We start from the raw sequence: 56,419 nt of genomic DNA, 5'->3' as shown, positions 1-56,419 counted from the left end.
CGGCGACGCGGTCGGCGCCGAGCTGGGTGCGGACGAAGATGATCGTCCGGCCCTTGCGGGCCGCGATGGCGGCGGTGACCGGGGCCTTGTCCTTCGGCTTCACGACGAGGACGTGGTGGGTCATGGTGGTGACATTGCCCTGGGCGCTGTCGACCTCGTGGCTGACCGGGTTGTTGAGGTAGCGCTTCACCAGGGTGGTGATCTCGTTCTCCATGGTGGCGGAGAAGAGCATCCGCTGGCCGCCGGCCGGGACCTGGTCGAGCAGCTCGGTCACCTCGGGCAGGAAGCCGAGGTCGGACATCTGGTCGGCCTCGTCGAGGATGGCGACCTGGACCTGCTCCAGGGAGCAGGCACCGCGGTTGATGATGTCGCGGAGACGGCCCGGGGTGGCGACGAGGATGTCGACGCCGCGCTCCAGGGCGTAGATCTGGTTGCCCATGGACGTACCGCCGCAGACGACCTTCATCTTGAGGCCGAGGACGTCGCCGTACGGCTGAAGGGCGTCGGCGACCTGCATCGCCAGCTCGCGGGTCGGGGTCAGGATGACACCGCGGGGCTTCTTCTTCTCCGTGCGGCCCTCGGAGAGGGTGGCCAGCAGGGGGAGACCGAAGGAGAGCGTCTTGCCGGAGCCGGTCCGGCCGCGGCCGAGGATGTCCTTGCCGGCCAGGGCGTCCGGGATGGTCGCCGCCTGGATCGGGAAGGGGGTCGTCACACCGTTCTGGGCGAGCTTGCGCACGACGCCCTCGGGCAGACCGAGGTCCGCGAAGGTGATGCCGGGCTCGGCGTCGTCTTCGGCGGAGTCGATCTCGACGTCGGCGTCGGCGTCGGCGTCGGCGTCAACGGTGTCGTCGATGTCGGCGGCGGTGATGTCGGCGGCGACGGTCTCGGCGGACTCGGTGGTCTCGACGACCTCGACGGACTCGTCCTCGGACACGGCGATCTGATCAGAAGCAAAAGTGGACATGCGAAATGCGAAACCTTCCGGAGTCTCGGCACGCGCCCAAACTCCGTGTTTTCACAAACGACCGCCTCGATGCGGTCAGCCACGGCTCAGGGGGATACGCGCCACACGGCGCGCTCTTATCGGCGCCGGGCAATGGGATCAAACGATCTACCACCATACGCACCCTCCCCCGCCCAAGGCAAACCGCGACGGCGTGACCCCCGTTACACAGCGGCGACCACCGGTGACCGGTCGCTCACTCCTGCGTCACATGCCTCCCGCCGGCCCCTTCCGCCCCGGGGCCGACTCGGGGCTGCCCCGGGCCGGGCTCAGGCCGGGCCCGGCTGGGGTGACGCCTCCGGCCGTCCTCGCATCCCCCGGCCGTCCGCGTCCACCAGTTTCATCGCCCCCGCGTGCACCTCCGGCGCCGACGAGGCCGACGGCGGATCGGTCGGCTGCGGCGGCTCCGAGACCGGCGGGTCCGTGGGCTCCTCCACGGGCGGGTCCACCGGCGGATCCACCGGCTCCTCGGCCGACGGGGTGGGCCGCGGCGCGGTCGGCTTCGGCGCTCCCGGCTGCGGCTGCGGCCGCTCGGCCCCCGGGCCGGGCCGGGGGCCCTCGGGCGCGGCCGAGGCGCTGGCGCTCGGCTTCAGCTCGGGCCGGCCGTCCTTGCGGGCCGCCTCGCCGGGCTTCCCGGAGTCCCGGTGGCGGCCGGTGCCGTCCGGGTGCCGTCCGCCGGGGTGCTCGTAGCCGCCGTCCGGGTCCGCGACGGTGCCGCGACGGTCGGGCGAGCCGCTGGGCGCGGGCTTGGCCCGTTCGTCGTCACCGACGCTCATGCACCCGGCCGATGCGGCGAGCGCGAGCGAGACGGCGAAGGCGGCGGCCACACGGCCGGGGACGGACGACTGGCGCACGGGGGCACCTCCGGAGCAGGGCGGGAACAGGGGCGCGCGGTATGCGCCCGGGCGCTCGGGGGCGCTCGGACACGGGCCGCGCACCGCGCGCGGGGCTCGTTCCCGTACGCGGGTCTCCCTGCCCAACTCCCGTCGGCCCGCCGGGGACACGCACCAGGATCTGACGAGGACACGACTGCGGCCCGGCTTCCGCGCCCCGTGCGCCCCCGGACTGCGACCAACGCGCCGCCGACCACCGGGACGCCGACCACCGCGACGCCTGCGGGAGCGGCACGCTCGGAAGTTCCTGCCGGAGCGGATCGGTCCGGCAGGCGGGCGGGCGGTGAAGGGCTAACCCCGGACGGCTCCCGCCAGCTCCGCCCCCAGGACCAGCGCCCCGGTGCCCACGAGCACGGAGGCCACGACATTCGCCGCGGCCAGGGGCCACCGTCCGGTCTCCGCCAGCCGCACGGTCTCGTAGGAGAAGGTCGAGTACGTGCTCAGCGCACCGCACAGGCCCGTCCCCAGCAGGGCGTACAGCCCGGAGGAGACGGCGGCGCCCGCGGCCGCGCCGAGGACGAGGCAGCCGGCGGCGTTGACGGTCAGGGTGCCCCAGGGGAACACCGAATCGTGCCGGGACTGCACCGCCCGGTCGGTCAGATACCGCAGCGGCGCGCCCACGGCGGCACCGAGCGCGACCAGCAGCCAGGTCACCGGTCCACCCCCGGCCGCCAGCCGGTCGCGCGGCGGGTCAGGGCCACCGCCGCCCAGACCGCGCCGAGACAGCTCAGGAGCGTCCCGGCCGCGTAGCCGAAGGCCGCCGCGGCCTCCCCGCGCACCAGCAGCTCGCGGGTGTCGAGGGCGTACGCGGAGAAGGTGGTGAACCCGCCGAGCACTCCGGTCCCGGCGAACGGCCGGAGCAGCGGATGCGGGGTCCGGCCGCCCTCGGCGACCAGCACCATCAGCACCCCGATCAGGAACGAGCCGAGGACATTGACCCCGAGCGTGACCAGCGGCGCCGAGGCCGGGTCGCCGGGCCAGGCCCGTACCGCCGCATAGCGGGCGAGCGCGCCGACGACCCCGCCCGCCGCGACGGCGGCGAGCACCAGCAGCAGATGCGCCCCGGCGGTCTCGGCACGCTGGGCGGGGACGTGCAGATCGACGTCCGGGTCGACGGGGACCGGGACCGGGCCGCCTCCGGCGCCGGACGGGAGTGGTGGAGGAGGCGGCGGGGGCGGTGAAGACGGCGGCGGCACAGCCGCATTCTCCCGTGCCGCCCGCCCCTCCGCCCGGTCCGCCGCCCGGTCCGGATCGCGCCCGGCCGGCCCGAACCGGCCGCCCCCGCCCGCCGGGACGGCCGGTCACGCAGAATGGCCGTGTGCTGGAGATGACGCGTGAGGCGTTCGAAGAGCTGGTGAGCGAAGCGCTGGACTCGATTCCGCCGGAGCTGACCAAGGTGATGGACAACGTGGCCGTGTTCGTGGAGGACGAACCCGACCCGTCCGACCCCGAGCTGCTGGGGCTGTACGAGGGCACTCCGCTCACGGAGCGCGGCGAGTGGTACGCGGGGGTGCTGCCGGACCGTATCTCCATCTACATGGGTCCGACGCTCCGCTACTGCGAGACCCCGGAGGACGTGGTCCACGAGGTGGCGGTGACCGTGGTCCACGAGATCGCCCACCACTTCGGCATCGAGGACGACCGCCTCCACGAGCTGGGCTGGGGCTGACCCCTCCGGCCACCGGGTCGTCCGGGCGGCCCCGGCGCACGAGCCGGGGCGGCCGCCGCGCCCCGCCCGGCAGGGCCGCGCTCCCCGGGCGGGCGCGCCCCCGGCGTACCCGCGGCGGGGGGCATACCGGTCCGCGGTGCCGGGCATACGGGCCCAATGACAGGCCCCTCGGAACCCGCCAGGCCGTCCCGGAACCGGCTCCCGCGCGCCCGCCCGGCCGCCGCTCGGCTCCGTATCCGGATACGGCGGGCCGCGGCCCGGCTCCGTATCCGGATACGGCGGGCCGCGGCCCGGCTCCGTACGCCGAAACACCGGGCCGCACCCGGGCAGCACCGGACCCCGCCCCTGCTCCGGGCGGCCCTCCGGAGGGCCGCCGCCCGCGGGACCACCGCCCGGCTCCGGGCCCTCGTCCAGCGGGCCCTCGCACCCCGGCGCCGTACCCCCGTCCACAGGACAGCCGCCCGGCTCCGGGCCGGGCCGCCGCGGGCCTGGCGGCGGGCCCTCGGGCTCGCCGTCGTCGCCGGGCTCGGGGCCTGGCTGGGGCTGCTGGTCGTCGGCAGCGTCCAGACCGAGGTCGGGCCGATGGAGACGAGCATGGCCCTGCGCCCCGATCCGGACGGCGGCACCCGGATCAACGTCTCCCCGCTCGGCGCGCTGGAGCTGGCCTCCCATACCGCGCCCCTCCGGCTCGACGTCGAGGTGAAGCAGCTCGACCCGGCCAGGTCGACCGCGCTGGTCGAGCATCCGGAGCGGCTCTCCGGGCTGGAGGAGGAGGTGGCGGCCGATGTCCTCGCCGGGACGACGGAGCTGGCCGTACGGTCGGCCACGGCCGTCGTGACGGGCGCCACCGCCCTCGGGCTCGTGGTGTACCGCCGCCCGCGCCGGGCCCTGGCCGCGGGCGGTCTGGCGCTTGCGCTGCTGGCCGCCTCCACCGCCGTCGCGGTGGCGACCTGGAACCCCCGCTCGGTACTGGAGCCGCGCTACTCCGGGCTGCTGACCAGCGCGCCCTCCCTGATCGGCAACGCGCGGTCGATCGTCACCGAGTTCGACGTCTACCAGCAGGAGCTGGCCCGGCTGGTCACCAATGTGACAAAGCTGTACGACGCCACCTCGAACCTGCCGGCGTACCGGCCGGACCCGGCCGGCATCCGGGTCCTGCACGTCTCGGACATCCATCTCAACCCGGCCGCCTGGCACATCATCGCCTCACTGGTCGAGCAGTACCGGATCGACGTCATCGTCGACTCGGGCGACACCATGGACCACGGCTCGGCCGCCGAGAACTCCTTCCTCGACCCGATCCGCGATCTGGGCGCGCCCTATGTCTGGGTGCGCGGCAACCACGACTCCCGGACCACCCAGGCCTATCTGTCCCGGATGAAGAACGTCACGGTCCTGGACGAGGGGCGGGCCGCCACCGTCGGCGGGCTCCGGATCGCCGGGACCGGCGACCCGCAGTTCACCCCGGACCGCTCGAAGGCGGCCGAGGGCGCTCCGGCGGAGCGGATGGCGGGCATCCGGCTGGCGTCCGCGATCCGCGACCAGGCCCGCGCGGGCACCCCGGTCGACCTCGCGGTGGCACACAATCCGGTCGCGGCCCGGGAGACCGACGGGACGGTCCCCCTGGTCCTCGCCGGGCATCTCCACCGGCGGCAGGTGGAGGTGATGAGGTTCGGCACCCGGCTGAAGGTGGAGGGGTCGACCGGCGGCGGCGGGCTGCGGGCGGTGCAGAACGAGAAGCCGGAGAAGGTCCGGGCCTCGGTGCTCTATCTGGACCGGACGACGAAGCGGCTCCGGGCCTGGGACGAGATCGTGCTGGGCGGGCTGGGGCTGACGACGGCCGAAGTCAGCAGGCATCTGCCGGAGGAGAACAAACCCGGCGCGGAACCGTCCCCGGACCCCTTCCCGAAACCGGCCCCGGACCGGGTCCCGGGAACGTCCCCGGCCCCGGACCGTTCGGGCCGCACCTCGGCCCAGGACCGGGTCCCGGCCCCCTCCCCCAGCTCCCCCGGACCCCCCTCCGGGCGGCCTTCCGGAGCCGTTCGTTCCCCGGTGCCGTAAACCGTTTTGGCGATACCTCCCGCCATCCCATATGCTTCTCACGTCCCCGACGCGCTGAGAAGCGCCCAGGTGGGCCCTTAGCCCTCATCGTCTAGTGGCCCAGGACGCCGCCCTTTCAAGGCGGTAGCACGGGTTCGAATCCCGTTGGGGGCACGCAACACCTGTGCGAGAATACGACTCGCGCAGTATGCATCACCTGGTCCTGTGGAGCAGTTTGGAGTGCTCGCCACCCTGTCAAGGTGGAGGCCGCGGGTTCAAATCCCGTCAGGACCGCTACAGCTCGTGCGAACAGCACAGTTGTATGGCTGGGTAGCTCAGTTGGTACGAGCGATCGCCTGAAAAGCGATAGGTCGCCGGTTCGATCCCGGCCCCAGCCACTTCTTCACCATTCGGGCCCCGTCCTCCAGGACGGGGCCCGAATGCGTTTCCGGCTCCCTACGCCTCCTCCACCCTGTTCGCCCCGTGCGCCCCGTCCGCGCCGCCCGCGTCGGCGGGGGTACGGCGCCGGGCGGCGCGGACCGCGAGGACCGCGCCGGCCACCGCCACCACTCCCGTCAGCAGCGCCCAGTCCGGTACCGCGGCCCCCACCTCGCCCGCCCACTGCTCCGCGGCGAAGGAGCGGTCCACGGAGACCAGGCCCGGCAGGGCGGTCGCCCCGTCGAAGACCAGGAAGAGCACCCCGAGCAGCACGAAGAACAGCCCGGAGAGCAGCGAGGTGGTGTGCAGCCGCAGCCGGCCCACGGAGAAGCCGCGGCCCCGGAGCCAGCGCCGCCGCCCCAGGTCGAAGCGGTCCCAGAGCAGGGCCAGGAAGAACAGCGGTACGGCCATCCCGAGGGCGTAGACGGCCAGCAGCAGCCCGCCGTAGACGGGGCTGCCGCTGAACGCCGAGACCGTGAGCACACTGCCGAGGATCGGCCCGGCGCAGAAGCCCGCGAAGCCGTAGACCAGCCCGAGGGCGTAGACCGGGGCCGCCGTGGTGGGGCGGATCCGGCCGGAGAGGGCGGCCAGCCTGCGGGAGGCGAAGCCGAGGCCGAAGAGCTGCGCCACGCCCAGCGCGATGATCGTCCAGCCGCCGACGGCGACCAGCAGATCGCGGTTTCCGTAGAAGAAGCGGGCGGCGTACGAACCGGCGACACCGAGCGGGACCAGGGTGGTGGCCAGTCCGGCGTAGAAGATTCCGGTACGGGCCAGCAGCCGCCCGGCCGAGTCGAGGGAGTACGCGAAGAAGGCCGGCAGCAGCAGGGCGCTGCACGGGCTGATCAGGGCGAGCAGACCGCCGAGGAAAGCGGCCAGATAGCCGATCTCGGTCATGATCCCGAGCCGCTGCCGGGGGCGGCCGGGGTGCCGGACTCCGCCGTACCGGAACCACCGGACTTCGCGGAGCCGCCGGACTTGGCGGTACCGGTGCCCGCGCCGCCCGCGGCCTTCAGCGCGGCCTCGATGGCCTCGGTGAAGGTCTGCTCGGGCTGGGCCCCCGCGATCGGCCGGCCGTTGATCAGGAAGGACGGGGTGGAGGTGGCGCCCAGTCCGTACGCCTCGTCCTGGTCGCGCTTGACGGACCGCTTCGCGGCGTCGCTCTCCATGTCCCGGGCGAACCGCTCCAGGTCGGGCACGCCCGCCTGTCCGGCCAGCTCCTTCACCCGGGCGGCGGAGAAGCCCTTCTCCTTGGAACCCTTGGCGTAGGCGGCGGCGTGGTACTCCCAGAACCGGCCCTGGCGGGAGGCGGCCCAGGCGCCGCGGGCGGCGTTCTCGGAGGGTTCGCCGAAGATCGGGAAGTTGCGCCATTCGATGCGCAGCGCGCCCTTGTCGACGTACTCCTTGATCAGTGCGGGCTCGGTGTCGCGGGCGAACTTGCCGCAGAAGCCGCACTGGAAGTCGGCGTACTCGATCAGGACGACGGGTGCGTCGGCGCGTCCCACGGCGAGTCCGTCGGCGGCGTCGCGGCGGGCCAGCTTCTCCAGCTCGGGGTAGACCCCGGTCTTCTCCTCGGCGGTGGCGGGGGCCTCACCGGGCCGGGGGGTGCCGGAGGCGGTGGCGCCGGTGCCCTTGACCGTGGCCGCCGGGTCGTCGGGGCGGGTCGCGGTGTACGAGGCGAGACCGAGCGCCAGCGCGGCGGTCAGTACGCCCGCGCCGATCAGCAGGGGCTTGCGCCGGGTGGCAGGGGTCGACGGCATAGGGGAACGCTCCTGAACGAAAGACGGGAAGAAGCCGGGCAAAAGCCTCGGCTTTCGCTGAACGAGGGCATGCCTTCCCGGCCTATACGCGCAGGATCGACCGTTGCTCCGGAGAGAGGGGCACCAGCGGCGGCGGCCGCCCGTCCAGGGCCGGACCGGCCGCGGCGGCACCCCGCCCGTGGGCGGGCGTACCGCAGTGCGGCTCGTACGGGGCGGACGGCGGCGGCTCGTGGGAGCCCGGTCCGCGCGGCGGGGTCGCGGGCTGCGCGTCGCGCTCCCCGCCCCCGGCGCCGTTGCCGCAGCCGGCGGCGCCCTCCGGGGCCGTCACGACGGTCCGGTCCCCGGCCTCCTGGGACCGCTCGGCCGCACCCGCCGCGCCGAGCGCGGGGCAGAGCACCAGCAGGACGGTCGCCAGCACCGCGAGCACGGCGGGTGCGCCGCGTACGGCGGAGACCGTCCCGGCCGGCCGCGGACGGGCCCGGCCCGGGCGCGGTGGCTGCGGCGGCATGGAAGCGGGTCCCCCTCGGACGTCCCGTCCGGCGACGGTGGTGAACGATCGCTCCATACTGCACCAAAGACCGGAAGAGCAGTGAAATGCGTTAGCCCTCCGTTTCCCGGGGGTGCGATGCTGGAGACCGTATGTCTACTTCCTTCGCCGACCTTCAGACGCTGCTGGCCGGGGCCCCGCTGCGGGACGCCCACCGGCTCGGCCGCCGACTCGAAGGCGCCCGCCGCATCCGTAAGCCCGAGGCGCGGCAGGCCGTGCTGGACGAGATCGCCGCCGAGGCGGAGAAGGCCGCGGCCCGGACCGCCGCCCGCGCCGCACGGCTACCGGAGGTGACGTACCCGGAGCAACTGCCCGTCAGCCTGAAACGGGACGAGATCCTGGAGGCGATACGGGACCACCAGGTCGTGATCGTCGCGGGTGAGACGGGCTCCGGCAAGACCACCCAGATCCCGAAGATCTGCCTGGAGCTGGGCCGGGGCGTCCGGGGCATGATCGGCCACACCCAGCCGCGCCGGATCGCCGCCCGTACGGTCGCCGAGCGCATCGCCGACGAGCTGCGCACCCCGCTGGGCGAGGCCGTCGGCTGGAAGGTCCGCTTCACCGACCAGGTGAACCAGGACGCGACCTTCGTGAAGCTGATGACGGACGGCATCCTGCTCGCGGAGATCCAGACCGACCGCGAACTGCGCGCCTACGACACGATCATCATCGACGAGGCGCACGAGCGGTCCCTCAATATCGACTTCCTGCTCGGCTATCTGGCGCAGCTGCTGCCCAGGCGGCCCGATCTGAAGGTGGTCATCACCTCCGCGACGATCGACCCGGAGCGGTTCTCCCGCCACTTCGGCGACGCCCCGATCGTCGAGGTCAGCGGGCGGACCTATCCGGTGGAGGTCCGCTACCGGCCCCTCCTGGAGGAGGAGTCCGAAGAGAGCGACCGCGACCAGATCACCGCGATCTGCGAGGCCGCCGAGGAGCTGATGGCCGAGGGCAAGGGCGACATCCTGGTCTTCCTCTCCGGCGAGCGCGAGATCCGCGACACCGCGGACGCGCTCAACAAGAGGCAGTACCGCTTCACCGAGGTACTGCCGCTCTACGCCCGGCTCTCCCACGCCGAACAGCACCGCGTCTTCCAGCCGCACACCGGCCGCAGGATCGTTCTGGCGACGAACGTCGCCGAGACCTCGCTGACCGTCCCCGGCATCAAGTACGTCATCGACCCGGGCACCGCCCGGATCTCCCGCTACAGCCACCGCACCAAGGTCCAGCGGCTGCCGATCGAACGGATCAGCCAGGCCAGCGCCAACCAGCGCAAGGGCCGCTGCGGCCGTACCTCCGACGGAATCTGCATCCGGCTCTACTCCGAGGACGACTTCGAGGCCCGCCCGGAGTTCACGGACGCCGAGATCCTCCGGACCAATCTGGCGTCGGTCATCCTCCAGATGACGGCCGCCGGGCTCGGCGACATCGAGAAGTTCCCCTTTATCGACCCGCCGGACCACCGCAATATCCGGGACGGTGTGCAGCTGCTCCAGGAGCTGGGCGCCTTCGACCCGGCGCAGAAAGACCCCAAAAAGAAGCTGACGGCGCTCGGCCGGAAGCTCTCCCAGCTCCCGGTCGACCCCCGGCTGGCCCGGATGGTCGTCGAGGCCGAGAAGAACGGCTGCGTCCGCGAGGTGATGGTGATCGCCGCGGCGCTCTCCATCCAGGACCCGCGGGAGCGGCCCGCCGACAAGCAGACCCAGGCCGACCAGCAGCACGCCCGCTTCAAGGACGAGACGTCCGACTTCCTGGCCTTCCTCAACCTCTGGCGGTACGTCCGCGAGCAGCAGAAGGAGCGGGGCTCCTCCAGCTTCCGCCGGATGTGCAAGCAGGAGTATCTGAACTTCCTGCGGATCCGCGAGTGGCAGGACATCTACGCCCAGGTGCGGCAGGTCGCCAAGTCCCTGGGCATCCAGGTCAACGAGGAGGACGGGCCGGAGGCCGGGGTCCATGTCTCGCTGCTGGCGGGCCTCTTGTCGCATATCGGGCTCAAGGACACCGACGCGAAGAACGAGTATCTGGGGGCCCGCGGCGCGAAGTTCGCCGTCTTCCCCGGCTCCGCGCTCTTCAAGAAGCCGCCGCGGCTGGTGATGTCCGCCGAACTGGTGGAGACCTCCCGGCTCTGGGCCCGGGTCAACGCGAAGATCGAACCCGAGTGGGTCGAACCGCTGGCCCAGCACCTGCTGAAGCGCACCTACTCGGAACCGCACTGGGAGAAGGACCAGGCGGCGGTGATGGCGTACGAGAAGGTCACCCTGTACGGCGTGCCGATCGTCGCCCAGCGGAAGGTCAACTACGGCCGGATCGACCCCGAGACCTCCCGCGACCTCTTCCTCCGCAACGCCCTGGTGGAGGGCGACTGGCGCACCCACCACAAGTTCTTCGCGGACAACCGCCGGCTGCTGACCGAGGTCGAGGAGCTGGAGCACCGGGCCCGGCGCCGGGACATCCTCGTCGACGACGAGACCCTCTTCGACTTCTACGACCAGCGGGTGCCCGCGCACGTCGTCTCCGGCGCGCACTTCGACTCCTGGTGGAAGCAGAAGCGCCAGGAGGAGCCCGAGCTGCTCGACTTCGAGCGCGAGATGCTCATCAACGAGAAGGCCGGCGCGGTCACCAAGGACGACTATCCGGACTCCTGGCGCCAGGGCCGGCTGAAGTTCCGGGTGACGTACCAGTTCGAGCCCGGCGCCGACGCGGACGGGGTCACCGTCCATATCCCCGTCCAGGTGCTCAACCAGGTCACCGACGAGGGCTTCGACTGGCAGATCCCCGGACTGCGCGCCGAGGTCGTCACCGAGCTGATCCGCTCCCTGCCCAAGCCGGTACGCCGCCACTACGTACCCGCCCCCGACTATGCGCGGGCCTTCCTGGCGCGGGCCGTGCCCCTCCAGGAGCCGCTGACGGCCACCCTGGCCCGGGAGCTGAAGGCCATGGTCGGCGTCCCGGTGAGCCCGGACGACTTCGACCTGTCCAGGGTCCCCGAGCACCTCAAGATCACCTTCCGGATCGTCGACGAGCGGCGCCGCAGGCTGGCCGAGGCGAAGGATCTGGAGTCCCTGCGGGTGAAGCTGCGCCCCAAGGCCCGCCAGGCCCTCTCGCAGGCCGCGGCGGGGGCCGCCGGACCGGCGGGCGAGTCCATCGAGCGCACCGGCCTCACGGAGTGGAGCATCGGCTCCCTGACGAAGGTCTTCGAGACCCGGCGGGCCGGGCAGCCGGTGAAGGCGTACCCCGCCCTGGTCGACGACGGCGACACCGTCTCCGTACGCCTCTTCGACACCGAGGCCGAGCAGCGGGCCGCGATGTGGCGGGGCACCCGCCGGCTCGTCCTGCGCAATATCCCGGTGAACCCCGCGAAGTTCGTCTCGGACAAGCTGACCAACCCGCAGAAGCTGGCGCTCTCCAGCAACCCCCACGGCTCCAACCAGGCCCTCTTCGAGGACTGCGCGACCGCCGCGGCCGACAAGCTGATCGCCGACCACGGCGGGCCGGTGTGGGACGAGGAGTCCTTCCGGAAGCTGTACGACGCCGTCCGGGCCGATCTCGTCGACACCACCGTCCGTACGGTCTCCCAGGTCCAGCAGGTGCTGGCCGCCTGGCAGGCCTGCGAACGGCGGCTCAAGGCCACCACCAGCCCCGCGCTGGCGGCGAACCGGGCGGATGTGCGGCGGCAGCTGGACACGCTGATGCCGGCGGGCTTCGTCACCCTCACCGGCCTGGCCCGGCTCCCCGACCTGATGCGCTATCTGGTCGCCGCGGACCGGCGGCTGACCCAGATGCCGTCCGCGGTCCAGCGCGACACCTCGCGCATGGAGAAGGTCCAGGACATGCAGGACGAGTACGCCTGGCTGCTGGAGCAACTGCCCCGGGGGCGGCCCGTGCCGAAGGAGGTCCTCGACATCCGCTGGATGATCGAGGAGCTGCGGGTCAGCTACTTCGCGCATGCGCTGGGGACCGCGTATCCGGTGTCGGACAAGCGGATCGTGAAGGCGATCGACGCGGCCGCGCCGTAGCGGCGGGCGCCTGTGCGGCGCGCGCACGGGCGTGATGATGCGGTCACGGAGAGCAAGTTCGACCGGAGCGGCGATGCTGCTGTAGAGTCCTTCTCGCAGCCCAGGGCAGGAATCGGGCCGCAAAATCTGGTCCTGTGGAGCAGTTTGGAGTGCTCGCCACCCTGTCAAGGTGGAGGCCGCGGGTTCAAATCCCGTCAGGACCGCAGTGTTTCCCCGAAGGGCCCGCGCCATCAAGGTGCGGGCCCTTCGGCGTGCCGCCGGCCCCGCGCCGTTCCCATGACCCTTGAGTGCCGTCTGCGGACCGCAGTGGGTTGCTCGCGCAGTTCCGCCCCCTACGCCTGGCGGCGTGGGGGGACCCCCAGCGCCCCGGCCTCCGCCCTGCCCGCGCCTGTTGCGCCTCCTGGGCCACCCACCTCGCCAAGGGCACCCGGAGGCTTTCAGGGGCGCAGGCGGCCGACTTGCGGAGGAGGCAGCTCCGTAGCCTCTGGAGGCCACCCGCCGGCAGGCGGATATCGCCCCGGGGAGACGGGACCTTGGTCCCGGGGACGGGGGACCTCGGGGGCATGGCGGGCGGACTCGGAAGATGACACGCTCGACGTTGGCAAGGGTTGCAGCATGTGACGGGTGTCACCGTATAGGTTTTGCGTGGACGGGTTTTTAGGCGTCGTTTACAACCAACCAATTTAATATGTGCAATTGCACTGCCCCGATAAGCTTCCCGCCCACCCCGCAAAAAAATCGCGCTGGACTCGGCGGAGTCCAGCGCGATCAGTGACCAGAAGCCCGTTGGGGCGGGCGCCCGTCGTATGGAGCTTTGGGTGGGCTCACCGGGATTGGGGCCCGGAACGCCCTGATCCGGCAGAGGCCGCCGACCGTGGCCGACCTCGCCGGTACGAGGCCTACGCCTCGCTGCGCTGCTGCGGAATGCCCGCCAGCAGTGCGCGTACCTCCGCCTCGCGGTACCGGCGGTGGCCGCCGAGCGTGCGGATCGAAGTGAGCTTCCCTGCCTTGGCCCAGCGGGTGACCGTCTTCGGGTCCACACGGAACATCGTGGCGACCTCAGCCGGGGTCAACAGCGGCTCGGCGTCAGGGGTGCGAGCGGTCATGAGCGGCCTCCTCGGGAGAACCGAACCTTCTCGGTTCTTTCCTCTAAATTCTGCACCTTGACCCGCGTTGCCCGAAATGGCGTATGCGGGTTGAGTCGGTAATAGGACGAACGGCTTGTCCTCGGCACTACAACTACACCATCTGTCCAGCCGCCACGGCCAAACCGTTGGAATTGCCCTCCGAGGTGTTCATCAGTGGCGGAACTCCGATGGACCATGCCATAGCGGACAGTTACACCACAGTGACGATCAGTCACAGAGCGATCAGGAGCCATCAGACCCCCCATAGAGCACAATGCCGAGCGTTCCGCCCTCACTTGGACGGAAGGAACCCTCCCCGGACTCCTTGTCCTATTTTGACACGAGGGTAGGCGTTGGGCGCAAGGGCCCTGTTAGTGCAGTCCGTCACGCTTGACACAAAGGCCCGGATCGGGACCTAGGACCCATGCCGGTGGACCCGGGCCGGTGACCCGGGTCAGTTCGCGGACTGAAGACCCCTCACGGCCCCCCAGCGGTCGACCAGACGGGCGTAGGCGGTCCGCGCCCCCTCCGCGTCCCCGGCCTTCAGCGCGGCGATGCCCGCGGCCACGTCCGCCGCGGAACGGTCGGCGGCGAGCGCCGGACCGGCCAGCGCGTGCACCAGCCCGCCGTAGTCCAGCTCGACGAGGGAACGCGGGTGGAATTCCTCCAGCCACTTCCCTACATCTACCAAACCCGCGGTGAGCCGCCCGCCGTCCTGGGACTCCCGCAGCGCCTTCAGCGCCCGGGCCACCCGCCGCCGGGCCTGCGCCATGGAGGTCCGGTAGAGCATCCGCGGCGGCCCGGCACCGTCGCCGCCGGGCTCGTAGTCCCGCTCCTCGTCGCCGAAGAGGGTGAACCAGCGCACCGGCACCTGCCAGACCGCGGTCCGGATCCACGGGCGCGCGTCCGGATTCCGGTCCCGCCACCGCTCCCAGTCCGCGGCGGCCTCCTTCCGCACCACCGGCGGCAGGGCCGCGTCCAGCAGCGCGGCGGGGAACCGCCCGGTCGCCTCCTGGAGCGCCAGCCGGCTGCGCAGCTGGGTCCGCCAGGGGCAGATCAGCGCCACACCGTCCACTTCCGCCACAAACGCATCGGTACTCTCGCGCACGGGGACGGGAACGGGCGGTGTGGGCACCAAGTCCGCCAGGGAGCGGAGGAGTTCGTCCTGGGCCGTGGGAGCCTCCCCACGGGCCGCGTAGCGCGCCCAGTGGGTCCGCTCCGGCTCCTGGAAGGCGGCGAGTGGCTCGTACACCCGCAGATAGGCCGCATAGGGAATGATCACCGAGGACACCGCAGGCATACCGGAAATACTTCCACGCCCGAGCCCTCCTGCACCCCTCGGCCGGGTGATCCTCGGCACCGGGGCGGACCTACGTGCCCGTAGGACATACCCTCGTCCCGTCTGGGGGTTTCCCCCACCCCGGGAAACCCACCCGCCGCTTCGTACTGGGAGTCACCACCGTGACCGACATGACCGGCGTCTCCGCCCCCGTGCTCCACACCCTGTTCCGATCCGACCAGGGCGGGCACGAGCAGGTGGTCCTGTGCCAGGACCGCGCCTCCGGCCTCAAGGCCGTGATCGCCATCCACTCCACCGCCCTGGGCCCGGCCCTCGGCGGTACCCGGTTCCACCCGTACGCCTCCGAGGAGGAGGCCCTCGCCGACGCGCTGAACCTGGCGCGCGGGATGTCGTACAAGAACGCCATGGCCGGACTCGGCCACGGCGGCGGCAAGGCCGTGATCATGGGTGATCCGCGGACCCTGAAGTCGGAGGAGCTGCTGCTGGCCTACGGCCGGTTCGTGGACTCCCTCGGCGGCCGGTACGTGACCGCCTGCGACGTGGGGACGTACGTCGCCGATATGGACGTCGTCGCCCGGGCCACCCGCTGGGCCACCGGCCGCTCCCCCGAGAACGGCGGCGCCGGGGACTCCTCGGTGCTCACCGCCTACGGCGTCTACCAGGGCATGCGGGCCAGCGCCCGGCAGCTGTGGGGCGACCCCGGCCTGGCCGGGCGGACCGTCGGTGTCGCCGGTGTCGGCAAGGTCGGTCATCACCTGGTGAAACACCTCGTCGACGAGGGTGCCCGGGTGATCGTCACGGATGTCCTGGAGGAGTCCGTACGCCGGGTGCTGGACCGCCACCCCGGAGTGACCGCCGTCCCCGACACCGCCGCCCTGATCCGTACCGAGGGGCTGGACATCTACGCGCCCTGCGCGCTCGGCGGCGCGCTGGACGACCACTCGGTACCGGTGCTCACCGCCTCGGTGGTCTGCGGCGCGGCCAACAACCAGCTCGCCCACCCGGGCGTGGAGAAGGACCTCGCCGACCGCGGGATCCTCTACGCCCCGGACTACGTGGTGAACGCCGGCGGGGTCATCCAGGTCGCCGACGAGCTGAACGGTTTCGACTTCGACCGGTGCAAGGCGCAGGCCGCCCGGATCTACGACACCACCCTGGAAATCTTCGCACACGCAAATTCCGAGGGGGTTCCCCCGGCGGTGGCCGCGGACCGGATCGCCGAGCGGCGGATGGCCGAGGCACACCGCCCGGAACACGGCTGACGGTCGGCTCGACAGACGGCGGCCGGGCGTCGCGGGCCGTGCTCGCGCACCCCGGCCGGCGCCGCTCGCCCGTCCCCGGGGCCCCGGAATGACGAGACTCACCCCGGACGGGCGGGCCCACCGCCAAGAAGAGGTTAATATCGCAGATGACCAGCGAGGACGGGGCTCCTCGCGGGTTCTGCGACGTGGCACGTCATGCGGGCGGCGTACCGTATGGCCGCGGAAGCAGGTACCGTTGAAGCCCTACGGGCCGGTCTCTCCACGGAGAGTCCGTTCCGACTCATGAACGCGTGTCAAGACTCTGGGGCCGTCGAGCCCCGTCACCGAGGGGGTCGAGCCATGGGGCGCGGCCGGGCCAAGGCCAAGCAGACAAAGGTCGCCCGCCAGCTGAAGTACAACAGCGGCGGCACCGACCTGACACGACTGGCCAACGAGCTGGGCGCATCTTCTTCAAGCCAGCCGCCGAACGCGGAGCCGTTCGAGGACGAGGACGAGGAAGACGACCCGTACGCACAGTACGCGGATCTGTACAACGACGACGAGGACGAGGACGACGAGTCCGGTCCCGCGTCGCAGCAGCGCCGCGGCGCTTGACGCTGCACTGACCACCGACCCGGTCCGGGGGCGAAAGCTCCGGGACCGGGTTCTGTGCTGTTCGCACCCGGGCGCCGGGCCGGGGCCGGAAGACCCGGGTCCGAGAGGCCGGGGCCGCGGCGGACTCCGGTTCCGGCACAGGGGCGGGAGCCTCCGGGCCGGGGGCACGGGCCGCGGCGGGCGGTCCGGCCCGGAGCCGTACCGCCACCGCGTTCACCGCCCGCACCGCTGCCGGATCCGGGCGTGCCGCCGCCGGTCCCGAGGGTGTCCAGCACCGGGTCCACTGCCGTACGCCGTCGGGTTCCGGGACCGTCAGACCGCGTAGTCGCCGGTGAGCTCGGCACCCGTGGAGTGCTCGCCGCGGTCGGTGATCTCGCCCGCGACCCAGGCGTCCACGCCCCGGTCGGCCAGCACGGTCAGCGCGGTGTCCACGGACTCCCCGGGGACGACGGCCATCATGCCGACGCCCATGTTCAGGGTCTTCTCCAGCTCTTCGCGCTCGACCTGTCCGGCCCGGCCGACCAGGTCGAAGACCGGGCCGGGGGTCCAGGTGCCGCGGTCGACGACGGCGTGCAGCCCGTCCGGGACGACCCGGGCCAGGTTGTTCGCCAGACCGCCGCCGGTGATGTGGCTGTAGGCATGGACCTCGGTGGTCCGGGTCAGTGCAAGACAGTCGAGGGAGTAGATCCGGGTGGGCTCCAGCAGCTCCTCGCCGAGGGTCCGGCCGAACTCCTCGACCTGCTGCTCCAGGGCCATGCCCGCGCGGTCGAACAGAACGTGCCGGACCAGCGAGTACCCGTTGGAGTGAAGGCCGGACGAGGCCATCGCGATCACCACGTCACCCTTACGGATACGATCCGCGCCCAGCAGCCGGTCGGCCTCGACCACACCGGTACCGGCGCCCGCGACGTCGAACTCGTCCTCGCCGAGCAGCCCGGGGTGCTCGGCGGTCTCGCCGCCGACCAGGGCGCAGCCCGCGAGGACACAGCCCTCGGCGATGCCCTTGACGATCGCGGCGACCCGCTCCGGGTGGACCTTGCCCACACAGATGTAGTCGGTCATGAAGAGCGGCTCGGCACCGCAGACCACGATGTCGTCGACGACCATGCCGACCAGGTCGTGGCCGATGGTGTCGTAGACGCCGAGGCGGCGGGCGAGGTCGACCTTGGTGCCGACGCCGTCGGTGGCGGAGGCCAGCAGGGGCCGCTCGTAGCGCTTGAGGGCGGAGGCGTCGAAGAGCCCGGCGAAGCCGCCGATGCCGCCCAGGACCTCGGGACGGCGGGTCTTCTTCACCCACTCCTTCATCAGCTCGACCGCGCGGTCGCCGGCCTCGATGTCGACGCCTGCGGCGGCGTAGCTGGCACCGGTGGACTCGGGGGACTCAGTGGTCATGACAGGGGTCTTTCTGGTCGTCCGGGAGCGGCACCGTCGCCGTCGACGGCATCGGGGAGGCCGGGCGGGCGTTCATCAGGGGCGGCGCAGCGCGTCGGCGGCGTCGGCGCCGCCCGCCAGCTCGGTTTCGAGCAGTTGCTTGCCCAGCAGCTCGGGATCGGGCAGCTCCATCGGGTACTCGCCGTCGAAGCAGGCCCGGCAGAGGTTCGGCTTGGCGATCGTGGTGGCCTCGATCATGCCGTCGATGGAGATGTACGCGAGGGAGTCGGCGCCCAGGGAGGCCCCGATCTCGTCGATGGTCATACCGTTGGCGATCAGCTCGGCGCGGGTCGCGAAGTCGATCCCGAAGAAGCAGGGCCACTTCACGGGCGGCGAGGAGATCCGTACGTGGACCTCGGCCGCACCGGCCTCGCGGAGCATCTTGACCAGGGCGCGCTGGGTGTTGCCGCGGACGATGGAGTCGTCGACGACGACCAGCCGCTTGCCCCGGATGACCTCGCGCAGCGGGTTGAGCTTGAGGCGGATGCCGAGCTGGCGGATGGTCTGGGAGGGCTGGATGAAGGTCCGGCCGACATAGGCGTTCTTGACGAGACCGGAGCCGTAGGGGATACCGCTGGCCTCCGCGTAGCCGACGGCGGCCGGGGTACCGGACTCCGGGGTCGCTATGACGAGATCCGCGTCGGCGGGGGCCTCGGCGGCCAGCTTCCGGCCCATCTCGACCCGGGAGAGATAGACGTTCCGCCCGGCGATATCGGTATCGGGGCGGGCCAGGTACACATATTCGAAGACACAGCCCTTGGGCTTCGCATCTGCGAATCGAGAGGTACGGATACCGTTCTCGTCGATGGCGATCAGCTCGCCCGGCTCGATCTCGCGGACGAAGACCGCTCCGCAGATGTCGAGGGCGGCGGACTCGCTGGCGACGACCCAGCCGCGGTCCAGCCGGCCGAGGACCAGCGGGCGGATGCCCTGCGGGTCCCGGGCGGCGTAGAGCGTGGACTCGTCCATGAAGACGAGGGAGAAGGCGCCCCGGACCCCGGGCAGCACCCGGGCCGCGGCCTCCTCGATGGAGAGCGGCTTGCCGTCCTCGTCGACCTGGCCGGCCAGCAGGGCGGTCACCAGGTCCGTGTCGTTGGTCGCGGCGACCTGGGTGGCGCGGCCGTCCTTGCGGGGCAGCTCGGCGACCTGCCGGGCCAGCTCCGCGGTGTTGACGAGGTTTCCGTTGTGGCCGAGGGCGATGGAGCCGTTGGCCGTGGCGCGGAAGGTGGGCTGGGCGTTCTCCCAGACCGAGGCGCCGGTCGTCGAATAGCGGGCATGTCCGACGGCGATATGTCCCTTGAGGGAGCCGAGGGAGGTTTCGTCGAAGACCTGGGAGACCAGTCCCATGTCCTTGAAGACGAGGATCTGTGAGCCGTTGCTGACCGCGATACCCGCGGATTCCTGGCCTCGATGCTGGAGGGCGTAGAGCCCGAAGTACGTGAGCTTTGCGACCTCTTCTCCCGGAGCCCAGACCCCGAAGACGCCGCAAGCGTCCTGGGGGCCCTTCTCGCCGGGGAGCAGATCGTGATTGAGTCGACCGTCACCACGTGGCACGGCTCCGAGTGTAGGCGAGATCGACCACTGGTCCGAATTGGCGAAGGTCACATCTGTGGACACCGCCGCCGGGGCGGGCGGCGGTGTAACGGCCGCCGGGTCCGCGCGGACGCCGCGAGAGGGGTCCGGGCGGACCGGGCGGCGGGCGCCGGGCGGTCCGGTGCCCCGGGGCACCGGTCAGCCCGCGGTCGCCTTGAGGCCGGTGTTGTCGGGGCCGGTCAGGGTGATGACCGGCCCGTTGAGGGCGTAGGCGACCTTTCCGGCCAGGACCTTGAGCAGATGCTGCTCCAGCTCCCCCTTGCCGCCGTCGCAGAGCATCTTGGTCCCGGCGACCGGGCCGAGGGTGAGGACGCCCCCGGTGACCTCCGCGCGGGCCGTGAAGCGGTTGCAGCCGAGGCTGCCGCTGAGGGTGCCGTCCTTTCCGAGGGTGAAGTGGGCCGCCTTCTCGGCCCCGGCGGGCACGTCCTCGGTGGTGCCCGGGGAGGTCAGCCCGGTCACGGTCCAGACGGTACCCACCAGCGGCTCGAACGAGGGGCCGACGGTGACGTTGATGGTGAGGGGCTTCCCGTCGCCGTTCTTGTCCGACGCCCTGTCCCGGTCCCCGGTCTGCTCGCTGCCGCATCCGGCGGCGGCGAGGAGCGCGAGGAGCAGCAGGGCGGTCATTCGGGTGCTCGGATGCCTACGCATGCCCCTGGGACGCGGCGGGCCGTGGTCCGGTTCCCCGGGCCCCGCGCCCGGGGAGGGCTCAGCCGAGGACGGGCAGAACGCCGGAGAGATCGGCCCGTTCGCCGCTGGCGGCGGTCTTCGCGGACGCCACGGCCGCCGCCCAGTCCAGCCGGCCGGTGGCGAGGCGGAGCCAGGTCAGCGGGTCGGTCTCGACGGTGTTGGGCGGGGTGCCCCGGGTGTGCCGGGGGCCCTCGACGCACTGGACGACCGCGTACGGCGGCACCCGTACCTCCACCGAGCCGCCGGGCGCGGCGACGGCCAGGGCGTCGGCGAGGAGCCGGGTGGTGGCGGCGAGCGCGTCCCGGTTCAGGGGGATTTCGATTCCGGCGGGGGCGAGGGCGTCGTTGAGGTCGTCGGTGTGGACGGTGAGTTCGAGGGCCCGGGTGACCAGATAGTCGGGGAAGCGCATCGGCCCGACCCGGGTGATGACCCGCCGCCCGTCGGGGGTGCCGGACAGGGCCGTGGCGAGCTCGGCGGCGAGTTCGCCGTACGCCTCGGGGAGCGGGCCGCCGGCCGCCCGCTGCCGGGCGTCCTCGCCGATCGGCCCGGCATGGGCGCGGACGGCACCGGGCCACTCCTCCAGGGCGAGGGTCGCGTCGGCGCGGGGCGGTTCGGGTGCGGTGGTGACGGTGACGACGTGCCGGGACGCCAGGAGGATATGCGCGGCCAGCTCCCGCACGGTCCAGTCGCCGAGCCGGGTGGGCAGCGCCGACTGCTCGGGAGTGAGCGCGGCTACGGCGGCCCGGACGGTGTCGTACTGGCCGAGGACGGCGGTACGGAGCTTCGCGGAGTCGTAGCGGCGGGGACGCTTTCTGACCGGTGGCATGAGCGCGAGCTTAGGCGCTCTTCCCGTCCGCCACGGCGGGGGCCGGAACGGGAGCCGTCGGGTCCGGGGCCGCGGCCGGGTCCGGAACGGGGACCGCGGCGGCCGGTTCAGGGGCCGTGAACGCCTCCTTGTTCGCGGGCAGCTCCACCCCGCGCCAGCGGAACGGCAGCGGCCGGGCGGTCTCGGGGTGGGGCCGGTCCATCAGCTGGAAGTGCAGGTGCGGCTCGGTGGAGTTGCCCGAGTTGCCGCAGGCGCCGATGATCTGCCCGGCGGTGACCCGGTCGCCCTCCGCGACCGTCAGGGAGCCCTTCGCGAGGTGCGCGTACATCGCGTACACGCCGTTCCCGAGGTCGAGCACCACATGGTTCCCGACCACCCGCCACGGGCTGACCAGCGAGCGGGCCAGGCCCTCCACGAGCATCAGATAGAGCACCATCAGCAGGGAGTTGCGGCTGAGGTGGTCCCGCTGGCCGTCCCGGGCCCGTACGACGGTGGCATCGGCGGCCGCCAGCAGCGGCATGCCGTACGCGGGGTAGGCCGAGCTGGGGCGGACCAGGGGCCAGAGCCAGCGGAAGCCGGGGTTCCCGCCCGCCACCGGTTCGGCGACCAGGTCGATGGCGTACGTCTGCCCGTAGAGGTGCGTGCCATGGCTCGGGGTCTTGTCGACGGGGCTGTTGTAGGCCACCCAGCGGCCGGTGACGGGCACTCCGACCTCGATGGGCTCCGGCGGTTCGGCGGCGCGCTGCCGGTGCTCCGCGCGGTATATCCGGGCGCGGACCAGTTCCAGGGCGACGGCGGCGAGTCCGGGGAGGACCACGGCTTCCCAGCCGCCCGGCAGCCCCAGGAGCACGTCCCAGAGCAGCAGGGCGGCGAAGAGCCACCAGAAGAACCCGGCCGTCCCGGAGAGCACCCGGTGCGTGCGGTCGCGGCGGCGGCGGGACATCGGCTTCCCGGGCACGGGCTTCCCTGACTCGGTCTTCCTGGACATGGGCTCCCCCGGAGGCGGACGGGCCCGTCGGCGACGGGCGTTCAGAGCTGGGCGGCGGTGAGCGCGACCAGCAGGGGTACGGTCCGGGCCGGCGGTACGGCGTACCGGCCGCGGCCCGTGGTGTGGAGCCAGCCCGCGGAGCTGAGCTGGCGCAGATGGTGGTAGATCTGGCCGGAGGTGCCGAGGCCGTCGAGTTCGGCCAGTTCGGCGGCGGTCCGGCGGCCGCCGACGATCTCCCGGAGCAGCCGCAGCCGGACCGGGTGGCCGAGGGCGGCGAGCGCCTCCGCCAGCGTGGTCCAGTCGCGGTCCAGCAGATCGTCCGTACGGAGGCCGAACTGCCACTCGTACCGCTCGCCGGTCGGCAGGGCGACATCGCCGGTGAAGAGCACCCCGCCGTCGTCCGCGCCGATCCCGGCGAGCTGCTCCTTGAGGCCGTTCAGGGCCCAGAAAGTCTGCTGCCCCTCCTCGCCGCCGCTCCCGGCGTCCTCGCCCGTCCGGCCGGACGGGACACCGGCCGGGCGCCGGGACTCCCGGTCCTCCAGTGCGGCCAGCCGGAGTTCCAGCTCGGCGACGCGCTGCTCCAGATCCATGACACCCATCCTACGTAGTTACGAAATTACGTGCAAGCATTCTTCCGGGCGTACCGGACCGGCCGCGGAAACGGCCGAGCCCCCCGTCCGCGCGAACGCGGACGGGGGGCTCGAAGGTGCCGGAGCCGTCAGGCCAGCAGGGCGGGAATCGTCCCCTCGTGTGCGGTACGCACCTCGGCCAGCGGGATCGTGAACTCCCCCTGGACCTCCAGCGCGTCGCCGTCGACCACACCGATGCGGGTCGCGGGCAGTCCGCGCGCACCGCACATATCGGTGAACCGCAGCTCCTCGCTGCGCGGTACGGCGACCACGGCGCGCCCGGCCGACTCGCTGAACAGGAACGTGAACGCGTCCAGACCGTCCGGGACGACCAGCCGCGCGCCGTGCCCGCCGCGCAGCGCCGACTCCGCGACCGCCTGCACCAGACCGCCGTCGGACAGATCGTGCGCCGCGTCGATCATTCCGTCGCGGGAGGCCGAGATCAGGATCTCCGCCAGCAGCTTCTCCCGGTCCAGGTCGACCGCCGGGGGCAGCCCGCCGAGGTGGTCGTGGATCACCTGGGACCAGGCGGACCCGCCGAACTCCTCCTTGGTCTCACCGAGGAGGTAGAGCAGCTGCCCCTCCTCGGCGAAGCCGATCGGGGTGCGGCGGGTGACATCGTCGATGACCCCGAGGACGGCCACGACCGGCGTCGGGTGGATCGCCGTCTCCCCGGTCTGGTTGTAGAGGGAGACATTGCCGCCGGTGACCGGGGTACCGAGGTGCAGACAGGCGTCCGCGAGACCACGGGTGGCCTCGGCGAACTGCCACATCACGCCCGGGTCCTCCGGGGAGCCGAAGTTCAGGCAGTCGGAGACCGCCAGCGGCCGGGCGCCGGAGGCGGCGACATTGCGGTACGCCTCGGCGAGGGCCAGCTGGGCACCGGCGTACGGGTCGAGCTTGGCGTACCGGCCGTTGCCGTCGGTCGCCATCGCCACGCCGAGGTTGGTCTCCTCGTCGATCCGGACCATGCCCGCGTCCTCGGGCTGGGCCAGCACCGTATTGCCCTGGACGAACCGGTCGTACTGGTCGGTGATCCACGCCTTCGACGCCTGGTTGGGCGAGGAGACCAGCTTCAGCACCTGCTCGCGCAGCGCCTCGCCGTCCTTCGGCCGGGGCAGCGCGCCCGCGTCGTCCGCCTGGAGGGCGTCCTGCCACTCGGGGCGGGCGTAGGGGCGCTCGTACACCGGGCCCTCGTGGGCGACGGTCCGCGGCGGGACATCGACGATCTGCTCGCCGTGCCAGAAGATCTCCAGGCGCTCGCCCTCGGTCACCTCACCGATGACGGTGGCGATGACGTCCCACTTCTCGCAGATCTCCAGGAAGCGGGCGACCTTGGCGGGCTCGACGATCGCGCACATCCGCTCCTGCGACTCGCTCATGAGGATTTCCTCGGGCGAGAGCGTGGCGTCGCGCAGCGGAACGGTGTCGAGGTCGATGTGCATACCGCCGGAACCGGCGCTGGCCAGCTCGCTGGTCGCACAGGACAGTCCGGCGCCGCCGAGGTCCTGGATGCCGGCGACGAGCTTCTCCCGGAAGATCTCCAGGGTGCACTCGATGAGCAGCTTCTCCTGGAAGGGGTCGCCGACCTGGACCGCGGGCCGCTTGGCGGGGCCCGTGCTGTCGAAGGTCTCGGAGGCGAGCACGGAGACGCCGCCGATGCCGTCGCCGCCGGTGCGGGCACCGTAGAGGATCACCTTGTTGCCGGGGCCGGAGGCCTGGGCGAGATGGATGTCCTCGTGCTTCATGACGCCGATGCAGCCCGCGTTGACCAGCGGGTTGCCCTGGTAGCAGGAGTCGAAGACGACCTCGCCGCCGATGTTCGGCAGGCCCAGGCAGTTGCCGTAGCCGCCGATGCCCGCGACCACGCCCGGCAGGACGCGGCGGGTGTCGGGGTGGTCGGCCGCGCCGAACCGCAGCGGGTCGACGACGGCGACCGGCCGGGCGCCCATCGCCAGGATGTCGCGGACGATGCCGCCGACTCCGGTCGCGGCACCCTGGTACGGCTCGATGTACGAGGGGTGGTTGTGCGATTCGACCTTGAAGGTGACCGCATAGCCCTGGCCGACGTCGACCACGCCCGCGTTCTCGCCGATGCCGACGAGGAGGGCGTCGTTCTCGGGGGCCTTCTCGCCGAACTGCCGCAGATGGACCTTGCTCGACTTGTACGAGCAGTGCTCGGACCACATGACCGAGTACATGGCCAGTTCGGCGCCGGTCGGACGGCGGCCGAGGATCTCGCGGATCCGGGCGTACTCGTCCTGCTTCAGGCCCAGCTCGGCCCACGGCTGTTCGGTGTCGGGCGTGCCCGCGGCGTGCTTGACCGTGTCGAGGCTCATGCTGCCACCAGCTTCTTGATGATCGACGTGAAGAAGGGGAGGCCGTCGGTGCGGCCGGTGCCGATCAGCGGCTCCACGGCGTGCTCCGGGTGCGGCATCAGCCCGACGACATTGCCCTCGGCGTTGGTGATCCCGGCGATGTCGCGGAGCGAGCCGTTGGGGTTGGTGTCCAGGTAGCGGAACGCCACCCGGCCCTCCGCCTCCAGCTCGTCCAGGACCCGCTCGTCGGCGACGTAGCGGCCGTCGATGTTCTTCAGCGGTACGGAGATCTCCTGACCCGCCGAGTAATCGGAGGTCCAGGCGGTCTCCGCGTTCTCCACCCGGAGCCGCTGATCCCGGCAGATGAAGTGGAGATGATTGTTCCGGAGCATGGCACCGGGCAGCAGATGCGACTCGGTGAGGATCTGGAAACCATTGCAGATACCGAGAACCGGCATCCCCGCCCTGGCCTGTTCGATGATCGTCTCCATCACCGGCGAGAAGCGGGAAATAGCACCGGCGCGGAGATAGTCGCCGTAGGAGAACCCACCGGCGAGGACCACGGCGTCCACCTGGTGGAGATCTTTGTCACGGTGCCAGAGCGAGACGGGTTCGGCGCCCGCGAGACGGACCGCCCGCAGGCTGTCCCGGTCGTCGAGCGTGCCGGGGAACGTGACGACTCCGATACGAGTTGTCACGACTCGTCTACCTTTACAACGAAGTCCTCGATGACGGTGTTGGCGAGAAACGTCTCGGCCATCTCATGGATACGGGCGAGGGCGGCGTCGTCGACCGGCCCCTCGACCTCCAGCTCGAAACGCTTTCCCTGACGTACGTCCGCGATGCCGTCGAATCCGAGGCGGGGCAGTGCGCGCTGCACCGCCTGCCCCTGCGGGTCGAGGATCTCGGGCTTGAGCATGACGTCGACTACGACGCGTGCCACGGGCACTCCCGGGGTGATGTGGTGCGAAGGCGGTGAGGCCAGCGTACCCGGCCGGAAAATCTACTCGCGTAGATATCCGGCTGCCGCCCCGGGGAACACATCAGGAACATCCGGGGCGGCAAACGGTGGAAATCCAGAAGAATTTCCCCGGCGGTTTTGCCGGACACCGCTCCGCCCGGCCCGTGGATCGCGCACTCCGCGCCGTCCGGAACGCACCGTGCGTTCCGGAGGTCCGGCCGGCCGCGGCCGATCGCCGCGGGCCGACTCCGGGAAGTTTCCGGAACCTCGCCCGCCGACGGTCCGGCGCGGTTCCGGGCAGGACTTCCGACACCATCCGGCCATCGGTCCGACACCACCCCGGCATCACTTCGGCACCACTTCGCCACCACTTCGGGACCGGCCCCGGAGACCGCTTGCGGCGCGCTTCGGGCGGCGCTCCGGGCGGTGTTCGGGACCCGGAAGACGCGCGGGCAATTGAGCACTCTTCACAATGGCCCGCCGGTCGCTGTACAAAGGAATACGTAACCCTCATTGCCGGAAAGTCGGTATCACCATCCGGAGCCGGTGACGGAACCGGACGCTCCCTTACCCGGCCCATCGGCCGGTGGATGCGATACCGCGGGAAAGGACCGATATCCGTGGCTCAGCGAGTAGTGGTCGCGCTCTTCGACGACATCGACGGAGGCAACGCGGCGGAAACGGTCATGTTCGGCTTGGACGGGAAGTCGTACGAGATCGACCTCAATACGGCGAACGCGAAGAAACTGCGGTCGGCGCTCGCGCCCTACCTGGCGGCCGGGCGGAAGCAGTCCGCCGGCAGCCGGCGGCGCCAGGCCAGGACCGTCTACAAGCACACGGCACTGGAACCGTCCCCCGCGGCCGTACGGGCGTGGGCGCAGTCCAACAAAATGGAGGTACCGGCCCGGGGACGGATCCCCAAGGCGGTGTACGAGGCGTTCCGCAAGGCGAGTTGAGCGGCGCGGGCCCGGCCGGAGCGCGGCGCCGGGTCCGCACCGCCGGAAAGCCCCGGTCCGGCCCGCCCCGAACGGAAGATCCACTCATGAACCGGCCCGGCCCGGTTCCGAGTTGCACAACCCCCCGGGGAGTCGGCTAAAGTCTGGAGCACGCCGAGGGGCGAGGCCGAAAAGCCCCACCTCAGCAGCGTGCGGGTGTAGTTCAGTAGTAGAACATCCCCCTTCCAGGGGGAAGGCGCAGTGTGCAATCCCTGTCACCCGCTCTCATCACTGGCAACGACCACTCCGGTGGATCAGGTACAGTGGTGTTCGCACCGCCGGTGAAAGCCGAGCGGCAGCACGCGGACGTAGCTCAGTTGGTAGAGCGCAACCTTGCCAAGGTTGAGGTCGCCAGTTCGAACCTGGTCGTCCGCTCAGTGAAATAAGGCCCCGGTCGAAAGACCGGGGCCTTATTCGTTATCCGCGGCTTCTCCTTCTTCTCTGCCGGCCGTCTCCCGCTTCTCTTCCCGCCGCCTCCCGGCCGCCTCCTTGACCCCACTCGCCCCGGCGGCGCTTCCCGGCACTTCCGTTTCACCGCTTCCGGTGGCTCATGACAAATGTCATCGGGGCCGGTGACAGCCCGCACTGCCCGCGGCCGCCGGGCGGCGGAAATCTAGAGGCATGACCACCGACGAGTACGTGATCACGGCCGAGGACCTGCGGCGCAGCTATGCGGGGGGCTTCGAAGCCGTCCGCGGAGTCTCCTTCTCCGTGGCGCGGGGCGAGATCTTCGCGCTGCTCGGCACCAACGGTGCCGGCAAGACCTCGACGGTCGAGCTGCTCGAAGGGCTCGCCGCCCCGGCCGGCGGATCCGTGCGCGTACTCGGCCACGACCCCTACCGCGAGCGCTCGGCGGTCCGCCCCCGGATCGGGGTGATGCTCCAGGAGGGCGGCTTCCCCTCCGATCTCACGGTCACCGAGACCGCCCGGATGTGGGGCTCCTGCACCAGCGGGGCGCGGCCGGTGGGCGAGGCGCTGGAGCTGGTCGGGCTGACCGCCCGGGCCCGGGTCCGGGTCAGCCAGCTCTCCGGCGGCGAGCGGCGGCGGCTCGACCTGGCGCTGGCGCTGATCGGCCGGCCCGAGGTCCTCTTCCTCGACGAGCCGACCACCGGCCTGGACGCCGAGGGGCGGCGGGACACCCGGGATCTGGTGCGGGCGCTGCGGGACACCGGTACGACCGTCCTGCTGACGACGCACTACCTGGAGGAGGCGGAGACGCTGGCCGACCGGCTGGCGATCATGCACCAGGGGGTGATCGTCACCACCGGCACCCCCGCCGAGGTCACCGCAGAACGCCCGGCCCGGATCCGGTTCCTGCTGCCGCCGGGGGTGGAGGCGGCCCGGCTGCCGCTCTCCCTGAAGGCCGGCTTCACGGGGCGCCGGGTGGAGATCCGCACCCATGAGCTCCAGCCCTCCCTGGAGGAGCTGCTGCGGTGGGCACGGGAACACGGGGTGCGGCTGGAGGGCCTCGACGCCCGTGCCGCCTCCCTCGAAGAGGCGTTCCTCGACATCGCGCAGACGGAAACGCAGACCGAAACGGCGGGTAAGTGACATGGCGACGACGGTGAATACGGCGAACCCGGTGCGGGGCTCCGCCACGGGCACGGGCCCGGCCAGTACGACGGCACGGCGGCTGACCGCCCTCGGCCGGGCCGAGCTGACCCTGCTGCTGCGGAACCGGACCGCGCTCTTCATGGCGCTGGCGATGCCGCTGCTGCTGGTGCTGACCATGCAGGCATCGCTCAAGGAGATGAACCTCGGAAAGATCGGGATGAGCATCGCCGAGGCCGCGGTCATCGGCGGAACGGGCTTCATCCTGCTGCTGGTGGTCAATGTGAACCTGGTCCCCGCCTATGTGGCCCGGCGCGAGGAGCTGGTCCTCAAGCGGCTGCGCACCGGGGAGATCTCCGACCGGGAGATCCTCACGGGCACCGCGCTGCCCTCGGTCGGGCTGGCGCTGGTGCAGGTCCTGCTGCTGGTGGTGGCGGCGGTCGCGTTCCTCGACGTCCGTGCGCCTCAGCGGCCCGATCTGCTGCTGGCCGGGGTGGCGCTGGCGATCGTGGTGCTGGCCGCGCTCGCGGCGCTGATCTCCGCCTGGACCCGGACCGTGGAGAGCGCCCAGCTCACCGTGACCCCGATGCTGATGATCTCGTCGTTCGGCTCGGGGCTCTTCGTCCCGATCGAGCTGATGCCGGACCGGATCGCCACGGTGGCGGAGCTGCTGCCGATGACCGGGTCGATGACCCTCGTACGGGACGGCTGGCTGGGGGTCGCCGACGGCAAGGACCTGCTGGGCGCCGCGCTGACCTCGGTGGCGTGGATCGTGCTCTCGCTGTGGGGTGTGAAGCGGTGGTTCCGCTGGGAGCCGCGGCGCTGACCTGTAGCTTTATCGCCGTACGCGTTGGTTCGGTTGATTTTTCGGGGGAGCTGCCGTGGTGCGGGTGAAGGGTTGGAGCGGGCGCAGCGGGCTCCACAAGGTGAACATCTACAGCCGCGGCACGGTGTACACGGTCCTCTGGTTCAACTCCGCCGCCTTCGTCCTGATGATCCTCTCGCCGGTGCACGAAGCGGCCCCCGCGGTCACCGTGGCCGGGGTGCTGACCGGCACCGCTTCCGGGTTCGTCTGCGCCCGGCTGATGCGGCGGGCGATGGACTCCTATCTCGGCCGGGACACGGTCCCCCGCAAACTGCTGGTGACCGGGGGTGTGCTGGCCGCCGTGAATGTGGGGCTGGGGCTGTCGCTGGTCGCCACGGGCGTGGTGGACCAGCGCGATCCGGGCATGGCCTATCTGACCGCGGGCGGGCTGGTTCCGTTTCTGAGCGTCCACAGCCTTCTCGTACCGAACCGGATCACCTTTCTGGTGCAGAGCGCCGTGCTGTCGGTGTTCGCCGGACTGCTGGCGCTGATCGGTTTCCCGGGTCCGCTGGTGGTGTCGACCGTTCTCACCGCCGCGTTCCTGACCGGCTGGATGGCCTTCACCACGGTCGGATCGGTCTGGCTGCTGAAGATCATGTGGGAGCTGCGGGACGCCCGGGATGTCCAGGCCCGGCTGGCGGTCGCCGAGGAGCGGCTGCGGTTCGGGCGCGATCTGCACGATGTCCTCGGGCGGAATCTGGCGGTGGTGGCGCTCAAGTCGGAGCTGGCGGTGCAGCTGGCCCGGCGCGGCCGGGCCGAGGCGGTCGACCAGATGGCCGAGGTGCAGCGGATCGCCCAGGACTCGCAGCGCGAGGTCCGCGAGGTGGTCCGGGGCTACCGGGAGGCGGACCTCCGGGTCGAACTGGAGGGCGCCCGCTCGGTGCTGAACGCGGCCGGCATCGTCTGCACGGTCGTCGCGGACGACGTGGACCGGCTGCTGCCGGCCCCGGCGCGGTCGGCGCTGGGCTGGGTGGTCCGGGAGGCGACGACGAACGTGCTGCGGCACGGGGATCCGCGGCGCTGCACGATCTCGGTGGGGGCCATCGGAGAATCCGTCGTCCTGGTCGTCGAGAACGACCGCGCGGACGCTCCGGCGCTCCGCCCGGGCGACAGCGGCTCCGGCCTCGCGGGCCTGCGCGAACGGCTCGCCGTGGTGGGCGGCACCCTGGAGGCGGGCCCGGCGCGCGGCGGGCGTTTCCGGGTGACGGCCCGCATTCCGGCGGCGGGAGCGGGGGCGGACGGGCCGGGTGGGCCGGGTGGGCCGGGTGAGGTGCCCGCGGCTCGTACAGCAGAGCCGGGCAAGGCGCCCGAGGCCCGGGCGGAGAAGCCGGGTGGTGCGGCCGCGGCCCGGGCGGAGAAGCCGGGCGATGTGCCTGCGGCCCGGAGCGAGGGACCGGAGCGGGAGCCCGGGTCACCGGCCGAGGGGCCGGGCGGGGACGCCGTAACCGCCCGTGGGAAGAATGGGGCATGACCGCCGTACGTGTACTGCTCGCCGACGACGAGCATCTGATCCGCGGTGCCCTGGCCGCGCTGCTCGCCCTCGAAGACGATCTGGAGGTCGTCGCCGAGGCCGCCTCCGGCCCCGAGGCCCTCGCCATGGCACGGATCCACCGTCCCGATGTCGCCGTGCTCGACCTGCAGATGCCGGGGGCGGACGGTGTGAGTGTCGCCACATCCCTGCGGGCGGAGCTGCCCGCCTGCCGGACCATGATCGTGACCAGCCACGGGCTGCCCGGGCATCTGAAGCGGGCGCTGACCGCGGGGGTGCGCGCCTTCGTCCCCAAGACCGTGAGCGCCCGGCGGCTGGCCGAGATCATCCGTACCGTCCATGCGGGAAACCGCTATGTCGACCCGGAGTTGGCCGCCGACGCGATCTCCGCGGGCGACTCCCCGCTGACCGCCCGCGAGGCCGAGGTCCTGGAGCTGGCGGCCGACGGTGCACCCGTCGCGGAGATCGCCCGGCGGGCCGCGCTCTCCCAGGGGACGGTCCGGAACTACCTGTCGTCGGCGGTCTCCAAGCTGGGTGCCGAGAACCGTCACACCGCGGCCCGTCTCGCCCGTGAGCGCGGTTGGGTATAGTAGGCAGCGCGCAACGGCGCAGTGCGGACGTAGCTCAGTTGGTAGAGCGCAACCTTGCCAAGGTTGAGGTCGCCAGTTCGAACCTGGTCGTCCGCTCAACGGAAAGACCCCGGTCTCCTCTTCGGAGGACCGGGGTCTTTCGCGTTCCCGGCTCTCTCCCCCCGGCGCCGGGGAGAGAGAGCCGGGGGGCGGCGGTTTACGCCCAGGTCTCGCCGGTCAGCAGCTCGTACGCCTCCACGTACTTGGCCCGGGTCGCCTCGACGACCTCCGCGGGGAGCGGGGGCGGCGGCTGCTCGCTCTTCCGGTCCCAGCCCGACGCCGGGGAGGTCAGCCAGTCCCGGACGTACTGCTTGTCGTACGAGGGCTGGGCGCGGCCCGGCTGCCACTGGTCCGCGGGCCAGAAGCGGGACGAGTCCGGGGTGAGCACCTCGTCGGCGAGGACCAGCCGCCCGGTCGAGTCGTAGCCGAACTCGAACTTCGTGTCGGCCAGCACGATGCCCCGCTCCCGGGCGATGTCCCGGGCCCGGCCGTAGACCGCGAGCGTCATCTGCCGGAACAGCGCCGCGGGTTCGGCGCCGATCCGCCGCGCGACCTCCTCGTAGGAGACGTTCTCGTCGTGGTCGCCGACATCGGCCTTGGTGGCGGGGGTGAAGATCGGCGCGGGCAGCTCGGAGCCGTCCGTCAGCCCCTCGGGGAGCGCGAGTCCGCAGACCGTACGGGACTCGTTGTACTCGGCGAGCCCGGAGCCGGTGAGATAGCCGCGGGCGACCGCCTCGACGGGGATCATCTCCAGCGACTTGCAGACCAGGGTGCGGCCCGCCCAGTCGGCGGGGGCGCCGGCGGGCAGTTCGGTGCTCAGGACATGGTTGGGGACCAGGTCGGAGAGGCGCTCGAACCACCAGAGCGAGAGCCGGGTGAGTACCCGGCCCTTGTCGGGGATCTCCGTCGGCAGCACCCAGTCGTAGGCGGAGATGCGGTCGGTCGCGACCATCACCAGGTCGCCCGCTTCGTTGCGGTACAGCTCCCGCACCTTGCCGGTGTGGAGGTGGACCAGCCCCGGCACCTGCGGCGCCTCGGGCTTTTCGACGAATCCGGACACGGCTGCTCCTGGTGGTTTCCGACGTGCGTGGCTGTGGCCGATTCTCTCAGCCCGCCCGGGAGACCCGGCCGGACGGTCCCGGTAGCGGGAGGTGAGGCCGGGGCGCCGGTCAGTCGCTCTTGCAGATCCGGTCCAGGAGGTTCGCGGTCGCCCGCTGGATCCGGGGGTCGGTGTGCCCGGGCCGGTCCAGCGCCGGTGACCAGGCGAACGTGCCGGACGCGAAGACGAGTGCCCCGGACGGCGCGCGGTACAGCGATGTCTCCTGGTGGCGCACCGTTCCCTCGGTGTCCGGATAGGGCGAGTGGGCGAGCAGGATCCGGCGGCGGTGTTCGGGCAGCGGGGTCCGCGGGAAGTAGCGGTCGGCCTCGCCCGCGACCAGACCGGGCAGTTCGTCGCCGTCACCGGCGCCGGTGGCCTCCCAGAGCCAGTGGTCCGCGTTCCGTACGACCAGGGGGCGCGGTTCGGGCACCCGGCCCGCGTACTGGATGCCGATCAGCTGCTGCTCGGCGCGGTCGGCCTCGCGCCAGAGCGCCGATCTGCCGGGGCCGCGGCGTTTGCGGCAGGTCAGCAGGCGGTTCTCGGCGCCGGAGGGGGACGGGCCCAGCTCCACCTGCCAGTAGACGGAGTTCGCGGAGAGGAAGACGAGGGAGGTGCCCCGGTCCCGGGCGGCCTCGGCGGCGCGGCGCATCGGGACGGACCAGTACTCGTCGTGGCCGGGGAAGACGAGCCCCCGGTAGGCGGTGGGGTCGACGCGGCCGGCGTGGAGATCGCGGGTGTCGGCGTAGGCGAGGTCGTAGCCGTACCGCTCGGCCCAGCGGATGAAGTCGTAGGCGTGGCCGACGTGCAGCGGCAGCCCGGAGCCCGCGTACGGCCGGTCGAAGGAGACCGTGGTGGCGGCGGAGCCCTCGCCGAGCAGCCGGCCCTCCTCGTCCCAGGCGTGGTAGAGGCTGGCACCGGTGCGGCCGTCCTCGGGGTAGAGGTTGTACGCCTGCCAGGTGATGTCGGGCAGCACCAGCAGCAGATCGGCCGCGCGGTCGTCGCGGACGGTGAAGGGGATGTGGGAGCGGTAGCCGTCGGCCGTGGTGAGGACGGCGACATAGGCGCCGACGGCCCAGTACGAGGGGATCTGGAGCCGCCAGGAGAGCCACCAGTGGTGACAGGAGACCGTACGGCCCGCGGTGAGCGGCGGGGGCTGGACGATCCCGGCCAGCCGGGGGCTGGTGGTGACCTTGAAGGCGCCGTGCCCGGCGTAGTGGCCGATGCGGTAGACGTCGACGAGGAACTGCTGGGGCGGATCGACGGTGACATGGAAGTCGATGGAATCGCCGGGGGCGACCGGGCCGTTGGAGACGAATCCCTTGATCTGCCGGTGGACGTCGTCGGCGGTGCGGGGCGCGCGGGTGCTGCGGCCGCGGTCGGGGTCGGCGTACCAGGGGACGGCGCGGCCGGTGTCGTCGAAGTACTGCTCGCTGCTGCGGAGCCAGGGCAGCGGACCCTGCCCGAAGGGGTCGGACACGGCGTGCGCGAGGGCACCGGACTCCCAGCGACGGATACGGGGGGTGGTGGCCGCCTGCGGCGGGGCGGCGGGCCCGGGGGCGGGGGCAGGATCCAGCAGGACGAGCGGGGTAGGTACGGGGCCCGGGGCGGCGGAAACCTGGGCGCCGGAAACCTGGGGGCCGGGAGCGGCGTCCCCGGCGGCGCGGGCAGTGCCTGTACCCGCCTCCGTACCGTCACCCGTATCCGTACCCGCCCTCGTACCGTCGCCCGTATCAACAGCGGCAGCGGCAGCGGCGGCAGCCGCACCGGCACCGTGGGAGCCGTTGCCGGTGGTTCCCCTGTTCTCCATGGGCCCCCTGTCCCCCATACCGCCGCGCCCTTCCCGTACGCCCGTGTACGCCGCGCCCGTATGCCTGGTGTGTCCGTGCCGGTGTGTTCGTGCCGGTGTGCCGCGCCCGGACCGGCGGGGTGCGTCCCGCGCCGGATGCCGTGCTCCGCGCTCCGGGTCCCCGGCCGGGATCCCGGTGTGCCGAGGCGTACGGCACGGCTCGGGGAACCGGCGACGGCGGCCTCGGCGCGCCGACTGAAGGGCGCCGCCCCCAGCACATCACATAACGCGCTCGCCCCGTCACCCTTCGTCGTGAAAATGTGCCCGGACGAGCGGCGGAAGGCCGGATTCCATGGGTGCCCACGGGGTTCCCGCCGGGGGCCTGCGGGGTTCCTGCGGGGTGGACGGTCCCTCCCCGCGGCACGGGGAGGGACGGCAGCCGACGGCTACACCAGACGTACGGGCTTCTCCGCGCGGACTCCCGTGGCGGCGAGCCAGGACCGCAGCGGCCCCGGGTCGCCGTCCTCGGTGAGGGTGAGCACCCGGGAGGAGAGGTCGGCGCAGCGCTCGCCGTGGAGCAGCAGGGCCGGGCCGTCGAGCCAGTCGAGGCCGGGCACGGCACCGGCGGTGTCGACGGCGGCGCAGCAGACCATCGCGGTGACATGGTCGGCGAGCAGCTCCCGGCCGGTGCGGGGCGGCTGGAGGGGGAAGAGGGGCAGCGGATCGGCGCCCCAGCCGTGGGAGGCACCGGCGCCCGGGTCTCCGGCGGGACCGGCGGAACCGTCGGGGGGCTGCCCGCCGGGGCCGGTCCGGGCGGCCTCCTCGCGGGCGGCGGCCGCGGTGATCCCGGCGGCGAGCCGGTCTGCGGCGTCCGGGCCGGGGGCGGTGAGATGGGCCAGCACCCGTTCGAGCGTGGGGTCGTCCTCGGCTCCGGGGGCGGCCGGTTCCAGCCGGTCGAGCACCTGGTGGAGGCGGGCCGCCTCGGTACGCCATTTGCGGTCCACGACCTCCTCCGGGTACTGCCGCCAGTCGACGGGCGACCAGTCGGGCCCGGCCTCGGCGGGGCCGCCGTGGAAGAGACGGGCGGCGAGGAGGGAGGTGGCCTCGTCGACGGCGCCCGGCTCCTCCAGCAGATCGCAGGCGGGCCGTTCGCCGAGCCGGGAGGCGAAGCCCTCGGCGAGCCGGTCGCGGCGGGAGAGTTCGGTGAGGGCGGAGACCACTCCGGCGTCCAGCCGGGAGGGCCAGCGGCCCATCCGCCAGGCGGGCAGCGCGACCCGGGTCAGCAGCCGGTCCCAGCCCGCGTACGCCAGACCGACCTGTTCCTGGGCGACGATCCGCAGCCCGTAGTCGACGGACTGGGCGCGTTCGGACGCGGCGGCGGCGACCCCGCGTTCCATCTCGGCCGCATGGGCCCGGCAGCTGCGCAGCAGCAGGCGGGCGACCCGGCCGACGAACCCGAGGGCGAGCCGGCGCGGCAGGCCGAGGATCCGCAGCTGGCCCGGGGCACGGCGGGAGCCGGGGGCGGACCGGGAGCCGGAGGCGGGGCGGGCGGCGAGGGCCACCGCGGCGTCCAGCCCCCGGACGAACCGGCGCGCCCCGGCTATGTCGGGCTGGGCCGCCGAGGCGGTGCCGGCCACCACGGGGGCGAGCAGGGCGCGCAGCTCGGCCACTCGCATCCACCAGAGGAAGGGGGAGCCGATGACCAGGACGGGCGCCTGGGCGGTGTGCCGCAGCCGGATGCCGGAGCCGCCGGGCGGGCGCTCCTCGCGCGGCGGGCGGTGGGCCGGATGGGTGCGGTCCTCCAGCCAGCTGTCGCAGTCGGGGGTCAGCGCGAGCGCGGAGGGCGCGGGCACGCCGAGCCGCTCGGCCAGGTCCTGGACGAGCCGGTAGAGGTCGGGGGCGGCCCGCCGGGACAGCTCGACCGTGGGGCTGAGGGCGGGCTCGGCACGCGCGATCACGGCGGCGACGGCGAGCGCCGCGGCCCCGGTGATCACGGCGAGGGCCACGGCGACGGCACGGGCGGTGTCCCAGCCCCCGCCGCGCATATGGCCGGAGACCTCACCGGCGAAGAGCACGACGGCCGCGGCCGCGGGCAGGATCGCGACGGCGACGGCCCGGCCGCGGACCCTCAGTACGGCCAGCGCCCGTGAGCGCGCGGCCCGCGCGCCGATGGACTCACCGCTTCCGGTCATGGACACGGTCGGTCCTCACCCCCTCTGCCCCGCGACGGTGGACGGTGTAGGTGCACTCCCACTGTGGCACCCGCCACCGACATCGCAATGCCGGTGGGCCAAGTGCCGGAACGCCCTCGCCGCACCATAGTTGGGCCGGTCCCGGGCGTCATCCGGATGGCTGAGCGTCACTCGATGGAATGGCCTTGGGCAAAGGTGCTGACGAATGAGGGGGTGATGTGAGCCTCATGCGGAGAAACCGTGAATGCCCTGCTCCGTGGGGTGGTACACGGAAAAGGGCCGGGGCCGGAGGGAGAATCCCCCCGGCCCCGGCCCGGAAACCGGCGGCCCGCCGCCCCGCCCGGCGGCGGGGCTGCCGTACGCGTCGTGCGTGAGCGCGCGTCTACTCGGCGCGCGAATCGAGGCCCCCGGATCCGGGCCCGGCGGCGGACCCGGAGGGCGGCCGTACGCCTCCCGGCCGCGGGCACGAGCCCCTTCGGCGGCCCCGGTCCCTTCGGCTCCCACCCGCAGCCCCGGCTGCGGCGGCGGACCCGGCCGGGAGTGCAGCCGGGAGTACGGCCGCGGGACCCGGGCCCGCCCCTTCGGCGGACCCGGAGGGCGGCCGTGCGTGAGAGCACACGCCTCCCCGGCCGCGGGCACGGCCTTCGGCGGACCCGGCCGCCGAACCCGGCCGCGAACCCGGGCTAGGCCCCGGCCCCGGCCCCCTGCTCGGACTCGGGCTCGGCGGCCCGGAGGGCGATGTCCGTACGGTGGTGGGAGCCGTCCAGGCGGATGCGTCCGACGGCGGCGTACGCGCGCTCGCGCGCTTCACGCAGGTCCTTGCCGGTCGCGGTGACGGAGAGCACCCGGCCGCCCGCGCTGACGACGGAGTCGCCGTCGAAGCGGGTTCCGGCGTGGAGGACGTACGCGTGCGGGGCGTCCTGACCGGCGACCTCGGCGAGGCCGGTGATCGGGTCGCCGGTGCGCGGGGTGTCCGGGTAGTTGTGCGAGGCGACGACCACGGTGACGGCCGCGTCCTCGTGCCAGCGCAGCGGCGGCTCGTCGGCGAGGGTGCCCCGGGCGGCGTGGAGCAGAACGCCGGCCAGCGGGGTCCGCAGCCGGGCGAGGACGACCTGGGTCTCGGGGTCGCCGAAGCGGGCGTTGAACTCGATGACGCGTACGCCGCGGGAGGTGATGGCCAGGCCCGCGTACAGCAGTCCGGCGAACGGGGTACCGCGGCGGCGCAGCTCGTCCACGGTCGGCTGGAGGACCGTGTTCAGGACGTCGTCGACGAGCTTGGGGTCGGCCCACGGCAGCGGGGAGTAGGCGCCCATGCCGCCGGTGTTGGGGCCTTCGTCGCCGTCGAGGGCGCGCTTGAAGTCCTGGGCCGGGGTGAGCGGGACGACGGTCTCGCCGTCGGTGATCGCGAAGAGGGAGACCTCCGGGCCGTCGAGGTACTCCTCGATGACGACGCGATCGCAGGCGAGGGCGTGCTCGCGGGCGGCGGCGAGGTCATGGGTGACCACGACGCCCTTTCCGGCGGCCAGGCCGTCGTCCTTGACGACGTAGGGAGCGCCGAAGGCGTCGAGGGCCTCGTCGATCTCCTCGGGAGTCGTACAGACGTAGGAGCGGGCGGTGGGCACCCCGGCCCCGGCCATGACGTCCTTGGCGAAGGCCTTGGAGCCTTCGAGCCGCGCGGCCTCCCGGGAGGGGCCGAAGCACGGGATCCCGGCGGCGCGCACGGCGTCGGCGACTCCGGCGACGAGCGGGGCCTCCGGGCCGACGACGACGAGACCGGCTTCCAGATCGGCCGCGAGGCGGGCGACGGCGGCACCGTCGAGGGCGTCGACCGGGTGCAGTTCGGCGACCTCGCCGATGCCCGCGTTGCCGGGGGCGCAGTGCACAGCGGTGACGTCGGGGTCGAGGGAGAGTGAGCGGCACAGGGCGTGTTCGCGGGCGCCGCCGCCGATGACGAGGACCTTCACGGGCGTCAGCCTAACCGCCCGCGGGCCGTGCATCCCTGTACGGGCCTCCTAAGCGGGCGCTCTACTCGTTTGTGTATTCCTCCAGGACGGTGGCGCCCAGCTCGCGGACGATCAGGTCGTGACCGGAGAGCGCGGAGTCGACGAGGTCGGGGTCGTCGTCCTCGGGGATGTCGTCCTCGGGGGCGACGGGCGGGGGTCCGCCGTAGGCATCGGGGGCCGGGGGCGGCGGCTGCGCGGCCGGGGAGCGCTCGGCGGGCGGCTGCTGTACGGGGGCGGCGGGCGCCTGGGCGGGGGCGGGCGGGGGACCGCCGGGACCCGCCGCGGACGGGGCCGCGGGGCGCGGGGCGGCGGGCGGGGCCTGGGGCGGCCGGCCGTAACCACCGCCACCGGCGGTACCACCCGGGCCGGCCGGACCGCCGGCGCCGCCCGTGGGGTCGACGATGGCCTCGATCTTCCACTGGACGTGGAACTGCTCGGACAGGGCCTGGCGGAGGACCTCCTCGCTGCCGCTGCTCGCGAAGTTGTCGCGGGCGCCGGGGTTGAGGAAGCCGATCTGGAGGGTGGTGCCGTCGAACCCGGCGACCTGGGCGTTCTGGCTGAGCAGGATCCAGGTGAAGCGGCGGCGGTTCTTCACGGCCTCCAGGATCCCGGGCCACATGTTCCGCACCTGGGCGGCGCCCTGCGCCATCCCGGGCGCGGGGGCCTGAGCCTGGGGCGGGGCCTGGTGCTCCGCGGCCGGTGCGGGCTGCGGGGCGCGGGGGGCCGCGGGCCGGGAGCCCTCGCCGGGAGCGGTGGCGGTGGGCCAGCCGCCGGGCCGCCGTCCGCCGTCACCGGGCGCGGCGGCTCCGGGCCAGGCCCCGGGCCGCTGCTGCGGCGCGGGGGCGGCGGGTGCCGGGGGTGCGGCGGCCGGAGCTTCCTGATCGGCCGCGACCGGCGGCACGACAGCGACACCGGGCTGATCGGCCACCACCGCGGGGACCTGGGAGACCTGGGAGACCTGAGGGGGTGTGACGGGGGCGGGCGGGGGCGGGACGTGGGCCGCTCCCCCGCCTCCGTACCCCATGGGCACCCCACCGGGCGCCGGACCGGCCGGACCGGCGGAGAAGGTCGCGCCCGCGGCGACGCCCCGCTCCAGCTTGTCGAGCCGGGCCTGGAGCGACCGCTCGTCGTCGAAGGCGCCGGGGAGCAGCACCCGGGCGCAGATCAGCTCCAGCTGGAGCCGGGGCGCGGTGGCCCCGCGCATCTCGGTGAGCCCGGCGTTGACCAGGTCGGCGGCGCGGCTCAGCTCGGCGGCACCGAAGACGGACGCCTGCCCCTGCATCCGCTCCACGACATCGGCGGGGGCATCGATGAGGCCCTTCTCGGCGGCGTCCGGCACGGCAGCCAGGATCACCAGGTCGCGGAGCCGCTCCAGCAGGTCGGCGACGAAGCGGCGGGGATCGTTCCCGCCCTCGACGACCCGGTCGACGACCTCGAAGGCCGCGGCGCCGTCACCGGAGGCGAAGGCGTCCACGACGGCGTCGAGCAGCGAGCCGTCGGTGTACCCGAGGAGGCCGGTGGCCATGGCATAGGTCACACCTTCCTCGGTGGCGCCCGCCAGCAACTGGTCCATCACCGACATGGAGTCCCGTACGGACCCGGCACCGGCCCGGACCACCAGCGGCAGCACCCCGTCGGCGACGGGGATCGCCTCGCGGCCGCAGACCTCGCCCAGATAGTCCCGGAGGGTCCCGGGCGGGACCAGCCGGAACGGATAGTGGTGCGTACGCGACCGGATGGTCCCGATGACCTTCTCGGGCTCGGTGGTCGCGAAGATGAACTTCAGATGCTCCGGAGGCTCCTCGACCACCTTCAGCAGGGCGTTGAAGCCCTGCGGGGTGACCATATGGGCCTCGTCGATGATGTAGATCTTGTACCGGCTGCCGGCCGGCCCGAAGAAAGCCTTCTCGCGCAGGTCACGGGCGTCGTCCACACCACCGTGCGAGGCCGCGTCGATCTCGATGACATCGATGGACCCGGGTCCATTGCGCGCGAGGTCCAGGCAGGACCGGCACTCCCCGCAGGGCGTCGGCGTCGGCCCCTGCTCGCAGTTCAGACAGCGCGCCAGGATCCGCGCACTGGTCGTCTTGCCGCAGCCGCGCGGCCCGCTGAACAGGTACGCGTGATTGACCCGGTTGTTCCGCAGGGCCTGCTGCAACGGGTCGGTGACATGCTCCTGCCCGATGACCTCGGCGAACGATTCCGGGCGATAGCGGCGGTACAACGCAAGCGACGACACACCTACGAGGCTATCGGTCCCCACCGACAACCGTCCCCCACTGCCCCCACGCACCCCCACCAGAACGCAAGCGCCCCCCACGCACCCGCCAGAGCCGACCTACCCTTGCTGCCTTCCGGCCCTGGGGGAGTTCAGTCAGATAGCGCCACGTGAGGGGCTCCGCACAGGGTACCCGATCCCGGGGGGTGGGAACGAGTTCGCGAGCACGGCTCAACGTCTTGTATTGTTTGCCGCGGAGGATTCGCCTAGTGGCCTAGGGCGCACGCTTGGAAAGCGTGTTGGGGGCAACCCCTCACGAGTTCGAATCTCGTATCCTCCGCCAGTGCCTCACCGGGCACTAACGTCGAAGGCCCCGCTGCTTGCAGCGGGGCCTTCGACGTTTCCAGTCGCGGTCACTCTCTCGTAGCGACGGCCCGACAATCGAATCCGGGACGGAACACCTGGAACGTCCCGCGGTAGTCCCGGCCCTGCGCGACGACCGCGCCGAACACGGCCGCGAACGTATGCCGCGGCACCCCCAGCCAGTCCGCCCAGGTCCCGTACTCCCTGGCCTCGTCCACCAGGCACTCACCGGCGTCGAACACCACGGCACGAATCATGCTCGGCAGGCTGGAGCGGTGCGGAACGAGCCGACAGGCCGCGGGCCCGGTCCGGCAAGCGCGGTCTCAGCCGGGTCCGCCACTGCGGATTCACTCGGAGATATACTAAGCAGACGAGTTGATATCTTCGGAGGTGCATCGATGAGTCGCACGGTGATCGACCTGGATGACGAGTTGCTGGCCGCCGTGGCCCAGGCACTGGGAACAAGCACCAAGAAGGAGACGGTCAACACCGCCCTGCGAGAGGTCCTGGAGAACCGGCGCCGGGCCCTCGCTCTGGCCCGGCTCCGCGCCGCGGCGGTCGACGGCGGCTTCGACCTGGACCTCTTCGACGACAAGGGAAACTACCGGCGGTGAGCGCGGCGCAGTTCCTGATCGACACAAGCGCACTCGCCCGGTTCCTCCGCGGTGATGCCGAGCAGTACGGCTGGGACCGCGCCGCGGCAGCCGGGCTCATCGCGACCTGCCCGATCACCGAGCTGGAGTTCTTCTACAGCTCACGATCGGCCGAGGACCGTGCCCGGGGCATCGAGGACCTGCGGATGATCTTCGGCTGGGTTCCGGTCGACGATCGCGCCTACGACCGCGCCTGGCAGGTACAGGAGTTGCTGACCCGTCGCGGTCAGCACCGCAGCGCCGGGGCGGTAGACCTCGTCGTCGCCGCCACGGCAGAGTTGCAGGGGCTGACCCTCCTGCACCGCGATCGCGACTTCGAATGCATTGCCGCTGTCACCGGTCAGGCCTTGCAGTGGTTCGGGCCCGAAGCGGGCAAGTAGGAAGATGTCGGCCGCGAGGTCGCACTCCGGGCCTTGGAGGGAAGCGTGGATGAACAACTCGGCCCCCTGTCCGTCCAACGGCGAAGCGGGAGCGATTGCCTGCAACTCGGCGGGAAGAACGTCGGGGTGCTTAGCGACTTCTGGCAGTGGGCCTGTTCCGACCTGGCCGGCAACACCATGCGCGGGGTCCTGGCCGAATACATCGTCGGCACCGCGCTGGGCTCCGTCGGCGGCACACGTGTCGAATGGGACACGGTCGACATCCGCACCCCCGAGGGCTGCCGGGTCGAGGTGAAGTCGGCCGCCTATCTGCAGTCCTGGGAGCAGAAGGCCCTGTCGAAGATCTCGTTCTCCATCGCTCCCGCCACCGGCTGGGACGCCTCGACGGGCACGATGTCGTCCGAGGTCCTCCGCCGCTCGGACGTCTACGTCTTCTGCCTGCTGCACCACCAGGACAAGCGGACTCTGGACCCCCTCGACCTCACGCAGTGGACCTTCTACGTGCTGCCCACCCAGGTGCTGGACGAGCGGTGCCCCTCTCAAAAGACGATCAGCCTCGCCGGACTCCAGCGGCTGGAAACCGTCCGGACCGGCTTCTCCGGCCTGGCGGAGGCAGTGGCCGGTTGCAGCTGAAGGTCCTCTCCGGCACCGTCTGACCTCCACTTCAGAATCGAAGCGGACGCTTGATCCTGCAGCGCTCAACGGAGGGCAGCTTCAGCCCGCGCAGCAGGCCGCCGGGCCGCTCGCGGTCATCCCACCCGAGACCGGGCCGGTGCGGTCCTCGGACGGGCGACCAGGGCATGGTGTCGGGCCCGGACGGCCCGGCGCTCCCCGGCCTCGGCGAGCACCGCGGCTCTGGCTTTCTCTCCGGCGTCGAACGCCGCCGGAGAGAAGCGGTCGCCGGCTCCGACGTGCCGTACCCAGTCGTCCTGCCAGAACTCCACCGTCCAGCCCGGCCACAGCTCTGGCACTCGGTAAGCCTGCGGCGAGGAGTAAAGGCACCACCAGCCCAGATAGCGGCGGTCCAGGTCGAGGTGAATGCCGGAGTTGACGTGCAGGTGGCAGCTTCCGTGCACAGGGGCGTCCGCCAGGCGGTCGAGCAGGGCGGTGCCCTCACGGACAGGGTGGTCGAAGGCGTCGGAGGCGACATAGCAGCAGCCGGCGCTGACCGTGATCACCACACCGCCCGGGTCGGAGCCGGTCAAGTCCTCGTCGCCGGGGGCGAGGAACGGGGGCAGGGAAGCGTCCCCTTCGCGGCAGCGGACGTACTCCGGGTCCAGTCCGACGTACTCGCGCAGTTCGGCCGGGCCGTCGTACAGCCAGCGGACCTCCCAGCCCGGCCACGCGGCTCGAATCAGCTCGAACACGGCCGCGCGGTGGCGGAGCTCCGTGCTGGGCCCCTCCCAGGCGAAGAGCAGGAGCACCTTCCGGCCGAGGTCGAGCAGTACCCCGCCCTGGGCCATGGTGTCGTCCAGCCACCAGCCGTCTTGGCGGAGTCCGGGAAGCACGGCGAGAACCGCTGTCGGCCCTTCCAGCAGGTCGAGGTCGATTCCGACCGCCCAGCCGGTCCGATACAGCTCATGTGTCCCGTCTTCGCGGACCACGATGATGTTGGCTCTGTCTCCCATGGGGTCAGGATGACCGGGCGGGAAGCCGCCGGCCATCCGTTTCCGCGGCTCCGAGGCTCCGGTGCCCGAAGAGTGAAAACGGCCCGACATGAGGAGGCGGCGCGCCGCGGTCGCCCCTCACGTGTTCGATCTCGCGCCTTCCTCTCGCCTCCGACCAGGCACGTTGCCGGAGGCACACCATTCGCTATGGACTCTTGGCCATCTCTCCGGCTCCAGCAGTGGTATGGGGGGCCATACGGGAAGTATGGTCGATTGTATGGGGACGAAAAAGGTGACCGTAACGATCCCGGAGGATCTCCTTGAGGAGATCCGCGGGGAGGCGGCCGAGCGCGGCCTGTCTGCGTATGTGGCCGAGGCATTGCGTCTCAAGCGCGACCGCGACCGGCTCCTGGAACTGGTCGGCTGGCTGGAAGAGGAGCACGGGCCGGTCACGGAGAGCGAGGAATCGGCCGTACGCGACGAGCTGGACGATCTCGATGCCGAGCATGCGCGTCGCGCGGCCGGGCCGAACCGGGCGGGAGAAGCCGCGTGAAGCAGCGGGGCGGCAACCACAGTCCACCGCTGCGTGTCTTCGTGCTGGACTGCGAAGCCTTGTCGCTTGCCGTGCGCGGGGATCGGATGATGATCGCCCGGCTCAAACTGGCCGCCGCAGGTGAAGCCGAGGTGGTGACATCTCCCATGACGCTCGTTGAGGCCTACGACGGCAGAACCACTGAACAGCGCTGGGATTGGGTGCTCTCCCGCGTCGGCGTTGCGGACATCGGCAGAGACGAAGCACGGCAAGCCCGCCGGCTCTTGGCGGACACCGGGCTGCACGGTCACAAATACGCAATCGATGCTGTACTCGCCGTCATCGCACGGCAGCAGAAGGGGCAGGTCACGGTCTTCACTTCCGATGTGGACGACCTGGAACGACTCGTCCCGGACAGGGTCGTTGTCCAGAAGGTGTGAATCCCGGCCCGGTCTCGTTCATCGGCCGGAGGCGGTGCCCCTCAGATCTGCACCACGCGTACGTCCCGGGCGTCCAAGGCCCTGAGACAGGCGCTGAGGATGCAGGCCGTCTGCCCCGCGGTGGTGGGGCGCATGGCCGGGGCCGAGCTGCGGGCCTGCGGGACCGTGCACTCCTTCACTCCGCCCAGGTCCCGTACTCCCTGGTCCCGTCCACCAGGCACTCACCGACGTCGAACACCGGCGCACGAATCATGACCGGCAGGCCGGGTGGGTGGGGCAGGAGGTAGGGGGAATGCCGTACGGGTGGGGAGGGGGCGGGCTAGCGTGTGTTCATCGGACCGGGGGCACGGGGCACGGGGGGAAACGATGGACATTCCACTGGCGGCGGCTGTTGCGGCGGTGCGGGACGAGTTGGTGTCGGCGGCGGCGGTCGTCGGGGAGCATCCGAATCTGGTGTTCGCCGTGGGGCCGGTGGAGATGGAGTTCGCGGTCGAGATCCGGGCGGACGCGAAGGCGACCGGCAGGTTCAGTCTCTGGGCGGTCGGGGCGGACACCGAAGCAGGGGTGTCGCGCGGGCGTACGCACCGGGTGTCGTTCACGCTGACGCCCCGGGACGCCCGGGGCGGGGACGTGCTGGTGGCCGGGGCGCAGGACCGGCCGTCGGGGGCCGGGGACAACGGGGAGAGGGTCGAGGACTGAGGGCGGCGGCGGTCGGCACGGGTCGGGAAGCGGCGTGGAACGAAGTCGGCTGGCGGGGCTGACCGGGCCGGGGGGACCGGGCTCCGGCTATGCGGTGGGGGGCCGGCTGGTGCTGACGTCCGCGCATGTCGTGGGCCGGGCCGGGGCCCGGGTGGAGGTGTTCCACCCCGGTGCGAAGGACTCCGGCGGCGGGCCGCCGCCGGGCGGCACGGCGGTATGGTGCGGCACCCCCGGCGGCCGGTACGACGCGGCGCTGGTGCTGGTGGACGAGGACCCTCGGTGGACGGCCCCGGCCGGGCCCGTCCGGTGGGGCCGGATGGCAACCGACCGGCCCGGCGCCAACTGTCTGACCTGGGGCTTACCGGATCTCGCCCACCGTGACGGCCAACCGCCCGAGGCCGAGCAGAGCCGGGGGCGGATCAATCCGGGCAGCGGGTTCGTGGCCAACCGGTACGTGATCGACCTGGACCGGCAGCCCCCGCGGTCCTCGGCCGCCCTGAGCCGGCCGTGGGGCGGCCAGTCCGGGGCGGCGGTCTTCTGCGACCGTCTCCTCGTGGGTGTGGTCGCCGCCGACCGGGCCCACTCGGACCACAGCCAGCTGACCGTGGTGCCCGCCTACCTCCTCCGCCACGACCCCGGGTTCCGCGCGGCGCTCGCCGCGCACGGCGGCGGCGCGGAGGGCTTGGAAGCGGTGGAGTTCCAGCACCTCGCCGACCTCGACCACATCGTCTCCCGGACCGGGCGGTCCTCGCCCTCGTCGCTGTTGAAGGCCAGACAGCAGAGCGTCCCGTTCCACGGCCGCGAGGACCTCCTCGCCGAGCTGACCGCCTGGTGCCTCCGGGACGGCTTCGGCGCCTGGCTGCTGCACGGACCCGGCGGGCAGGGGAAGACCCGCCTCGCCCACCAGCTCGCCGGCCGGCTGGCCGCAGAGAACTGGGCCGTTCTGTGGCTCCATCCACGGGCGTCGTACGAACAGCTGCGTGAGATCCGGCATGCCTCCAAACCGCTGCTCGTCGTCCTCGACTACGCCGAGACCCGCACCGACCAGCTCGGCGCGCTGATCGAGGCCGCCGTCGAGCATCCGGGCACCACCCCGCTCAAGGTGCTCCTGCTGGCCCGCACCGACGGTGACTGGTGGGCCGGTGCCAAGCGGGCGAGCAGCCTTGCCGAGGATCTGCTCGACTCCGCGCCCGCCCGTCCGCTGCCGCCGCTCAACGACGATCCGGCGGACCGCTCACGGTCCTACCGGTCCGCGCTCCATGCGCTCGCCGTGGTTCTCGCCGAGGGTGCCGGAGCCCCGGCGCACCCCTGGCGGACCGTGGCCGACCGACTGCCCGCGCCCGGTCTGGAGGACGACGCCTACGGCAATGCGCTCACCCTCCAGATGGCCGCTCTCGCGGACCTCCTCGACACCGCCGCGCCGCCCACCGCCGCGGACCGGACCGTCCGGACCACCGCCGCCGAGGTCGAGGACCGGCTTCTCGGCCATGAGAGCCGCTACTGGGAAGGCATCGCGGTCAGCCCCGGCGTGCAGCTCTCCGAGCTGTACCCCCAGGCCCTCGGAACAGCGCTGGCCGCGGCCCATCTGGCCGGAGCCGCCGACCGTGAGGACGCCGACTCCCTGTGGTGCCGGATCCCGGTCCTGGCCGACCAGCCCCGGGCCCGCCGCGACCGGATCACCGACTGGGTCGCCGCGCTCTACCCGGCGGACACCGCCGACCGGGTGTGGGGCTCGCTCCAGCCCGACCGCCTCGCCGAACGGCTCGTCGGCCGCACTCTCGACACCGATCCCGGGCTCGCCCACAATCTGCTGGCAGGAGCCGATGAGGCCCGCATCGTTCAACTCCTCTCCGTCTACAGCAGAGCAGCCGCCCATCCGGTCTTCCGCGGCCGCCTCGACTCCGGTCTGACCGGACTCTGCGTACGCCATCACCGCCGGCTCGCACGGCAGATCGTGGCCGTGGCCACCCGCACCGACCACCCCGCTCCTCTTGTCGACGCCCTCGATGCGATCGCCGCGGACCCGGCTACCCCACTCGACGAGCTGGACGAGCTCAACAATCTCTTCCCCGACCACAGCCACCGTCTCGCGGCCACCTCGACCCGGCTGCTGACGACCCTGAGCGCCCGCTACCGCTCGTCGGCGGCCGAGGACCGGGACGAGCACCTGCCCGGCCTGGCCAAGTCCCTGCACAACCTCGGGCTGCGGCTGGGGCAGTCGGGACGGGCGGCCGAGGGCCTGGACGCCCTCCGGGAGTCCGTGCTGATCCGGCACGAACTGGCCCTGAGATATCCCGCCGCCCTCCCCCGCTACGCCGCGTCCCTGAACAGCCTCGCGGCCCGGCTGACGGAGCTGGGGCAGTACGAGGAGAGCCTGGCCGTCATCGAAGAAGCGGTGAAGATACGCCGCGCCCTGGACGAGGCGTTTCCGGGCATCCATCTGCCGGACCTCGCGATGTCGGTCGACAACCTCGGATGGGCCCTCGGCGCCGTGGGACGCCACGAGGCCGCCCTCGCCACCGTCCGGGAGGCAGTGGGCCTCTACCGCGCCCTCGTCCGGGACGACCCCCGAACCCACCGGAGCGGTCTCTCCCGGGTCCTGCACAACCTCGCCCACCGGCTGAGGGAGGCAGGAGCGCCGGAGGACGCTCTGGCCGCGATCGAGGAAGCGGCCCGGATCCGGCGCGCCCTGGCGGAAGCGGACCCCGACGCCCATCTGCGCGATCTCTCGGAGTCCCTGGAATTCCTCTCCATCTGTCTTGGGGCCATCGGGCGGCACCGGGACAGCCTGGCCGCCGTCGAGGAGGCCGTACATATCGAGCGGGTTCTCTCCGAAACCGATCCCGACGCGTTCCGCTACGGCCTCGCCACCTCGCTGACCAACCTCTTCTACTGTCTGGCCAGGCTGGGCGGGCCGGCTGACGCGGCGCTGGCCGCGGTGGCGGAGGCCACCGACCACTTCGCGGCCCTCGCCCGGGTGACACCCGACGTCCATCTGCCCCATCTGGCCAAATCCATGGAGCTGCTGGCCGTCACTCTGTGGGAGACCGGGCGGCGGCGGGAGGCGATCACCGAGATCGGACGGGCCGTGCGGACCCGCCGGATGCTCGCCGAGGCGAACCCCGGACTCTTCACCGAGGATTTCGAGAACGCCCTGACGATAGCCCGCGAGTTCAGCCTCCGGTTCTGAGACGTGGCGGCACCGCTTCAGGGCCGGTCGGTCCGTCGGTCCCGTCGCGTCGGTCCCGTCGCGTCGAACCGGGCCGAACCAGGTCGAATCGGGCCGGTGGCTGGAGGAGTCGTACGACACAGGTCGGCAGGAAAGTACCCAGTGGTGTCTTCACCGACACTCGGCAGCGCCGCCGCGGGCGGTCAGGCTGGAGCCATGACGACAGCAGAGAACATGCCCCTGTCCGTGCCCGCGCCCGGCTACGTCTGGGCCGCCGTCGGGGACGCGCCGGTGAACGAGATTTTTCCCGGGATTCGGCAGCGGCCGCTCTGGAAGGGGGAGCGGGGGGCTTCGGCGCAGGTGCTGGAGATGGAGCCGGGGGCGCGGTGGGTAGGGGTCGATGTGCACGAGCCCGGGCCCGAGGAGGTTTTCGTGGTGTCCGGGGTCTTCAACGACGGGTACCGGGACTATCCCGCCGGGTCCTTCATCCATGCGCCCGCCGGGTCCTCGCACGTGCCGCAGACCGAGACCGGGTGCACGCTGTTCGTCTTCTATCCGGAGGGCTGACCACCACAGCCGCGGAAGGGCCCCGCCGGGCGCGGCGGGGCCTTCGGGCGGGTCAGGCGAACTGGCCGGCCCGGTAGCTTCCGGCGGGCTGCTGGGTCATCACGTTCAGACGGTTGAAGGCATTGATCGTGGCGATCATCGAGACCAGGGCGATCAGCTGCTCCTCGTCGTAGTACTTGGCCGCGTTCGCCCATGCCTCGTCCGTGACCCCGCCCGTCCCGTCGGCGATCCGGGTGCCCTGTTCGGTCAGCTCCAGGGCCGCCCGCTCGGCGTCCGTGAAGACCGTCGCCTCGCGCCAGGCCGCGATCAGATGCAGGCGGGTGATGTCCTCGCCCGCCGCGGCGGCCTCCTTGGTGTGCATGTCCAGGCAGAAGCCGCAGCCGTTGATCTGGCTGGCGCGGATCTTCACCAGCTCCTGGACCACGGGGGACAGGCCCGCCGCGGTGATGACCGGCGCGGTCGAGGCGAGGTGCCGGATGACCTTGTTCGCGGTGGGGCTGCCGAAGATGTTCAGTCGGGCCTGCATGGTGTTCTCCATCCGCCGTTGTCGTGGGCTACACCTCTATGACCGTGGCGGGCTCGCGGATGTGACACGGTCCGGTGTGACCTGGGTCTCATGCCGGAGCCGGGCGTAGGTCACCGTACGGAGCAGCAGTTCCACCGGGCCGTACCGGTGGCGGGCCATCAGCCACCGGCTGAGGGCGAGCTGCCCGGCGTACAGCAGGAGCGCCCCCGCGACGACGACGGCGGGCGAAAGGCGGTCGTACAGGGCGAAGCCGTACGCGGTGAAGACCAGGGCCATGACGAGCGACTGGCTCAGGTAGTTCGTCAGCGCCATCCGCCCGGCGGGGGCGAGAAGGGCCGCGGCGCGGGCGCCCCGGGCGGTGCCCAGCAAGAGCAGTGCCCCGCAGACGTACGAGACGGTGAGCGCCGGGGCCGTCACGACCCCCACCAGCTCCCCGAGGATCACCCAGCGCGGCCCCAGCGGGCCGCTGAACGCGAGCGCCATGAAGATCCCGCCGGGCAGTCCCGCGGCGGCGCCCAGCAGACAGTAGCGGCGCAGCGTCGCCCGCCGGTCCCGGGTGCGAGGGGCCGTGAGCAAGTGCCGCCTGCCGCCGTACAGGCCGGTCAGGAAGGCCGCCACGACCGGGCCGCCCATCAGCAGGATCCCGAACAGGGTCTCCGGGAGCTGGGCGAGGTTGGCGGCGAGGACACCGGCCGGGTCCGCGCGGTAGTCGGCGGCCAGCGCGGCCGTTTCCGCGGCCACCTCCGCATCGAGCGCGGCCGCGTCGGCCTCCGACATCACCAGGGACGCCAGTCCGGCCAGGAGCAGCAGGGTGCCCGTCACTCCGTAGACGATCCGGGCGGCGCGCCGGGCCGTCTCCGCGGCACAGTTCCGGGCGGGGATCAGGATCAGCCCCAGCACGGCGTAGGTCATCAGGATGTCGCCGGGGAACAGCAGGACGGCATGCAGCAGCCCCAGTACGAACAGGCCCAGCGACCTGCGCAGCAGCCGCGGCACCGGGCGGGCGCCCTCGCGTTCGGCGGCGGCCGTCTGGAAGGTCAGGCTGTAGCCGAAGAGGAACGAGAACATCAGATAGAACTTGGCGGCCACCAGCGTCTGGACCAGGCCCAGCACGGTCCGGTCAGCGGCCGAGCCGGCCGACTCCCCGATCGCCCCGTAGCCATAGGGACCCGCCATCATCAAGGCGTTGACCAGCAGAATTCCCAGGAGGGCGAAGCCGCGCAGGGCATCGGCCTCCGTACTGCGCGCGGGCCGGCCGTCGGCAGTCGGAGCAGGTGTGGCAGGTGTGGCGGGCAGGTCAGGTACGGCAGGTATGCGGGCCTTCGGGCCGGACACGGCTTCCCCCGGTGATGGTGTGTGTACGGGGCAATACGGTACGGGGCGGGGGCGGGAGCGGGTCAGTCCGCGGCCGCCGCTCTCCCCCGGCGGAACTCCCGGGCCTGCCGGGTGATCACCACGGTGACGCTGATCAGCAGCGCCCACGACGCCCACTTGGTCACCGGCACCGGCGACCACGCGTCGAGCTGGTGCGGATAGGACCAGGCACCGAGGTAGGTGGCCAGGTTCTCGGCCACCCAGAGGAAGAAGCCGATCAGTACGAAGGCGAGCGCGAGCGGCATCCGGGGGCGGATCGACCCCACGGTGTACGCCACCCAGGTCCCGCCCGTGGCCAGCAGCAGCAGGCCCGCCAGCACCCAGCGGGCGTCCGGCAGCCAGTGGTGGCTGAGGAAGTTGAGGTAGACGAGGGCCGCGAGCACCGCCGTCGTACGCGGGCGGTAGCCGGACAGCTCCAGCTCGAACAGACGCCAGGAGCGGCAGACGTAGCTGCCCACCGCCGCGTACATGAAGCCGCCGTACAGCGGCACCCCGGCGACCTTGGTGAGCGCGTCCTCCGGGTAGGTCCACGAGCCCACCTGCACCTTCACCACCTCGAAGGCGAAGCCCAGCAGATGGCAGACCGCCACCACCGCGACCTCCCGGCCCGTCTCCCAGCGCATCGCGTACCCCAGGGCCGTGAGCGCGACTCCGTAGACGAGCAGCAGGTCGTAGCGGGAGACCGGGAGGCCGTCGGGGAGCGCCTCGGCCGCGGCCATGCCGATGAACAGCGCGGCCGCGAAGACACAGGCCCGGGTCTGGAGCCGGCCGAAGACCAGCAGATGCCGGGTGAAGGACGCCAGACGCCGGGCGAGGGCCGGGAGTCTTCCGGGGAGAGCGGCCGCCGTTCCGGGGGAGGGAGTGTTCATGGAGTCCTTCGGGGTGGGAGGGAGGGGATTCCTTACGAGAGGGAGGAGGAGAAGGAGGGGCGGGGAGCGGGGAGGGTCGGGGAGCGGGGAGGGGCGGGGAGCGGGGAGGGTCGGGGAGCGGGCGCGATCGGGGCGTAACCGCGTTCACGCCCGGTGCGGCCGGCGGCGTTGCGCGGAAGCGGATCTTGTGGGGCATGTCACGTGACATGCAGCCCATGGGATGAAAGGGGAAGATGGGGCATAGAGGGCGGCCATGGTCCCTGCCGCCCGCGCCCGCAGGGAGGTGCCATCGCCATGGCCGACCGGAAATCCGGCGGAGGGCGCCGCCGCGGTATCGGGGAGCACGGTCATTACGGCCCCCACCCGCACGCCACCCCGCGCGAGCGGGCCGAGCGCGGCCGGGCGAAGCGCAAGAAGACGCCCCGGTCCGCGCACGCGCGCTACGACCCGCCGTCCGGGCGCCCCGATCCCGTCTCCGTCGTCGAGGAGCAGTCGGCGGCCCGGGTGCCCGACCTCGTGCCCGTGCGCTACGGGCGGATGACCGAGTCGCCGTTCCGCTTCTACCGGGGCGCCGCCGCGATCATGGCCTCCGACCTGTCCGCCGCCACTCCCGCGTCCGGGCTCACCGCCCAGCTCTGCGGCGACGCCCACATGATGAACTTCCGGCTCCTCGGCTCCCCCGAGCGCCGGCTCGTCTTCGATATCAACGACTTCGACGAGACCCATCCCGGCCCCTGGGAGTGGGACGTCAAACGGCTCGCGACCAGCCTGGTCATCGCCGGCCGGGAGAACAACTGGTCACGCAAGGAACGCGCCGCGATCGTCCGGTCCGCGGTCCGCGTCTACCGGCAGCGGATCCGGGCCTACGCCGGGATGGGCAATCTGGAGGTCTGGTACGACCGCGGCGATATGGAACAGGTGCAGGCGCTCGCCGACGAACGGCTCGACCAGCGCGGCCGGATGCGCCTCGCCGAGGCGATGGCGAAGGCCCGTACCCGGGACAGTATGAAGGCCTTCGAGAAGCTGACCGAGCAGCGCGACGGCGGCCGCCGCTTCGCCGCCGACCCGCCGCTGATCGTGCCGGTCGAGGACCTCGTCGACGGCCCTTCGCTGGACCGGCTGGTCACCGAGCTGCACACCCTGGTCGACCACTACGGCAGCAGTCTCTCCATGGAACGCCGCCATCTGCTCCGCCAGTACCGGATCGTCGATATCGCCCGCAAAGTCGTCGGTGTCGGCAGTGTCGGCACCCGCTGCTGGATCCTGCTGCTGCTCGGCCGCGACGACACCGACCCGCTGATCCTCCAGGCCAAGGAGGCCGACCGCTCGGTGCTGGAGCGGTACACGGAGCGGAGCGCGTACGAGAACCAGGGGCAGCGGGTGGTGGCGGGGCAGCGGCTGATGCAGGCCGTCGGGGACGTGTTCCTGGGCTGGGACCGGGTCACCGACGTCGATGTGCCGTACCGCGACTTCTATATCCGGCAGCTGCACGACTGGAAGGGCATCGTCGTACCCCAGGCGATGGTGCCGAAGGGCATGCGTCTCTTCGCCGAACTCTGCGGCGCCACCCTGGCCAGGGCGCACGCCCGGTCCGGCGACCGGATCGCGATCGGCGCCTATCTGGGCGGCGGCGACGCCTTCGACCTGGCCGTCGCCGAGTTCGCCGAGGTGTACGCGGACCAGAACGAGCGGGACCACCGGGCGCTGGTGGAGGCGGTACGGGAGGGACGGGTGCAGGCGGAGGGAACGTAGAGGAAGGGGAAGGGGGGAGGGAGAAGGGGAGGGGGAGGTTATTTCCAGGGGATGTTGAGCCATGGGCTCGCCGGGTCGGTGGTCAGGATCCGGTGGCTGGCCAGCGCGTCCCCGTACCAGTCGCCGAACTCCTCCTCGTCGAAGTGGAGACAGCGGCCCAGGATGTACGCGGCCGAGAACTCCTCCCACGAGCGGTAGTTGGCCCGCGCCGCGCTGCCCGCCCGCAGCACCGCCGCCTCGGTCTCCGCCAGGGTGCCGAACCGGGCGCCCAGGCCCCAGCGGGCCATTCCGGAGGCGCGGCCGTAGTCCCAGGCCTCCAGGGTGCGGATGAACCGGTCGCCCTCCAGCAGGCCGTCGGCGCGGAACCGGGCCTCGTAGCGGGCGATCCGGCCGATCAGCCTCCGTACGCCCGCGGACTGCGCCGCCACCTCGGTCTCGTCGGCCGGGGTGCCGGGGGTGACGCCCTCGGGGGTGATCCGGGGTTCGGCGGCCCGTTCCGCGTTGCCGCGGATGACGCGTTCGGCGACGGCCCGCCAGTGGTCCAGTTCGACCGCGCCGCCGAAGTCGAGGGCGAGGCTGCGGCGGACCCGGAGCGCGAACTCCCAGACCGGGCTGGTCTGCTCGGCGGCGAGCAGGCGCTCCAGGGCGTCCCGCCACTCGGCGGACGTGTCGATGCCCCACCACTCCTTGAGCCGGACGCGCTCCCGCTGGTAGCCGCGGCCGTGGTAGCCGAGGGCGTTCCACAGTTCGCCGTTGTTGACGGAGAGCAGGGCGCCGCAGGCCAGCCCGTGCGCGACCGAGCCGTGCAGCGGGCCGCCGACATGGAGGGCGCGCAGCTTCAGCCCGGGCCGGATCTCGGCGGCGGTGTGCCGCTGCCACTGGGCTCGGTGGGCCGGGGTGGTGAGGAAGTACGCCTCGCAGGGGGTGCCGGGGTTCACCGCCAGCCACGGCGGGTCGCCGGGGTCCCACGCCTTGGCGTACCAGGACAGGGACGCGGAGGAGTAGACCGGGTCGGCGACGGGCGCGGGGAGTACGCCTTCGGTGCGGACGGTCAGGCACGGGCCGCCGACCTGCGGCGAGAAGTCCGGCAGGAACTGCACCTCGCCGGGGTGCGCGTCGAGGAACTGACGGCGCTGGGCCGTGTAGAGCCAGTTGCGGCCGAGGACGTCGAAGTAGGCGGACCAGTCGCCGCGGATCTTGGCCTCGTACAGCTCGCGTTCGATATGGCTGGGGGCGGTCTCCCAGCGGGCGGCGGCGGGCCGCGGGGCCGCGGGCGGCGGGGCGCCGTACGGGCCGGGGGACGTTCCGTATGGGCCGGGGGCGGTGCCGTACGGGCCCGGGGCCGCCGGGCGGGCGCCGGGGGGCGCGAAGGGGTTGCCGTTGTACGCCGGGGGGCCGAAGCCCTCCGGGACGCCGCCGTCGCCGTTCCCCATCCCCGTACCCATACAAAAACTCTAGCGAGCGGAATCCGTAGGCCGGGCGGGGGACGGCGGGGCGGGCCGTCGCGTGGCGGGCCGCCCGGGGGCGGGTGCCTGCGGGTTGAGTACGGGACGAGGGGCCGGGGACGCCGCCCGGGGCCGTACGGCACGGAATGGGCCGGGGCCGTACGGCGCCGGAGAGAGGGAGAAGACGACCGTGCCCGTACCGCCCGCGCCCGACCAGCAGGCCACCGGTTACAGCATTCCGCACGCCTACTGGATGGCCCGGGCCGCGAAACTGGCGTACGCGGGCCGGGACGACGTCGTACGGCAGGCGCGGGAGTGGGGCTTCGACCGGGTCCGGCACCACGAGTCGCTCTTCGAGCCGCCGTTCGCGCTGGAGGACACCCAGGCGTACACGATGGCCGGGGACCGGATGATCGTGACCGCGTTCCGGGGCACCGAGCCGGCCCGGATCCGGGACTGGCTGTCGGACGCGAGCACTCCGCCGTGGCCGGGTCCGGCCCGTACCGGCTATATGCACTACGGCTTCGCCGAGGCCCTCGACTCCGTCTATCCGGGGGTACGCGACGCGATCGCCGAACTCCGCGACGACGGGCAGACCGTCTGGTTCACCGGGCACAGTCTGGGCGGGGCGCTGGCGATGCTCGCGGGCTGCCGGATGTATCTGGAGGAGCCGCGGCTGCGGGCGGACGGCGTCTACACGTACGGACAGCCGCGCACCTGCGACCGGATCCTGGCCTCGGCCGTGAACCAGGGCTTCCGGGACAAGCTCTTCCGCTTCGTCAACAACAACGACATCGTGCCGCAGTTGCCGCCGGAGCCCGCCTATACGCATACGGACGCGGTCCGTTACTTCGACGCGAAGGGGAAGCTGCATACGTCGATGCCGCTGCTCGGCACCCTGGCGGACCGGGCGCGGGGGCTGACGGCGGACGCGCTGGCACCGGCGGCCGACGGGGTGCGGGACCACTTCATCGACAACTACATCGCGGTGCTGGAGCGGAATCTCGAACGGGCGGGGTGAGGGCGCCGCGGACGCATGGCGGGGTCGTACGACGGGGTGGGGTGAGATGGGGTGGGGTGGGGACCGACGGGTACGGGGCCGGGGCCGCTCGTGGCAGGTACGAACCGTCCGCGATG

Annotated in this window: 48 protein-coding genes, 8 tRNA genes, 1 other RNA gene and 2 pseudogenes (1 of these 59 cut by a window edge); 28 read left to right on the top strand and 31 right to left on the bottom strand. The window is 72.3% G+C overall.

Annotated elements, in window-relative coordinates:
* From ACWDR0_RS17690 to ACWDR0_RS17675, 4 genes are all read right to left on the bottom strand, one after another.
* Positions 1-964, bottom strand: the beginning of a protein-coding gene (locus tag ACWDR0_RS17690; RefSeq protein WP_456352596.1) for a DEAD/DEAH box helicase. 1,235 nt of this gene lie to the left of the window's left edge; only the first 964 of its 2,199 coding nucleotides appear in the window; its start codon is at positions 962-964; its stop codon lies off the left edge, out of view.
* A 308-nt stretch (positions 965-1,272) separates the two neighbouring features.
* Positions 1,273-1,857 (bottom strand): hypothetical protein, encoded by a 585-nt coding sequence (locus ACWDR0_RS17685; RefSeq protein ID WP_456352595.1) that lies wholly within the window; start codon positions 1,855-1,857, stop codon positions 1,273-1,275.
* A gap of 330 nt (positions 1,858-2,187) precedes the next feature.
* Positions 2,188-2,550 (bottom strand): fluoride efflux transporter FluC, encoded by a 363-nt coding sequence (locus ACWDR0_RS17680; protein WP_456352594.1) that lies wholly within the window; start codon positions 2,548-2,550, stop codon positions 2,188-2,190.
* Complete coding sequence (locus ACWDR0_RS17675) at positions 2,547-3,092, bottom strand: fluoride efflux transporter FluC (protein ID WP_456352593.1); 546 nt, start codon at positions 3,090-3,092, stop codon at positions 2,547-2,549. Before ACWDR0_RS17675 ends, ACWDR0_RS17680 begins: the two co-directional genes overlap by 4 nt.
* Positions 3,093-3,214: 122 nt before the next feature.
* Here ACWDR0_RS17675 and ACWDR0_RS17670 point away from each other — a divergent pair, with 122 nt between their 5' ends.
* The 5 genes from ACWDR0_RS17670 (at position 3,215) to ACWDR0_RS17650 (ending at position 6,003) form a co-directional block, all read left to right on the top strand.
* A complete protein-coding gene (locus ACWDR0_RS17670; RefSeq protein WP_456352592.1) occupies positions 3,215-3,565 on the top strand; it encodes a metallopeptidase family protein in 351 nt (116 codons plus the stop codon).
* 156 nt (positions 3,566-3,721) lie between these two features.
* The gene (locus ACWDR0_RS17665) at positions 3,722-5,626 is read left to right on the top strand and encodes a metallophosphoesterase family protein (protein WP_456352591.1); all 1,905 of its coding nucleotides are present in this window, start codon (positions 3,722-3,724) and stop codon (positions 5,624-5,626) included.
* A gap of 80 nt (positions 5,627-5,706) precedes the next feature.
* Positions 5,707-5,779, top strand: a tRNA-Glu gene (locus ACWDR0_RS17660).
* Between the two features lie 45 nt (positions 5,780-5,824).
* Positions 5,825-5,899, top strand: a tRNA-Asp gene (locus tag ACWDR0_RS17655).
* Positions 5,900-5,929: 30 nt separating this feature from the next.
* Positions 5,930-6,003 (top strand) — tRNA-Phe (locus tag ACWDR0_RS17650).
* A gap of 58 nt (positions 6,004-6,061) precedes the next feature.
* On the opposite strand, the gene ACWDR0_RS17645 is transcribed toward ACWDR0_RS17650, so the two are convergent.
* The 3 genes from ACWDR0_RS17645 to ACWDR0_RS17635 form a co-directional block, all read right to left on the bottom strand.
* Complete coding sequence (locus ACWDR0_RS17645; protein ID WP_456352590.1) at positions 6,062-6,937, bottom strand: cytochrome c biogenesis CcdA family protein; 876 nt, start codon at positions 6,935-6,937, stop codon at positions 6,062-6,064.
* Entirely contained in the window at positions 6,934-7,800 is an 867-nt protein-coding gene (locus tag ACWDR0_RS17640) for a DsbA family protein (protein WP_456352589.1), read from the bottom strand. The genes ACWDR0_RS17645 and ACWDR0_RS17640 overlap by 4 nt, the downstream gene beginning before the upstream one ends.
* Before the next feature lie 82 nt (positions 7,801-7,882).
* The gene (locus ACWDR0_RS17635) at positions 7,883-8,308 is read right to left on the bottom strand and encodes a hypothetical protein (RefSeq protein ID WP_456352588.1); all 426 of its coding nucleotides are present in this window, start codon (positions 8,306-8,308) and stop codon (positions 7,883-7,885) included.
* Positions 8,309-8,439: 131 nt separating this feature from the next.
* Between ACWDR0_RS17635 and hrpA the strand changes: the two genes are divergently transcribed.
* Positions 8,440-12,363, top strand: a complete 3,924-nt coding sequence (gene hrpA, locus ACWDR0_RS17630) for an ATP-dependent RNA helicase HrpA (RefSeq protein WP_456352587.1) — start codon at positions 8,440-8,442, stop codon at positions 12,361-12,363.
* A 128-nt stretch (positions 12,364-12,491) separates the two neighbouring features.
* Positions 12,492-12,566, top strand: a tRNA-Asp gene (locus ACWDR0_RS17625).
* Between the two features lie 696 nt (positions 12,567-13,262).
* Here the strand turns inward: ACWDR0_RS17625 and bldC are convergent.
* Positions 13,263-13,469, bottom strand: a complete 207-nt coding sequence (gene bldC / locus ACWDR0_RS17620; RefSeq protein WP_003949541.1) for a developmental transcriptional regulator BldC — start codon at positions 13,467-13,469, stop codon at positions 13,263-13,265.
* A gap of 475 nt (positions 13,470-13,944) precedes the next feature.
* Positions 13,945-14,790 carry a hypothetical protein gene (locus ACWDR0_RS17615; RefSeq protein ID WP_456352586.1) on the bottom strand — a complete coding sequence of 282 codons (846 nt, stop codon included), beginning with the start codon at positions 14,788-14,790 and terminating at the stop codon, positions 13,945-13,947.
* 170 nt (positions 14,791-14,960) lie between these two features.
* Here ACWDR0_RS17615 and ACWDR0_RS17610 point away from each other — a divergent pair, with 170 nt between their 5' ends.
* The gene (locus ACWDR0_RS17610; protein WP_456352615.1) at positions 14,961-16,052 is read left to right on the top strand and encodes a Leu/Phe/Val dehydrogenase; all 1,092 of its coding nucleotides are present in this window, start codon (positions 14,961-14,963) and stop codon (positions 16,050-16,052) included.
* A 339-nt stretch (positions 16,053-16,391) separates the two neighbouring features.
* A complete protein-coding gene (locus ACWDR0_RS17605; RefSeq protein ID WP_456352585.1) occupies positions 16,392-16,646 on the top strand; it encodes a DUF3073 domain-containing protein in 255 nt (84 codons plus the stop codon).
* Positions 16,647-16,958: 312 nt separating this feature from the next.
* Here ACWDR0_RS17605 and purM read toward each other — a convergent pair whose 3' ends face one another.
* The 9 genes from purM to purS form a co-directional block, all read right to left on the bottom strand.
* Positions 16,959-18,038, bottom strand: coding sequence for a phosphoribosylformylglycinamidine cyclo-ligase (gene purM, locus ACWDR0_RS17600; RefSeq protein ID WP_456352584.1), 1,080 nt, complete (start codon positions 18,036-18,038; stop codon positions 16,959-16,961).
* 75 nt (positions 18,039-18,113) lie between these two features.
* Entirely contained in the window at positions 18,114-19,631 is a 1,518-nt protein-coding gene (purF, locus tag ACWDR0_RS17595; protein WP_456352583.1) for an amidophosphoribosyltransferase, read from the bottom strand.
* A 177-nt stretch (positions 19,632-19,808) separates the two neighbouring features.
* On the bottom strand, positions 19,809-20,294 hold the full coding sequence (locus ACWDR0_RS17590; RefSeq protein WP_456352582.1) for an META domain-containing protein: 486 nt from the start codon (positions 20,292-20,294) through the stop codon (positions 19,809-19,811).
* A gap of 82 nt (positions 20,295-20,376) precedes the next feature.
* Positions 20,377-21,183, bottom strand: a complete 807-nt coding sequence (locus tag ACWDR0_RS17585) for a sterol carrier family protein (protein WP_456352581.1) — start codon at positions 21,181-21,183, stop codon at positions 20,377-20,379.
* A gap of 10 nt (positions 21,184-21,193) precedes the next feature.
* Positions 21,194-22,171: a M23 family metallopeptidase gene (locus ACWDR0_RS17580; protein WP_456352580.1), complete on the bottom strand. Its 978-nt coding sequence runs from the start codon at positions 22,169-22,171 to the stop codon at positions 21,194-21,196.
* A 41-nt stretch (positions 22,172-22,212) separates the two neighbouring features.
* Positions 22,213-22,761 carry an ArsR/SmtB family transcription factor gene (locus ACWDR0_RS17575; protein WP_456352579.1) on the bottom strand — a complete coding sequence of 183 codons (549 nt, stop codon included), beginning with the start codon at positions 22,759-22,761 and terminating at the stop codon, positions 22,213-22,215.
* 128 nt (positions 22,762-22,889) lie between these two features.
* Entirely contained in the window at positions 22,890-25,139 is a 2,250-nt protein-coding gene (gene purL / locus ACWDR0_RS17570; RefSeq protein WP_456352578.1) for a phosphoribosylformylglycinamidine synthase subunit PurL, read from the bottom strand.
* Positions 25,136-25,816, bottom strand: coding sequence for a phosphoribosylformylglycinamidine synthase subunit PurQ (purQ, locus tag ACWDR0_RS17565; protein ID WP_456352577.1), 681 nt, complete (start codon positions 25,814-25,816; stop codon positions 25,136-25,138). The genes purL and purQ overlap by 4 nt, the downstream gene beginning before the upstream one ends.
* Entirely contained in the window at positions 25,813-26,061 is a 249-nt protein-coding gene (gene purS / locus ACWDR0_RS17560; RefSeq protein ID WP_006348228.1) for a phosphoribosylformylglycinamidine synthase subunit PurS, read from the bottom strand. Before purS ends, purQ begins: the two co-directional genes overlap by 4 nt.
* Positions 26,062-26,699: 638 nt before the next feature.
* On the opposite strand from purS, the gene ACWDR0_RS17555 reads away from it, so the two are divergent.
* From ACWDR0_RS17555 to ACWDR0_RS17520, 8 genes are all read left to right on the top strand, one after another.
* Positions 26,700-27,035, top strand: a complete 336-nt coding sequence (locus ACWDR0_RS17555; protein ID WP_456352576.1) for a histone-like nucleoid-structuring protein Lsr2 — start codon at positions 26,700-26,702, stop codon at positions 27,033-27,035.
* A 191-nt stretch (positions 27,036-27,226) separates the two neighbouring features.
* Positions 27,227-27,298: transfer RNA gene (locus tag ACWDR0_RS17550), tRNA-Gly, on the top strand.
* 78 nt (positions 27,299-27,376) lie between these two features.
* Positions 27,377-27,449, top strand: a tRNA-Gly gene (locus tag ACWDR0_RS17545).
* Positions 27,450-27,695: 246 nt separating this feature from the next.
* Positions 27,696-28,625, top strand: a complete 930-nt coding sequence (locus tag ACWDR0_RS17540; RefSeq protein ID WP_456352575.1) for an ABC transporter ATP-binding protein — start codon at positions 27,696-27,698, stop codon at positions 28,623-28,625.
* A 1-nt stretch (position 28,626) separates the two neighbouring features.
* On the top strand, positions 28,627-29,451 hold the full coding sequence (locus tag ACWDR0_RS17535; protein WP_456352574.1) for an ABC transporter permease: 825 nt from the start codon (positions 28,627-28,629) through the stop codon (positions 29,449-29,451).
* Between the two features lie 58 nt (positions 29,452-29,509).
* Positions 29,510-30,961 carry a sensor histidine kinase gene (locus tag ACWDR0_RS17530; RefSeq protein ID WP_456352573.1) on the top strand — a complete coding sequence of 484 codons (1,452 nt, stop codon included), beginning with the start codon at positions 29,510-29,512 and terminating at the stop codon, positions 30,959-30,961.
* Positions 30,958-31,569 carry a response regulator gene (locus ACWDR0_RS17525; RefSeq protein ID WP_456352572.1) on the top strand — a complete coding sequence of 204 codons (612 nt, stop codon included), beginning with the start codon at positions 30,958-30,960 and terminating at the stop codon, positions 31,567-31,569. The genes ACWDR0_RS17530 and ACWDR0_RS17525 overlap by 4 nt, the downstream gene beginning before the upstream one ends.
* 23 nt (positions 31,570-31,592) lie before the next feature.
* Positions 31,593-31,665, top strand: a tRNA-Gly gene (locus tag ACWDR0_RS17520).
* 100 nt (positions 31,666-31,765) lie between these two features.
* Here the strand turns inward: ACWDR0_RS17520 and ACWDR0_RS17515 are convergent.
* The 6 genes from ACWDR0_RS17515 to ffs form a co-directional block, all read right to left on the bottom strand.
* Positions 31,766-32,668, bottom strand: a complete 903-nt coding sequence (locus ACWDR0_RS17515) for a phosphoribosylaminoimidazolesuccinocarboxamide synthase (protein ID WP_456352571.1) — start codon at positions 32,666-32,668, stop codon at positions 31,766-31,768.
* A 109-nt stretch (positions 32,669-32,777) separates the two neighbouring features.
* Entirely contained in the window at positions 32,778-34,280 is a 1,503-nt protein-coding gene (locus ACWDR0_RS17510; RefSeq protein WP_456352614.1) for a N,N-dimethylformamidase beta subunit family domain-containing protein, read from the bottom strand.
* Between the two features lie 659 nt (positions 34,281-34,939).
* Entirely contained in the window at positions 34,940-36,691 is a 1,752-nt protein-coding gene (locus tag ACWDR0_RS17505) for a hypothetical protein (protein ID WP_456352570.1), read from the bottom strand.
* Positions 36,692-37,368: 677 nt separating this feature from the next.
* Complete coding sequence (purD, locus tag ACWDR0_RS17500; protein WP_456352569.1) at positions 37,369-38,649, bottom strand: phosphoribosylamine--glycine ligase; 1,281 nt, start codon at positions 38,647-38,649, stop codon at positions 37,369-37,371.
* A 61-nt stretch (positions 38,650-38,710) separates the two neighbouring features.
* Complete coding sequence (locus tag ACWDR0_RS17495; protein ID WP_456352568.1) at positions 38,711-40,927, bottom strand: DNA polymerase III subunit gamma and tau; 2,217 nt, start codon at positions 40,925-40,927, stop codon at positions 38,711-38,713.
* A gap of 63 nt (positions 40,928-40,990) precedes the next feature.
* Positions 40,991-41,089, bottom strand: an RNA gene (gene ffs / locus ACWDR0_RS17490) — signal recognition particle sRNA small type.
* Between the two features lie 72 nt (positions 41,090-41,161).
* On the opposite strand from ffs, the gene ACWDR0_RS17485 reads away from it, so the two are divergent.
* Positions 41,162-41,249 (top strand) — tRNA-Ser (locus tag ACWDR0_RS17485).
* 97 nt (positions 41,250-41,346) lie between these two features.
* Here the strand turns inward: ACWDR0_RS17485 and ACWDR0_RS17480 are convergent.
* Positions 41,347-41,526 (bottom strand): annotated as a pseudogene (locus ACWDR0_RS17480) (haloacid dehalogenase); the annotation flags it as partial.
* A gap of 141 nt (positions 41,527-41,667) precedes the next feature.
* On the opposite strand from ACWDR0_RS17480, the gene ACWDR0_RS17475 reads away from it, so the two are divergent.
* The 3 genes from ACWDR0_RS17475 to ACWDR0_RS17465 all read left to right on the top strand — a co-directional run bounded on the left by ACWDR0_RS17475 (position 41,668) and on the right by ACWDR0_RS17465 (position 42,935).
* The gene (locus ACWDR0_RS17475; RefSeq protein WP_456352567.1) at positions 41,668-41,883 is read left to right on the top strand and encodes a type II toxin-antitoxin system VapB family antitoxin; all 216 of its coding nucleotides are present in this window, start codon (positions 41,668-41,670) and stop codon (positions 41,881-41,883) included.
* Positions 41,880-42,302 (top strand): PIN domain-containing protein, encoded by a 423-nt coding sequence (locus ACWDR0_RS17470; protein WP_456352566.1) that lies wholly within the window; start codon positions 41,880-41,882, stop codon positions 42,300-42,302. The genes ACWDR0_RS17475 and ACWDR0_RS17470 overlap by 4 nt, the downstream gene beginning before the upstream one ends.
* A 126-nt stretch (positions 42,303-42,428) precedes the next feature.
* On the top strand, positions 42,429-42,935 hold the full coding sequence (locus ACWDR0_RS17465) for a hypothetical protein (protein ID WP_456352565.1): 507 nt from the start codon (positions 42,429-42,431) through the stop codon (positions 42,933-42,935).
* A 116-nt stretch (positions 42,936-43,051) separates the two neighbouring features.
* On the opposite strand, the gene ACWDR0_RS17460 is transcribed toward ACWDR0_RS17465, so the two are convergent.
* A complete protein-coding gene (locus ACWDR0_RS17460) occupies positions 43,052-43,930 on the bottom strand; it encodes a hypothetical protein (protein WP_456352564.1) in 879 nt (292 codons plus the stop codon).
* Between the two features lie 256 nt (positions 43,931-44,186).
* On the opposite strand from ACWDR0_RS17460, the gene ACWDR0_RS17455 reads away from it, so the two are divergent.
* Entirely contained in the window at positions 44,187-44,462 is a 276-nt protein-coding gene (locus ACWDR0_RS17455; protein ID WP_456352563.1) for a CopG family transcriptional regulator, read from the top strand.
* Positions 44,459-44,881: a hypothetical protein gene (locus tag ACWDR0_RS17450; protein ID WP_456352562.1), complete on the top strand. Its 423-nt coding sequence runs from the start codon at positions 44,459-44,461 to the stop codon at positions 44,879-44,881. The genes ACWDR0_RS17455 and ACWDR0_RS17450 overlap by 4 nt, the downstream gene beginning before the upstream one ends.
* A gap of 178 nt (positions 44,882-45,059) precedes the next feature.
* On the opposite strand, the pseudogene ACWDR0_RS17445 reads toward ACWDR0_RS17450, so the two are convergent.
* Positions 45,060-45,134 (bottom strand): annotated as a pseudogene (locus ACWDR0_RS17445) (haloacid dehalogenase); the annotation flags it as partial.
* A 113-nt stretch (positions 45,135-45,247) separates the two neighbouring features.
* On the opposite strand from ACWDR0_RS17445, the gene ACWDR0_RS17440 reads away from it, so the two are divergent.
* The 3 genes from ACWDR0_RS17440 (at position 45,248) to ACWDR0_RS17430 (ending at position 49,316) form a co-directional block, all read left to right on the top strand.
* The gene (locus ACWDR0_RS17440; RefSeq protein WP_456352561.1) at positions 45,248-45,580 is read left to right on the top strand and encodes a trypco2 family protein; all 333 of its coding nucleotides are present in this window, start codon (positions 45,248-45,250) and stop codon (positions 45,578-45,580) included.
* 34 nt (positions 45,581-45,614) lie between these two features.
* On the top strand, positions 45,615-48,770 hold the full coding sequence (locus tag ACWDR0_RS17435) for a tetratricopeptide repeat protein (protein WP_456352560.1): 3,156 nt from the start codon (positions 45,615-45,617) through the stop codon (positions 48,768-48,770).
* 195 nt (positions 48,771-48,965) lie between these two features.
* Positions 48,966-49,316 (top strand): cupin domain-containing protein, encoded by a 351-nt coding sequence (locus ACWDR0_RS17430; RefSeq protein ID WP_456352559.1) that lies wholly within the window; start codon positions 48,966-48,968, stop codon positions 49,314-49,316.
* Positions 49,317-49,368: 52 nt separating this feature from the next.
* Here ACWDR0_RS17430 and ACWDR0_RS17425 read toward each other — a convergent pair whose 3' ends face one another.
* The 3 genes from ACWDR0_RS17425 to ACWDR0_RS17415 all read right to left on the bottom strand — a co-directional run bounded on the left by ACWDR0_RS17425 (position 49,369) and on the right by ACWDR0_RS17415 (position 52,085).
* The gene (locus tag ACWDR0_RS17425) at positions 49,369-49,842 is read right to left on the bottom strand and encodes a carboxymuconolactone decarboxylase family protein (RefSeq protein WP_456352558.1); all 474 of its coding nucleotides are present in this window, start codon (positions 49,840-49,842) and stop codon (positions 49,369-49,371) included.
* A 36-nt stretch (positions 49,843-49,878) separates the two neighbouring features.
* Positions 49,879-51,177 (bottom strand): DUF418 domain-containing protein, encoded by a 1,299-nt coding sequence (locus ACWDR0_RS17420; RefSeq protein ID WP_456352557.1) that lies wholly within the window; start codon positions 51,175-51,177, stop codon positions 49,879-49,881.
* A 62-nt stretch (positions 51,178-51,239) separates the two neighbouring features.
* Positions 51,240-52,085 (bottom strand): DUF817 domain-containing protein, encoded by an 846-nt coding sequence (locus tag ACWDR0_RS17415; RefSeq protein ID WP_456352556.1) that lies wholly within the window; start codon positions 52,083-52,085, stop codon positions 51,240-51,242.
* A gap of 294 nt (positions 52,086-52,379) precedes the next feature.
* Here ACWDR0_RS17415 and ACWDR0_RS17410 point away from each other — a divergent pair, with 294 nt between their 5' ends.
* The gene (locus tag ACWDR0_RS17410) at positions 52,380-53,837 is read left to right on the top strand and encodes a DUF2252 domain-containing protein (RefSeq protein ID WP_456352555.1); all 1,458 of its coding nucleotides are present in this window, start codon (positions 52,380-52,382) and stop codon (positions 53,835-53,837) included.
* A 38-nt stretch (positions 53,838-53,875) separates the two neighbouring features.
* Here ACWDR0_RS17410 and ACWDR0_RS17405 read toward each other — a convergent pair whose 3' ends face one another.
* Positions 53,876-55,282, bottom strand: coding sequence for a DUF1266 domain-containing protein (locus tag ACWDR0_RS17405; RefSeq protein ID WP_456352554.1), 1,407 nt, complete (start codon positions 55,280-55,282; stop codon positions 53,876-53,878).
* Positions 55,283-55,472: 190 nt separating this feature from the next.
* Here ACWDR0_RS17405 and ACWDR0_RS17400 point away from each other — a divergent pair, with 190 nt between their 5' ends.
* Positions 55,473-56,303 carry a lipase family protein gene (locus tag ACWDR0_RS17400; RefSeq protein ID WP_456352553.1) on the top strand — a complete coding sequence of 277 codons (831 nt, stop codon included), beginning with the start codon at positions 55,473-55,475 and terminating at the stop codon, positions 56,301-56,303.
* Positions 56,304-56,419 lie beyond the last annotated feature (116 nt).

The organism is Streptomyces sp. NPDC003691 (assembly GCF_053981115.1).
This window is presented reverse-complemented; position numbering and strand designations above follow the sequence as displayed.

What these genes read in the sequence shown, in the direction of transcription:
- ACWDR0_RS17665 (WP_456352591.1), top strand. Translation starts at nt 3,722, where the DNA reads ATGACAGGCCCCTCGGAACCCGCCAGGCCGTCCCGGAACCGGCTCCCG.
- ACWDR0_RS17645 (WP_456352590.1), bottom strand. Translation starts at nt 6,937, where the DNA reads ATGACCGAGATCGGCTATCTGGCCGCTTTCCTCGGCGGTCTGCTCGCC.
- ACWDR0_RS17640 (WP_456352589.1), bottom strand. Translation starts at nt 7,800, where the DNA reads ATGCCGTCGACCCCTGCCACCCGGCGCAAGCCCCTGCTGATCGGCGCG.
- ACWDR0_RS17635 (WP_456352588.1), bottom strand. Translation starts at nt 8,308, where the DNA reads ATGCCGCCGCAGCCACCGCGCCCGGGCCGGGCCCGTCCGCGGCCGGCC.
- hrpA (WP_456352587.1), top strand. Translation starts at nt 8,440, where the DNA reads ATGTCTACTTCCTTCGCCGACCTTCAGACGCTGCTGGCCGGGGCCCCG.
- bldC (WP_003949541.1), bottom strand. Translation starts at nt 13,469, where the DNA reads ATGACCGCTCGCACCCCTGACGCCGAGCCGCTGTTGACCCCGGCTGAG.
- ACWDR0_RS17615 (WP_456352586.1), bottom strand. Translation starts at nt 14,790, where the DNA reads ATGCCTGCGGTGTCCTCGGTGATCATTCCCTATGCGGCCTATCTGCGG.
- ACWDR0_RS17610 (WP_456352615.1), top strand. Translation starts at nt 14,961, where the DNA reads ATGACCGGCGTCTCCGCCCCCGTGCTCCACACCCTGTTCCGATCCGAC.
- ACWDR0_RS17605 (WP_456352585.1), top strand. Translation starts at nt 16,392, where the DNA reads ATGGGGCGCGGCCGGGCCAAGGCCAAGCAGACAAAGGTCGCCCGCCAG.
- purM (WP_456352584.1), bottom strand. Translation starts at nt 18,038, where the DNA reads ATGACCACTGAGTCCCCCGAGTCCACCGGTGCCAGCTACGCCGCCGCA.
- ACWDR0_RS17590 (WP_456352582.1), bottom strand. Translation starts at nt 20,294, where the DNA reads ATGACCGCCCTGCTGCTCCTCGCGCTCCTCGCCGCCGCCGGATGCGGC.
- ACWDR0_RS17585 (WP_456352581.1), bottom strand. Translation starts at nt 21,183, where the DNA reads ATGCCACCGGTCAGAAAGCGTCCCCGCCGCTACGACTCCGCGAAGCTC.
- ACWDR0_RS17580 (WP_456352580.1), bottom strand. Translation starts at nt 22,171, where the DNA reads ATGTCCAGGAAGACCGAGTCAGGGAAGCCCGTGCCCGGGAAGCCGATG.
- ACWDR0_RS17575 (WP_456352579.1), bottom strand. Translation starts at nt 22,761, where the DNA reads ATGGATCTGGAGCAGCGCGTCGCCGAGCTGGAACTCCGGCTGGCCGCA.
- purL (WP_456352578.1), bottom strand. Translation starts at nt 25,139, where the DNA reads ATGAGCCTCGACACGGTCAAGCACGCCGCGGGCACGCCCGACACCGAA.
- ACWDR0_RS17540 (WP_456352575.1), top strand. Translation starts at nt 27,696, where the DNA reads ATGACCACCGACGAGTACGTGATCACGGCCGAGGACCTGCGGCGCAGC.
- ACWDR0_RS17535 (WP_456352574.1), top strand. Translation starts at nt 28,627, where the DNA reads ATGGCGACGACGGTGAATACGGCGAACCCGGTGCGGGGCTCCGCCACG.
- ACWDR0_RS17525 (WP_456352572.1), top strand. Translation starts at nt 30,958, where the DNA reads ATGACCGCCGTACGTGTACTGCTCGCCGACGACGAGCATCTGATCCGC.
- ACWDR0_RS17475 (WP_456352567.1), top strand. Translation starts at nt 41,668, where the DNA reads ATGAGTCGCACGGTGATCGACCTGGATGACGAGTTGCTGGCCGCCGTG.
- ACWDR0_RS17460 (WP_456352564.1), bottom strand. Translation starts at nt 43,930, where the DNA reads ATGGGAGACAGAGCCAACATCATCGTGGTCCGCGAAGACGGGACACAT.
- ACWDR0_RS17455 (WP_456352563.1), top strand. Translation starts at nt 44,187, where the DNA reads ATGGGGACGAAAAAGGTGACCGTAACGATCCCGGAGGATCTCCTTGAG.
- ACWDR0_RS17440 (WP_456352561.1), top strand. Translation starts at nt 45,248, where the DNA reads ATGGACATTCCACTGGCGGCGGCTGTTGCGGCGGTGCGGGACGAGTTG.
- ACWDR0_RS17430 (WP_456352559.1), top strand. Translation starts at nt 48,966, where the DNA reads ATGACGACAGCAGAGAACATGCCCCTGTCCGTGCCCGCGCCCGGCTAC.
- ACWDR0_RS17425 (WP_456352558.1), bottom strand. Translation starts at nt 49,842, where the DNA reads ATGCAGGCCCGACTGAACATCTTCGGCAGCCCCACCGCGAACAAGGTC.
- ACWDR0_RS17415 (WP_456352556.1), bottom strand. Translation starts at nt 52,085, where the DNA reads ATGAACACTCCCTCCCCCGGAACGGCGGCCGCTCTCCCCGGAAGACTC.
- ACWDR0_RS17410 (WP_456352555.1), top strand. Translation starts at nt 52,380, where the DNA reads ATGGCCGACCGGAAATCCGGCGGAGGGCGCCGCCGCGGTATCGGGGAG.
- ACWDR0_RS17405 (WP_456352554.1), bottom strand. Translation starts at nt 55,282, where the DNA reads ATGGGTACGGGGATGGGGAACGGCGACGGCGGCGTCCCGGAGGGCTTC.